This window comes from Vibrio sp. Vb339 (genome assembly GCF_902751245.1).
Classification (GTDB): domain Bacteria; phylum Pseudomonadota; class Gammaproteobacteria; order Enterobacterales; family Vibrionaceae; genus Vibrio; species Vibrio coralliirubri.
Genome location: NZ_CADDIS010000002.1, coordinates 230,687 through 288,224, shown reverse-complemented (window position 1 = coordinate 288,224; position 57,538 = coordinate 230,687). Strand labels below are relative to the sequence as shown.

Annotated in this window: 60 protein-coding genes and 1 pseudogene (2 of these 61 cut by a window edge); 32 read left to right on the top strand and 29 right to left on the bottom strand. The window is 43.8% G+C overall.

The features are described 5' to 3' along the window. Positions 1-496, bottom strand: partial view of a methyl-accepting chemotaxis protein gene (locus HRQ85_RS10185; protein WP_172379540.1) — the 5' portion only. Its footprint begins 1,550 nt before the window's first position; the window shows 496 of its 2,046 coding nt (coding positions 1-496); it begins with the start codon at positions 494-496; its stop codon lies beyond the left edge, outside the window. 104 nt (positions 497-600) lie between these two features. On the opposite strand from HRQ85_RS10185, the gene HRQ85_RS10180 reads away from it, so the two are divergent. Further along, positions 601-1,086 (top strand): C40 family peptidase, encoded by a 486-nt coding sequence (locus tag HRQ85_RS10180; protein WP_050621338.1) that lies wholly within the window; start codon positions 601-603, stop codon positions 1,084-1,086. 108 nt (positions 1,087-1,194) lie between these two features. Here the strand turns inward: HRQ85_RS10180 and HRQ85_RS10175 are convergent, their stop codons facing one another. Continuing rightward, positions 1,195-1,539 carry a DUF3802 family protein gene (locus HRQ85_RS10175; RefSeq protein WP_010440912.1) on the bottom strand — a complete coding sequence of 115 codons (345 nt, stop codon included), beginning with the start codon at positions 1,537-1,539 and terminating at the stop codon, positions 1,195-1,197. Positions 1,540-2,124: 585 nt separating this feature from the next. Between HRQ85_RS10175 and HRQ85_RS10170 the strand changes: the two genes are divergently transcribed. Continuing rightward, positions 2,125-2,991, top strand: a complete 867-nt coding sequence (locus HRQ85_RS10170; protein WP_172379539.1) for a fructosamine kinase family protein — start codon at positions 2,125-2,127, stop codon at positions 2,989-2,991. Positions 2,992-3,102: 111 nt separating this feature from the next. After that, a complete protein-coding gene (locus HRQ85_RS10165) occupies positions 3,103-3,306 on the top strand; it encodes a CPXCG motif-containing cysteine-rich protein (RefSeq protein WP_004733789.1) in 204 nt (67 codons plus the stop codon). 184 nt (positions 3,307-3,490) lie between these two features. Here the strand turns inward: HRQ85_RS10165 and HRQ85_RS10160 are convergent, their stop codons facing one another. Next, on the bottom strand, positions 3,491-4,099 hold the full coding sequence (locus tag HRQ85_RS10160; protein WP_050649098.1) for a riboflavin synthase: 609 nt from the start codon (positions 4,097-4,099) through the stop codon (positions 3,491-3,493). Between the two features lie 161 nt (positions 4,100-4,260). Here HRQ85_RS10160 and HRQ85_RS10155 point away from each other — a divergent pair, with 161 nt between their 5' ends. Beyond that, positions 4,261-5,631 carry an MATE family efflux transporter gene (locus tag HRQ85_RS10155; RefSeq protein ID WP_048611045.1) on the top strand — a complete coding sequence of 457 codons (1,371 nt, stop codon included), beginning with the start codon at positions 4,261-4,263 and terminating at the stop codon, positions 5,629-5,631. A 101-nt stretch (positions 5,632-5,732) separates the two neighbouring features. Here the strand turns inward: HRQ85_RS10155 and HRQ85_RS10150 are convergent, their stop codons facing one another. Then, on the bottom strand, positions 5,733-6,575 hold the full coding sequence (locus HRQ85_RS10150; RefSeq protein WP_050649925.1) for a DNA ligase: 843 nt from the start codon (positions 6,573-6,575) through the stop codon (positions 5,733-5,735). Between the two features lie 311 nt (positions 6,576-6,886). Here HRQ85_RS10150 and HRQ85_RS10145 point away from each other — a divergent pair, with 311 nt between their 5' ends. The 21 genes from HRQ85_RS10145 (at position 6,887) to HRQ85_RS10045 (ending at position 33,704) form a co-directional block, all read left to right on the top strand. Beyond that, positions 6,887-7,216 carry an STAS domain-containing protein gene (locus HRQ85_RS10145; RefSeq protein WP_004733793.1) on the top strand — a complete coding sequence of 110 codons (330 nt, stop codon included), beginning with the start codon at positions 6,887-6,889 and terminating at the stop codon, positions 7,214-7,216. Between the two features lie 63 nt (positions 7,217-7,279). Further along, positions 7,280-8,116, top strand: coding sequence for an OmpA family protein (locus HRQ85_RS10140; RefSeq protein ID WP_172379538.1), 837 nt, complete (start codon positions 7,280-7,282; stop codon positions 8,114-8,116). Then, positions 8,113-10,212 (top strand): SLBB domain-containing protein, encoded by a 2,100-nt coding sequence (locus HRQ85_RS10135; RefSeq protein ID WP_048611051.1) that lies wholly within the window; start codon positions 8,113-8,115, stop codon positions 10,210-10,212. Before HRQ85_RS10140 ends, HRQ85_RS10135 begins: the two co-directional genes overlap by 4 nt. Next, on the top strand, positions 10,212-10,901 hold the full coding sequence (locus HRQ85_RS10130; protein ID WP_050645553.1) for a tyrosine-protein kinase family protein: 690 nt from the start codon (positions 10,212-10,214) through the stop codon (positions 10,899-10,901). Before HRQ85_RS10135 ends, HRQ85_RS10130 begins: the two co-directional genes overlap by 1 nt. A gap of 555 nt (positions 10,902-11,456) precedes the next feature. Continuing rightward, positions 11,457-12,449: an ABC transporter substrate-binding protein gene (locus HRQ85_RS10125; protein ID WP_017063893.1), complete on the top strand. Its 993-nt coding sequence runs from the start codon at positions 11,457-11,459 to the stop codon at positions 12,447-12,449. A gap of 147 nt (positions 12,450-12,596) precedes the next feature. Further along, positions 12,597-13,496, top strand: coding sequence for an ABC transporter permease (locus HRQ85_RS10120; RefSeq protein ID WP_019823103.1), 900 nt, complete (start codon positions 12,597-12,599; stop codon positions 13,494-13,496). Further along, positions 13,489-14,721 carry a quaternary amine ABC transporter ATP-binding protein gene (locus tag HRQ85_RS10115; RefSeq protein ID WP_050634350.1) on the top strand — a complete coding sequence of 411 codons (1,233 nt, stop codon included), beginning with the start codon at positions 13,489-13,491 and terminating at the stop codon, positions 14,719-14,721. Before HRQ85_RS10120 ends, HRQ85_RS10115 begins: the two co-directional genes overlap by 8 nt. Positions 14,722-15,133: 412 nt before the next feature. Next, positions 15,134-15,538 carry an Hpt domain-containing protein gene (locus HRQ85_RS10110; protein ID WP_050052519.1) on the top strand — a complete coding sequence of 135 codons (405 nt, stop codon included), beginning with the start codon at positions 15,134-15,136 and terminating at the stop codon, positions 15,536-15,538. Positions 15,539-15,761: 223 nt separating this feature from the next. After that, the gene (locus HRQ85_RS10105) at positions 15,762-17,273 is read left to right on the top strand and encodes a sigma-54-dependent transcriptional regulator (protein WP_172379537.1); all 1,512 of its coding nucleotides are present in this window, start codon (positions 15,762-15,764) and stop codon (positions 17,271-17,273) included. Next, positions 17,254-18,360 (top strand): glycosyltransferase family 4 protein, encoded by a 1,107-nt coding sequence (locus HRQ85_RS10100; RefSeq protein ID WP_172379536.1) that lies wholly within the window; start codon positions 17,254-17,256, stop codon positions 18,358-18,360. The genes HRQ85_RS10105 and HRQ85_RS10100 overlap by 20 nt, the downstream gene beginning before the upstream one ends. A gap of 251 nt (positions 18,361-18,611) precedes the next feature. Then, positions 18,612-19,988 carry an O-antigen ligase family protein gene (locus HRQ85_RS10095; RefSeq protein ID WP_172379535.1) on the top strand — a complete coding sequence of 459 codons (1,377 nt, stop codon included), beginning with the start codon at positions 18,612-18,614 and terminating at the stop codon, positions 19,986-19,988. A 92-nt stretch (positions 19,989-20,080) separates the two neighbouring features. Further along, entirely contained in the window at positions 20,081-20,866 is a 786-nt protein-coding gene (locus tag HRQ85_RS10090; RefSeq protein WP_172379534.1) for an acyltransferase, read from the top strand. Then, positions 20,859-21,977 carry a glycosyltransferase gene (locus tag HRQ85_RS10085; RefSeq protein WP_172379533.1) on the top strand — a complete coding sequence of 373 codons (1,119 nt, stop codon included), beginning with the start codon at positions 20,859-20,861 and terminating at the stop codon, positions 21,975-21,977. The genes HRQ85_RS10090 and HRQ85_RS10085 overlap by 8 nt, the downstream gene beginning before the upstream one ends. Then, positions 21,974-23,398: a GumC family protein gene (locus HRQ85_RS10080; RefSeq protein WP_172379532.1), complete on the top strand. Its 1,425-nt coding sequence runs from the start codon at positions 21,974-21,976 to the stop codon at positions 23,396-23,398. Before HRQ85_RS10085 ends, HRQ85_RS10080 begins: the two co-directional genes overlap by 4 nt. 383 nt (positions 23,399-23,781) lie before the next feature. Further along, the gene (locus HRQ85_RS10075; RefSeq protein ID WP_172379531.1) at positions 23,782-24,882 is read left to right on the top strand and encodes a glycosyltransferase; all 1,101 of its coding nucleotides are present in this window, start codon (positions 23,782-23,784) and stop codon (positions 24,880-24,882) included. After that, positions 24,879-26,066: a glycosyltransferase family 2 protein gene (locus HRQ85_RS10070; protein ID WP_050645141.1), complete on the top strand. Its 1,188-nt coding sequence runs from the start codon at positions 24,879-24,881 to the stop codon at positions 26,064-26,066. Before HRQ85_RS10075 ends, HRQ85_RS10070 begins: the two co-directional genes overlap by 4 nt. A gap of 9 nt (positions 26,067-26,075) precedes the next feature. Continuing rightward, on the top strand, positions 26,076-26,735 hold the full coding sequence (locus HRQ85_RS10065; RefSeq protein WP_017063903.1) for a sugar transferase: 660 nt from the start codon (positions 26,076-26,078) through the stop codon (positions 26,733-26,735). A 216-nt stretch (positions 26,736-26,951) separates the two neighbouring features. Further along, positions 26,952-27,830, top strand: a complete 879-nt coding sequence (locus HRQ85_RS10060) for a LysR family transcriptional regulator (protein ID WP_172379530.1) — start codon at positions 26,952-26,954, stop codon at positions 27,828-27,830. Positions 27,831-27,929: 99 nt separating this feature from the next. Beyond that, the gene (locus HRQ85_RS10055; protein ID WP_172379529.1) at positions 27,930-29,063 is read left to right on the top strand and encodes an efflux RND transporter periplasmic adaptor subunit; all 1,134 of its coding nucleotides are present in this window, start codon (positions 27,930-27,932) and stop codon (positions 29,061-29,063) included. A 10-nt stretch (positions 29,064-29,073) separates the two neighbouring features. After that, positions 29,074-32,193: an efflux RND transporter permease subunit gene (locus tag HRQ85_RS10050; protein WP_172380052.1), complete on the top strand. Its 3,120-nt coding sequence runs from the start codon at positions 29,074-29,076 to the stop codon at positions 32,191-32,193. A 2-nt stretch (positions 32,194-32,195) separates the two neighbouring features. Next, a complete protein-coding gene (locus HRQ85_RS10045) occupies positions 32,196-33,704 on the top strand; it encodes an efflux transporter outer membrane subunit (protein WP_172379528.1) in 1,509 nt (502 codons plus the stop codon). A 130-nt stretch (positions 33,705-33,834) separates the two neighbouring features. Here the strand turns inward: HRQ85_RS10045 and HRQ85_RS10040 are convergent, their stop codons facing one another. Both HRQ85_RS10040 and HRQ85_RS10035 read right to left on the bottom strand, forming a co-directional pair. Further along, a complete protein-coding gene (locus HRQ85_RS10040) occupies positions 33,835-34,050 on the bottom strand; it encodes a DUF6434 domain-containing protein (RefSeq protein WP_172379527.1) in 216 nt (71 codons plus the stop codon). A gap of 34 nt (positions 34,051-34,084) precedes the next feature. Further along, positions 34,085-34,417 (bottom strand): YnfA family protein, encoded by a 333-nt coding sequence (locus HRQ85_RS10035; protein ID WP_172379526.1) that lies wholly within the window; start codon positions 34,415-34,417, stop codon positions 34,085-34,087. A gap of 164 nt (positions 34,418-34,581) precedes the next feature. Between HRQ85_RS10035 and HRQ85_RS10030 the strand changes: the two genes are divergently transcribed. Next, entirely contained in the window at positions 34,582-34,905 is a 324-nt protein-coding gene (locus HRQ85_RS10030) for a hypothetical protein (protein ID WP_172379525.1), read from the top strand. A 33-nt stretch (positions 34,906-34,938) separates the two neighbouring features. Here HRQ85_RS10030 and HRQ85_RS10025 read toward each other — a convergent pair whose 3' ends face one another. The 10 genes from HRQ85_RS10025 to HRQ85_RS09980 all read right to left on the bottom strand — a co-directional run bounded on the left by HRQ85_RS10025 (position 34,939) and on the right by HRQ85_RS09980 (position 40,618). After that, entirely contained in the window at positions 34,939-35,388 is a 450-nt protein-coding gene (locus HRQ85_RS10025; RefSeq protein WP_172379524.1) for a DUF3291 domain-containing protein, read from the bottom strand. 44 nt (positions 35,389-35,432) lie between these two features. Continuing rightward, positions 35,433-35,891 carry a GNAT family N-acetyltransferase gene (locus HRQ85_RS10020; protein ID WP_172379523.1) on the bottom strand — a complete coding sequence of 153 codons (459 nt, stop codon included), beginning with the start codon at positions 35,889-35,891 and terminating at the stop codon, positions 35,433-35,435. 192 nt (positions 35,892-36,083) lie between these two features. Beyond that, positions 36,084-36,599 (bottom strand): GNAT family N-acetyltransferase, encoded by a 516-nt coding sequence (locus HRQ85_RS10015; protein ID WP_172379522.1) that lies wholly within the window; start codon positions 36,597-36,599, stop codon positions 36,084-36,086. Between the two features lie 100 nt (positions 36,600-36,699). Beyond that, positions 36,700-37,158 carry a GNAT family N-acetyltransferase gene (locus HRQ85_RS10010; RefSeq protein WP_172379521.1) on the bottom strand — a complete coding sequence of 153 codons (459 nt, stop codon included), beginning with the start codon at positions 37,156-37,158 and terminating at the stop codon, positions 36,700-36,702. A 90-nt stretch (positions 37,159-37,248) separates the two neighbouring features. Beyond that, on the bottom strand, positions 37,249-37,530 hold the full coding sequence (locus HRQ85_RS10005; RefSeq protein WP_172379520.1) for a hypothetical protein: 282 nt from the start codon (positions 37,528-37,530) through the stop codon (positions 37,249-37,251). 194 nt (positions 37,531-37,724) lie between these two features. Continuing rightward, on the bottom strand, positions 37,725-38,129 hold the full coding sequence (locus tag HRQ85_RS10000; protein ID WP_172379519.1) for a DUF1801 domain-containing protein: 405 nt from the start codon (positions 38,127-38,129) through the stop codon (positions 37,725-37,727). A gap of 104 nt (positions 38,130-38,233) precedes the next feature. Next, positions 38,234-38,686 carry a hypothetical protein gene (locus HRQ85_RS09995; RefSeq protein ID WP_172379518.1) on the bottom strand — a complete coding sequence of 151 codons (453 nt, stop codon included), beginning with the start codon at positions 38,684-38,686 and terminating at the stop codon, positions 38,234-38,236. Between the two features lie 26 nt (positions 38,687-38,712). Next, on the bottom strand, positions 38,713-39,135 hold the full coding sequence (locus HRQ85_RS09990; protein WP_172379517.1) for a hypothetical protein: 423 nt from the start codon (positions 39,133-39,135) through the stop codon (positions 38,713-38,715). 207 nt (positions 39,136-39,342) lie between these two features. Beyond that, positions 39,343-39,825: an AAA family ATPase gene (locus HRQ85_RS09985; RefSeq protein ID WP_172379516.1), complete on the bottom strand. Its 483-nt coding sequence runs from the start codon at positions 39,823-39,825 to the stop codon at positions 39,343-39,345. A 94-nt stretch (positions 39,826-39,919) separates the two neighbouring features. Next, positions 39,920-40,618 carry a hypothetical protein gene (locus HRQ85_RS09980; RefSeq protein ID WP_172379515.1) on the bottom strand — a complete coding sequence of 233 codons (699 nt, stop codon included), beginning with the start codon at positions 40,616-40,618 and terminating at the stop codon, positions 39,920-39,922. 119 nt (positions 40,619-40,737) lie between these two features. On the opposite strand from HRQ85_RS09980, the pseudogene HRQ85_RS09975 reads away from it, so the two are divergent. After that, a pseudogene (locus tag HRQ85_RS09975) lies at positions 40,738-40,939 on the top strand (IS110 family transposase); the annotation flags it as partial. A 424-nt stretch (positions 40,940-41,363) separates the two neighbouring features. Here HRQ85_RS09975 and HRQ85_RS09970 read toward each other — a convergent pair. The 7 genes from HRQ85_RS09970 to artP all read right to left on the bottom strand — a co-directional run bounded on the left by HRQ85_RS09970 (position 41,364) and on the right by artP (position 47,252). Beyond that, the gene (locus HRQ85_RS09970; RefSeq protein ID WP_172379514.1) at positions 41,364-41,906 is read right to left on the bottom strand and encodes a hypothetical protein; all 543 of its coding nucleotides are present in this window, start codon (positions 41,904-41,906) and stop codon (positions 41,364-41,366) included. A 62-nt stretch (positions 41,907-41,968) separates the two neighbouring features. After that, a complete protein-coding gene (locus HRQ85_RS09965; protein ID WP_172379513.1) occupies positions 41,969-43,339 on the bottom strand; it encodes an AAA family ATPase in 1,371 nt (456 codons plus the stop codon). A gap of 186 nt (positions 43,340-43,525) precedes the next feature. After that, entirely contained in the window at positions 43,526-43,987 is a 462-nt protein-coding gene (locus tag HRQ85_RS09955; RefSeq protein ID WP_172379512.1) for a hypothetical protein, read from the bottom strand. A 329-nt stretch (positions 43,988-44,316) separates the two neighbouring features. Continuing rightward, a complete protein-coding gene (gene artM / locus HRQ85_RS09950; RefSeq protein WP_017061823.1) occupies positions 44,317-44,985 on the bottom strand; it encodes an arginine ABC transporter permease ArtM in 669 nt (222 codons plus the stop codon). Further along, entirely contained in the window at positions 44,982-45,668 is a 687-nt protein-coding gene (gene artQ / locus HRQ85_RS09945; protein WP_017061822.1) for an arginine ABC transporter permease ArtQ, read from the bottom strand. Before artQ ends, artM begins: the two co-directional genes overlap by 4 nt. 3 nt (positions 45,669-45,671) lie before the next feature. Further along, a complete protein-coding gene (locus HRQ85_RS09940; RefSeq protein WP_016795731.1) occupies positions 45,672-46,403 on the bottom strand; it encodes a lysine/arginine/ornithine ABC transporter substrate-binding protein in 732 nt (243 codons plus the stop codon). Between the two features lie 120 nt (positions 46,404-46,523). Continuing rightward, complete coding sequence (artP, locus tag HRQ85_RS09935; RefSeq protein ID WP_032545343.1) at positions 46,524-47,252, bottom strand: arginine ABC transporter ATP-binding protein ArtP; 729 nt, start codon at positions 47,250-47,252, stop codon at positions 46,524-46,526. A 576-nt stretch (positions 47,253-47,828) separates the two neighbouring features. Between artP and HRQ85_RS09930 the strand changes: the two genes are divergently transcribed. Next, positions 47,829-49,652: an ABC transporter ATP-binding protein/permease gene (locus HRQ85_RS09930; RefSeq protein WP_050621371.1), complete on the top strand. Its 1,824-nt coding sequence runs from the start codon at positions 47,829-47,831 to the stop codon at positions 49,650-49,652. A gap of 149 nt (positions 49,653-49,801) precedes the next feature. After that, positions 49,802-50,266 carry an acyl-CoA thioesterase gene (locus HRQ85_RS09925; protein ID WP_017061819.1) on the top strand — a complete coding sequence of 155 codons (465 nt, stop codon included), beginning with the start codon at positions 49,802-49,804 and terminating at the stop codon, positions 50,264-50,266. A gap of 131 nt (positions 50,267-50,397) precedes the next feature. Here HRQ85_RS09925 and HRQ85_RS09920 read toward each other — a convergent pair whose 3' ends face one another. Then, positions 50,398-52,653: a peptidase U32 family protein gene (locus HRQ85_RS09920; protein WP_172379511.1), complete on the bottom strand. Its 2,256-nt coding sequence runs from the start codon at positions 52,651-52,653 to the stop codon at positions 50,398-50,400. Positions 52,654-52,757: 104 nt separating this feature from the next. Between HRQ85_RS09920 and HRQ85_RS09915 the strand changes: the two genes are divergently transcribed. After that, positions 52,758-53,417 (top strand): glutathione S-transferase, encoded by a 660-nt coding sequence (locus HRQ85_RS09915; protein ID WP_172379510.1) that lies wholly within the window; start codon positions 52,758-52,760, stop codon positions 53,415-53,417. A 211-nt stretch (positions 53,418-53,628) separates the two neighbouring features. Here HRQ85_RS09915 and HRQ85_RS09910 read toward each other — a convergent pair whose 3' ends face one another. The 3 genes from HRQ85_RS09910 to HRQ85_RS09900 form a co-directional block, all read right to left on the bottom strand. Further along, on the bottom strand, positions 53,629-54,078 hold the full coding sequence (locus tag HRQ85_RS09910; RefSeq protein WP_050649955.1) for a GyrI-like domain-containing protein: 450 nt from the start codon (positions 54,076-54,078) through the stop codon (positions 53,629-53,631). Positions 54,079-54,145: 67 nt separating this feature from the next. Continuing rightward, positions 54,146-54,379, bottom strand: a complete 234-nt coding sequence (locus HRQ85_RS09905) for a hypothetical protein (RefSeq protein ID WP_004733848.1) — start codon at positions 54,377-54,379, stop codon at positions 54,146-54,148. A gap of 8 nt (positions 54,380-54,387) precedes the next feature. Then, positions 54,388-54,639, bottom strand: coding sequence for a Rho-binding antiterminator (locus tag HRQ85_RS09900; RefSeq protein WP_004733849.1), 252 nt, complete (start codon positions 54,637-54,639; stop codon positions 54,388-54,390). 244 nt (positions 54,640-54,883) lie between these two features. Between HRQ85_RS09900 and HRQ85_RS09895 the strand changes: the two genes are divergently transcribed. Both HRQ85_RS09895 and HRQ85_RS09890 read left to right on the top strand, forming a co-directional pair. Further along, positions 54,884-55,249 carry a c-type cytochrome gene (locus HRQ85_RS09895; RefSeq protein ID WP_172379509.1) on the top strand — a complete coding sequence of 122 codons (366 nt, stop codon included), beginning with the start codon at positions 54,884-54,886 and terminating at the stop codon, positions 55,247-55,249. 118 nt (positions 55,250-55,367) lie between these two features. Further along, a complete protein-coding gene (locus tag HRQ85_RS09890; protein WP_172379508.1) occupies positions 55,368-56,546 on the top strand; it encodes a BamA/TamA family outer membrane protein in 1,179 nt (392 codons plus the stop codon). Between the two features lie 34 nt (positions 56,547-56,580). Here the strand turns inward: HRQ85_RS09890 and catB are convergent, their stop codons facing one another. Both catB and HRQ85_RS09880 read right to left on the bottom strand, forming a co-directional pair. Beyond that, positions 56,581-57,207, bottom strand: a complete 627-nt coding sequence (catB, locus tag HRQ85_RS09885; protein WP_172379507.1) for a type B chloramphenicol O-acetyltransferase — start codon at positions 57,205-57,207, stop codon at positions 56,581-56,583. 93 nt (positions 57,208-57,300) lie between these two features. Further along, positions 57,301-57,538, bottom strand: partial view of a glucose 1-dehydrogenase gene (locus HRQ85_RS09880; RefSeq protein ID WP_004733853.1) — the 3' end only. Its footprint extends 494 nt past the window's final position; the window shows 238 of its 732 coding nt (coding positions 495-732); its start codon lies beyond the right edge, outside the window — the gene reads right to left on this strand; its stop codon occupies positions 57,301-57,303.

Genomic DNA, 57,538 nt, shown 5'->3' with positions numbered 1-57,538 from the left:
GGAACTCGCCCATTTTACTGTCGATCAGATTTTGCTTACTTTGAATTTCGATCTGCGCCAGCAGTACCGTGTTGGTCATGGTTTGCAGTTGTGCCATGTCATCGACAAGGTTTTGTTGTTGCTCTAAAGAGATTGCCTCAGGAAAAGATTGGGAGATAAAAAGGAGTTCCTCTAGCGTGGTATTGCTCTCTGTCGCGAGTTGGTCAATTGAGCCCCTTGTGGCATTCAGTGTATCTAAGTCGGTTGATTGGGTGCTGTAAGTGAGAAGTTTTACTTGTTCTAATACGCTTTGCGTTAATTCAGCATTATGTAGAGCAAGGGGTAATGCTTGTTCCGAGAGTGCATCAAAATGTCCCCCGACCCGTTCAACGCCCCGAATGCTAACCATTGATAAAAAACTAACAAGTAAAAGAATGGAAATAAATACAGCAGTGACGGTTTGAATGAGCGAGAATGTATAACGTGAGGGTTTTATTGATAAATTTGTGTCGGGCATGTGAAATCCAGTTTGACTACGAAAAGAGATATCCTTAAGTTAGGTCGTATACTAGAAGTCCTTGATGACGTTTTTATTTCAGTTTTTTGTCAGAAGAGTTACATATGAAAATCAGAAAAATGGCTGTAGTTACAATAACTTTAGCAACATTGGCTGCTTGTAGCTCGTCACCATCGCCTTCTCAGCTCAGTCAAACCGCACAGAGACCCCTATCAAAATCAGAACAATCGACTACAAACGCCTATATGAGCGTGTATGAACAGTGGAAAGGTGTGCCATACCATTTCGGCGGGACATCATTTCGAGGTATAGATTGCTCTGCTTTTGTTCAAATCGCCGTGCAAAATGCGACTCAACAAGCCCTACCAAGAACCACAAAAGACCAGAGTAAAAAGGGAAAAGAAATTGCGTATGGGGAAGCAACAAGCGGTGACTTGGTGTTTTTCAAGACTTCGATGACGGTGCGACATGTAGGCGTTTACTTAGGAAACAATCAATTTCTACATGCTTCGACATCGAAAGGTGTCATTATTTCTAGGTTAGATAACCCATACTGGGCATCCAAGTTTTGGCACTTTAGGCGTTTATAGCGGTTCGAAAGATAAACCGCTGAGCGAGGTAACTCTAGAAAGATACGACTTAAACACCCGTTGTTATTTATGCTGACTAATTACGGCGATAAATGAGCAAACAAACCGTTAATCGTATTTAGCAACAGCAGTATCAAACAGGTTCTTTACTAACGCGATGTACTCATCAAGGAATACAATTTGTTCGTTAGTCGCTTTCTTAGCCCACACACCCGCTAATACTTCACCAAGATCCGCTACTACGGCATCGGCTTCTTTCAAAAGTTGAAAACGAACGCTCGAATGCAACTCTGGGTTTTGCTCGAAAATAGCCATGATGTTCGTTGAAATCATGTCGGTAACAATGTCTTCGACACTTTCGTTTCCAGTATCACCATTACTATTGGTAAACACATCAAGGTTAAATGATAGGTGCTCGATTAAAGCCAAATAGCCATCGGTTTCTACAACCACAATAATTCTCCGTTTTAAGCTCTAGAGCAGATTAATACGTACTTGCCTAATACTATGTAATTGAAGCTATTTGTCATCACTTTATTGCCCAAAACCGCATTAAAATGATCCTAGTTAGTATTTCAGCTTAAAATTAAATCGATATAGCTTTATGTGGTATACCTGCCTACTCGAGCCACAAGTCAATTCACGCCAACAAAGTGTAAGACAAACTTTGAAGCAAAGTATTGCGCCAGTTAACAATAGCCCTTTCAACTAACTCTAAAAGCTCATTTAATTTAGTCGCTAGACAATAACAAGCTCAAATCACTTTTCCAGTTTGTTGCGTTCAAAACCGTTTCGATTGTGAGACCAGTTCCAAACTATTTCATCACGTCAGGTTTTCAATTTATGTTTGTATTTCAAAGAGCTTGAATCAGTTCGAGTTCACAATTCGGCCAATTGATTCTGCGTAAGATGAAGAAGAGCTAAGAACATTGACGAGTGCGTCTATAAATTGTTCAGATTTATCCTAAACTATTGCTATTAAACAAACAGTATTTCTAACCTTCAATCTTTTTAACTTTCAGTCTTTGAGGATTTCCTATGTGGCAGGCCATTTCTCAACAACTTTCAGATACTCTTCTATTTAACTTTCAGATTACTGAACGTACCAAGGTTTCTGGTGGCGACATTAACGATTGCTATATGATCAGCGATGGTAATGAACGTTACTTTGTGAAAGTGAATCAGCGAGAATTTTTACCTAAGTTTGAAATTGAAGCTGAGAACTTACGCTTGTTAAGAGAAACCTCCACCGTTTACGTTCCTGAGTTGGTGCTTATTGGCAAAACCAAAGAGTGCTCGTTCATTATTCTCAACTACTTACCAACCAAACCGCTCGAGACGGGCAACAATAGCTTCGATTTCGGCGTTCAGCTTGCGCAGCTTCATCAATGGGGCGAGCAAAAAGAGTTTGGTTGCGACCAAGACAACTATATCGGCAGCACACTTCAACCCAACCCTTGGCATAAGAAATGGGGGCGCTTTTTCTCTGAGCAACGCATTGGTTTCCAACTGCAACTACTCAAAGAGAAAGGCATCGAATTCGGTGATATTGATGACATCGTTGATGTGGTGAATATGCATCTTGCTGGCCACAACCCTCGCCCTTCTTTGCTTCATGGGGATCTTTGGAATGGTAATGTAGCAAATTCAGCCTTTGGGCCAATCTGTTACGACCCGGCTTGTTATTGGGGCGATCATGAATGTGATTTGGCATTAACGGAATTGTTTGAAGGGTTTCCAAAAGAGTTTTATGACGGTTACCAGAGCGTCAATCCACTCGACGTTGGCTATACTGATCGGAAAGACATTTACAACTTGTACCATCTTCTTAACCACTGCAATCAATTTGGCGGCGAATATTTAGCACAAACTGAAGCATGCATTCAGAAGATACAGGCCGTTTAATACCAATCACAGCGAGCTAAGTCGTTCTATAAAGCTACTGCGGTCTATACAAGCTGCAGCGATCTATAAAGCGACTACGATTGAGACAAGTTACAGTGAGGAGAATTCGCGATGCATAAATACACAGAGAAACATGTCTCCTGCCCCCACTGTGGGCATGCCATCAGCATAACGCTTGATGCTTCTAATGGGAGCCAAGATTTTTATGACGATTGCCCAGCGTGTTGCAATGCCATTCACCTAGACATGCAGGTAGATGAAGTAAGAGACAGGATTAATCTCTCGATTGATGCAGACGACGAACAAGTCTTCTAACACCTACTCTCTTGTCGAGTTGGCTCTACACCTCGATTTAAAGCTACCCTCGATTTTGAGGCCAGCCTAGAAAAACGCAGATACATACAAATAGAAAAAGAGCACTCAATGTGCTCTTTTTTAATGTCTTCAGGTTTACTTAGTCAGCGCTTTTTAAGCAAGTGCTGTTGATAAACCGCAACTACTATTTTTGGTTTGCTAATACGCGTTCAACAGTATCAACAATCGCTTGTGTTTGAGGATCAAACTCAATGTTTACTTGGTCGCCTACTTCACGGCCGCCAAACAGAGTACGATTCAGTGTTTCTGGGATCAGGTGAACGGAGAAACGGTTCTCTTCCACTTCACCAATCGTTAATGAACAACCATCAACTCCGATGTAGCCCTTGCTCAACACATACTTCATTGATTCTTGAGGCAGCTCAAACCAAAGCGTGCGGTTGTTTTCTGTCTTAATCACATCAACGAGATTAGCCATCAAAGTAATGTGGCCAGACATGCTATGCCCGCCAATTTCGTCACCAAACTTTGCTGCACGCTCAACATTCACTTTGTCACCAACATTCAGCTGACCTAAGTTCGTCAATCGCAATGTTGCTTGCATTAAATCAAAAGCAATCTGGTTGCCAGAAATTTCCGTTACCGTTAAGCAACAACCGTTATGAGCTACTGAAGCGCCAATTGCTAACCCCTCAACCATTTCGTCACTTAACTCAATGGTATGAGTTTGAAACAACTCTTTTTTGTTTATAGCAACCAGTGTTGCCATGCCTTGAACGATACCTGTAAACATAAGATTCCTATTTAGCATTCTAATAACAGTTTTTCATAGCAGTTATTGTGACATTTCTTTATGATTCGTCCAGTGGAAGCTTAAGATCATTGTCTCTGATTCCTTCAGAATGTCCTTTCCTACACTATTATTCTAATTTTCCCTCTTATTTGGAGTTGTTTGTGCATCGTTACAAAGAAGAATCCTCGAATCTAATCAAACTTGCGACCCCAGTATTGATCGCATCTGTTGCACAAACTGGAATGGGGTTTGTTGATACCGTAATGGCCGGTGGCGTAAGTGCTATCGATATGGCGGCGGTTTCTATTGCAGCAAGTATATGGCTACCATCAATCTTATTTGGTGTCGGTCTATTGATGGCGTTGGTTCCTGTCGTTGCACAACTGAATGGTTCTGGTCGACAAGTCAAAATTCCATTTGAGATTCAACAAGGTGCTTTTTTAGCACTCGTCATTTCCCTTCCAATCATTGGCGTCCTGTTCCAGACGCAATTGATATTGGAGTGGATGGACATTGAACAACTCATGGCGGAAAAAACCATCGGCTATATGAATGCGGTGATGTTTGCTGTACCTGCATTTTTGTTGTTCCAAACATTGCGAAGCTTTACGGATGGTATGTCTTTAACTAAGCCTGCGATGGTGATTGGTTTTATTGGTTTGCTATTAAACATCCCGCTGAACTGGATGTTCGTATACGGAAAACTTGGTGCTCCTGCTCTGGGTGGTGTTGGCTGTGGCGTGGCAACGGCTATCGTATATTGGGTGATGTTTGCTCTGCTGTTCGCTTACGTTTTAACATCAAAGCGTTTGGCGAAAATCAATATCTTCGGTACGTTTCATAAACCGCAACTTAAAGCGCAAATTCGTCTGTTTAGACTTGGTTTCCCAGTCGCGGCCGCTATCTTCTTCGAGGTAACTCTGTTTGCGGTGGTTTCTCTGTTAGTTGCACCATTAGGTTCATTGATTGTTGCCGCGCACCAAGTCGCGATCAACTTCTCTTCGCTAGTCTTCATGATTCCAATGAGTATCGGTGCCGCGGTGAGTATTCGTGTTGGGCATAAGTTGGGCGAAAACAACACCGAAGGCGCTAAGATCGCGACACACGTGGGTATCATTGTTGGTTTAGTGACAGCCTTAATGACAGCAGCGTTAACGGTTCTGTTTAGAGAACAGGTTGCATTACTTTACACAGAGAACACTGCGGTAATTACCGTTGCAATGCAGTTGCTGTTGTTCGCGGCGGTTTATCAATGCACTGACGCCATCCAAGTAATCGCTGCAGGTGCTCTGCGTGGCTACAAAGACATGCGTTCAATCTTCAACATTACCTTCGTTGCTTACTGGTTGCTTGGTCTTCCTATCGGCTACATCTTAGGAATGAAAGATTGGATTGTTGAACCTATGGGCGCGCACGGTTTCTGGATTGGTTTCATTGTCGGTCTAACGTCAGCAGCGATTATGCTGGGTATGCGTCTACACTGGATGCACAAGCAGGACGATGACGTTCAGTTAGAATTTAGTTCTCGCTAGATTCGTACTCACTAAGTCGGTCTATCTGATTTCGAATACAAAAAAGAGCTCTGATTTTCAGGGCTCTTTTTCGTTTAATGGTCAGGTAGATCGTATCTGCCTTAATATTCACTCTTCTCTCGAACAAAGCGCGCAAACTTGGGTTTTCCGTTTTGAGTAAAACCATTGTAGCGAAAGGTAATTCGGCTGCCGATCTCTGGCGGTGCGAGTCTCATTTGGTCACTGAATCCGCTGCCTATATAAAATTCCACACCCTCTTCTGTGTGAACCAAGATTGAACCCATCATCCCTTTATACTTCCCTGTCCCACCCTTGTAGCCAATAACCGTGGCTTCGGCATCATGATGCCTTTTAAGCTTTAACAAATCATTACTTCGGCCTGCTTGATAACGACTGGTGATCTTTCTAAGCATCAAACCTTCGCCATTACGCTCATCGACATTATCAAGTTGATGAAATAAAGCCTCTTCACTGTGAATTGGTACATGTTCTATGTAGCTGACATGAGATTCTCCAATCACGCTTACCCAATGCAAAATGTTGTAATAGCGCTTTTGATAATCTCCCGCAGCACCGGGCATATCAAACAGCATGAAATCAATTTGGTGCCATGCAGTGTCACTCGGCGTATGATCGAGAACGGTAGATTGAACGAGATGGAACTTGCCCCTTCCTGCCCACAACTCTCCTTCTAGACGGACCTTAGGCAAGTTTTCAGTAAACCATTTGGGTGAGTAAATGCGATTGCCATTGCGTGTATAAAGGTGTTGTCCATCCCATAGAGCGCGAATCCCATCAAGTTTTTCACTCTTCCAGTATTCAGAAACATCTATGCCTTGCTGGTAGGAGTTTGCAAGCACCAAATGGTCGGGCGGTAAATAGGATGAATGAGATGAAAGCGAACACGCCCATAGAGTGGCTAAAGCCAGTTTGGTTAATCTCATCATCTGCTCCGTATTTATATCTGTAGTGGTCAACAAATGCCTTTAATCCTAAGCGCTCTAACACGCAGTTAGACAATCTTTGCCAGAAGATGCGATCCACTCATCAACCTTATCTAATCTTTGCATTTATTCATTAAATTAATGACTTATAGCTCTCATATGTTCCGCCGTTTTTAGTTCTCATATTGAGAAACGTCTTTTCTCAATATGAGATGGGAATCCGCACTAAATATAACTCATTGAAAAATAACAACATAAAAGTTGGCACATTCAGTGCAATTGTCAATACATACTTAAAAGGAGATATCGCTATGGAACTACGTAAGATTGATTTGAATACAACGACACTGACGCTTTCTATCTTCGGTGATTTGGATGCAGCAGGTAGTCGTGATGCACAAACAGACATCGATGATGTGATTTCTAATGATGGCCACCCTGAGATCGAAGTTGATTTTAGCCAAGTTGAGTTTTTAGATTCATCTGGTGTTGGCGCGATTGTTTATATGTTCAAACGTCTGACTGAGCGCGAACGCAACATGCGACTTGAAAATGTAACTGGTCAGCCTCTTGAAATTATGAACCTACTACGTATTGGTCACGCTATCCCAGTAAATTCAAAAAATCCTACAAATTCATGAAGATCCACTAAGCTAGAAGTAACAAAAAAATAATAATAAAAATTAGAAACATAGGACGTTGGCATGAAAACACTGAAAAACCACATAGCCCTTTCTCTGTCCGCTCTCGTTCTGGGTGGCTGCACTAGCTATCCTGAACAAGGCACAGGAGGGTTGGCTGAAAGTTACGATTCTATTAACTATCAAAACTCAGACTTCTCTCCTGTTATGCCAGACGAGCCTCTTGGTCCAGAACATGGATTACGCTTTGATTGGCAGCTCGCTAAATTGCACCTTGATGCTTTGATTCAAGAAGGTGCTCGTTGGTGTTTCCCTGCAGCTGTTGTCCAAGCGATTGAAAAACAAAATCGCATTGCTCGTGAACTTCAAGGTGGTCTACTACTGGATGCAGCCAACGACTTAGTGATCCAAAGAAAACGCCTAAATGAACTTGAAGTTCAACTGGATTACGTAACCTCTCAAGCCCGCTGTGAGCCACCAAAAAATGAAAACCAATTTAGAATGCAACTGTCAGTTATCGAACAGTTGTATGACCTGCTTAATGTTGATAACCAATTCGCGGAAGATTCGATTGAAGTAAACCCGAAGTACATGGGAAGACTTGCGGAAGCAACCAGCCTACTGAAAGAACACAAATCTCTAGACCTTGTTGTTACCGGCCATGCTGATGCGACAGGTACCGAAGAATACAACGATAAGTTAGCACTTGGACGAGCGAAACAAGTCGAACGCTACCTGACTATTTTTGGCTTAGGCGCTCAACGAATCAAAGCCGTCTCTGTTGGCGAAACCGTCCCTCTTTTTGAAGGCGAATCTGACGGCACACGTTTAACGAACCGCCGAGTGAGTATCGAAATTATCTCGCCTAAGAATGCCGAGAAAATGGGAGGTGGACTATGAAATCCTTGATCGCTTTTATCATCACCCTATCGTTATGCTTTGCGAATGTCGTCAATGCTAACGACGAGTTTTCAGACGCAGTTCAAGTCGGTGACCTTATCCAAGTTAACGTACCCGGTGAAAGTACCTTAAACACGGGGTTCCAAGTGGATAAGCGTGGCCGTATTACCCTTCCTGAAGTAGGCGCTGTGTTTGTTGCAGGTTACGACAGTGAGCAGCTTAACAAAGTCGTTTTAGAGTCGCTGGCAACCGCTTATAAAGATCTTTCGAACGCTTCAGTGTATGTAAAAGAGCAGCAAATCATCATCTACGTGCAAGGTTATGTAGAACAGCCTGGCGAATACACGCTCGCATTAGGTTCCAGCATTCAAATGGCGCTTTACGCTGCGGGTGGTTTACGCCCTGGCGCGCAACTGGATAAGCTGATTCTTAAGCGAGGCGCGGATAAGAAAGAGTTTAACTACAAACGATTCCTTGATTCAGGAGACGAGTCAACATTACCCACTCTGCAATCACTGGATTCATTGTTCGTTCCTGCTTCCCCATTAGTCGGTAACATCGAACAAGAGTTTGACGCAGCAAAGCTTGCTAACTCAGGTGACAGTGCTGACTCTCGAAATTCAATTAAAGTGTTTGGTGAGGTGAACGCACCGGGTTCGTTCACTTACAAAGAGAACACCGACCTTGTCGACGTACTTATGCGTTCGGGCGGCGTAACTCGCTATGCCAGTGTTGAGCAAATCCGAGTAATCTCAAACAACACCCCCACGCTATTCAACCTAAAACGTTACTTAGATTCTGGTGACGAAAGTCTGCTTCCAATTTTACGCCCGGGTGCGACCATTTTCGTTCCCAAGCAAGAAGAAGAGATCAAATCTGGCGCAAACATGGTTTACGTGATGGGTGAAGTCGCAGCACCTGGTGCTTTTGAAGGCAAAAGAGACGCGACCTTTATGGATATCTTGGCTAATGCGGGCGGCCCAACTCGATTTGCAGAGTCACGACAAATCCGAGTCATCAAAGCCGATGGCAGAGTGCTTAAATTCGATTTAGCGGCTTACACCGAAGGCTTACCAAACTCTAACCCTCCAAGCATCAAAGCTGGTGACGCGATTTTCGTTCCTGAGAAAACCGACATGAACGAGAAGTCTTGGTTGAAAATCACGCCAGACCGAGCAGTTAACGTTATTGGTGAAGTAAATCGACCTGGTCGTATTGAATGGTCAGACGAAATGAACTTCATGGGGTTACTGGCACACGTCGGCGGCCCTACGCTACGCGCTGACACATCGAAAATTGAAGTCGTTACTGGTAGAAAGTTGGTTGTATTTAACCTTGATGATTTCATTCGAAATGGCGCGCCACGTGACCAAATGCCTCAAATTCGAGCGGGTTCTATCGTGCGCGTTCACGACTTGCCACAAGATCCTTCAGACAATAAATCACAATGGGTTCGTCAAAGCTCTGATGCTTCGATCTACATCTTTGGACAAGTGAATGCGCCCGGTCGTTACCGCTTCACCAAAGACATGCACTTCCTTGATATCTTGTCTGCGGCTGATGGCCCAACAAAGGATGCTGACATTCACAATGTTCGAGTAACGCATCGTGACAAAACCTATTCGCAAGTAAGCAAACTTAACTTATCACTGTACTTCGAAACCGGTGACGAATCATTACTGCCAAACGTAACCACTGGCGACACAATTTACATCCCAGAGAAAGGCAAAAACTGGTTAGATACACCGAAAGAAGAAACCGTCCGTGTGCTTGGTGCAATTAACAATCCAGGGCGTTATGTGTTCAACGACAACATGACCATTCTAGATATTCTGGCAGAAGCGGCAGGCCCTACCGACAATGCTTACGTAGAGAAAATTACCATCGTCAATATGTCTTGCTGCCAAGGTCAGGCTCGTACTTTTGACCTTGTAGAGTTCAGTAAAACGGCGAACATTTACAACCTTCCGGTGCTACGCGCTGGTGACACGATTTACATTCCAGACCGTCGCGAAAGCTTTATTGAAAAAGCACGTGTCGGACTTGATGACATACTGCGTATCACCACCACCATCGTATTAATAGGAGCTTTATAATGACTATTTCAGCGACCCATGCCGAAGTCGAGCAACTGTATTTAGCTTCTGAACTTAACGGCCAAAAATCAATATGCGTCACCGCCTGTCATTCAGGTGACGGTGTAACATCTATTGCAACCGCACTAGCCGAGCGTTTTCTTCTTGCGGGTCATTCAACACTTTATGTTGATCTCAACTTATTCAACCCTGCTTTCAAAGATTTGAATATGCTAGAAGATAATCAGCAAGGTCAATTGATTGAACATGTTGAATCTCAGCGTACGTTTATTGGTGTCCCTGCTCCACAAGTTGCTTCAACGCAATTGGCTTATAAAGATCCGACAACGTTACAAAAAGTGGTCAACAAATGGTTAGAGAAATACGACAGAGTCATCATTGATACCTCACCGCTTCTCAACATAAACAAAGGCAACATTCCGGCGCAGTCTGTGGCGAGCGCTTGTGACAGTACATTGATGGTTGTCGCCTATGGTGAAACGTCGAGTCACCACCTAGAACAAGCGAAAAAGCTGCTTGATGCACAAAGTATCAACCTAATGGGCTGCGTGATGAACATGAAACAAAAGCCTAGCTTTGCACAAGAGTTGGTCAGACAAATCAATCGAATGAAATTCATCCCCGTTAAGCTTCGCGATAGCTTGGCAAACAAGCTGTATCAAAATGAGTTTTTGAACCTTCCGATGTAACTTTCTTTTGCTACTTTCTGGCTGTCATTAAACCATGACAGCCACCAATCGTATTAGACTTCAAGCCCCCGACAGCTCTGAATAAATCAAAACCAAATTAGGTGTTTTTGGCGAAATTATTATTAAAAATAAGATTTTAAAAACCATTCAACGCATTTCACACACATCAACCATGGTCTTACCACCTCTAAATCCCTTCAAAAATCAACAGCCCCACGCCTAACTTTAGCGGTAATGTGACACAGACGGTTAAAGTGCCATGTAAATCGCATCAAAGATGGAATTCGTACGATTATTCCCTAAGATTATAAATAGAGGTGGTTTTTGACGAATTTGTAATAGTTTGACAAAGTTATCCGATGGCTGTTGAAACACAGTGGATGAATTGGCAAATCACACTTCACTGACTTTGCACGTTTATCTATTCAAACTTCACCCATCCCTCCTTCTGCTCAAATGGTTCAAATACACGGAAAGGATCACCATCGAGCAATTTAGATAATCAATTTACCTTGGTTACCTTAGTTGTATTATTAAAGAGAAAGGAAACTCAATATGAAATACAAGTTAAGCTCCGTATTTTTGTTAGTAGCAGCAGCCAGCGGTAATGCTAACGCTGGAGAATGTGGCAGCGTAACAATCGCAGATATGAACTGGAACTCTGCAACACTGATCGCTAATATCGACCAATTCATCCTTGAACATGGTTATGGGTGTGATGCTGAACTTATCCCTGGCGACACTATGCCAACAGGCACGTCTATGATCGAAAAAGGCCAGCCTGATGTTGCACCTGAACTTTGGAGCAACAGCTTAAAAGACGCATTAGATAAAGGTGTTGAAGAAAAACGTCTTCGCTACGCAGGTAAAGCACTTGTGAACGGCGGCGAAGAAGGCTTTTGGGTTCCAGCTTACCTAGTTAAACAGTACCCTGAAATGGCAACCATCGAAGGCGTACGCAAAAACGCAAGCTTATTCAAACACCCTGAAGACCCAGATACATCTGCATTCTACAGCTGCCCTGCAGGCTGGAACTGTCAGATCAGCGCCGGAAACTTGTTTAATGCTCTTGAGCTAGAAAACAGCGGTTTCACGATTGTTGATCCAGGCTCGAGTGCCGGCTTATCTGGCTCTATCGCAAAAGCTTATGAACGTGAAGAAGCTTGGTTTGGTTACTACTGGGCACCGACCGCTGTGCTAGGTAAATACGACATGGTTAAAGTCGACTTTGGTAGTGGCGTTAATGAGGAAGAGTTCCTTAACTGTACCACTAAAGAAGATTGTGAATCGCCAAAAGCGACCATGTACCCGCCTTCACCTGTTCACACGATTACCACTGAAAGTTTTGCGTCACGCGCACCTGAAGCGTACGACTACTTTACTAAACGTGGTTTCACGAACGACAAAATGAACTCGCTACTTGCTTGGATGGAAGACAACCAAGCTGATGGCGAAGAAGCGAGTCTGCATTTCTTGAGTGAATTCCCAGAAGTATGGCACCCATGGGTTTCTGAAGAAGTGGCTAAGAAAGTTGAAGCAGAGCTGTAAGATCTTGATTTAATAACAAGTAATTACGCTTCAACAATAAAACAGAAATAACGTCGCTATACTTGATGTTATTCATGATTCGGAGCCCTTTTCATTAGCGATTTTCTTATCGCGTGAACGAGTGGCTCCGAACTATAAGGATATAAAATGGCTGACAGCAATTGGTTATCAAGCTTTCCAGAGATGGAACGCGGTGATTTACGAACCATAAAAAAGACGCTAGATGGCGCATACCGTGAATTTTCCCGTGAATACGGCGAAATGATTGAATCTCTCTTTGACCCTCTTCTTTCATTCCTTGTTTGGTTTGAAAAACTCCTTATCTCAACACCTTGGATTATTGTCCTTGCCGTGTGTACCAGTCTTGTCTACGCAGCAAGCCGTTCTTGGAAACTGGCTTTAGGCTGTGTTGTTTCGCTGCTTCTCATTGGTTACTTTGGAATGTGGGAAGACACCATGCGGACGCTCAGTATCATTACCGTGTGTACCTTGGTTTCAATATTCTTGGGCATTCCGATTGGCATTGCGATGGCTCGTTCAAATCGAGCGCAATCTATCGTTACGCCGATGCTCGATATCATGCAGACCATGCCAGCATTCGTTTATCTGATTCCTGTTGTGATGCTACTCGGCATCGGTAAGATTCCAGGGTTAATCGCCGTGGTTATCTACGCGATTCCGCCTGTAATTCGCTTAACTAACCTAGGCATACGCTTAGTTGATAAAGAAGTCCTTGAAGCCGCTACCGCTTTTGGTGCGAGCAAAAAGCAACGCTTATGGGGTGTTCAACTTCCTCTAGCAATGCCAACGATTATGGCGGGTATCAACCAAACCATCATGATGGCGCTGTCTATGGTTGTTATCGCATCCATGATTGGTGTGAAAGGCCTAGGACAACCGGTTCTCAAATCGATTACTAACCAGTACTTCACATTAGGCTTGATGAATGGTTTCGCCATCGTTGCCCTCGCAATCCTTTTTGACCGCGCTTCACAAGCGTACGCAAGAAGAACTAATGCGCATTTAGGAGGATTCAAGCATGACTAAACCATTGATTGAAATTAGTGGTCTATACAAGGTGTTTGGACCGAAACCAATGTCTGTTATGAACCGAGTTCAAAACGGCGAACACAAAGATCAGATTCTTGCGGATACGGGTCATACCGTTGGTTTAAAAGAGATTAACCTTGAGATTAACCGTGGCGAAATCTTCGTAATCATGGGGCTTTCTGGCTCGGGTAAATCGACGCTGATTCGCCACTTCAACCGTTTGATTGACCCTACTCAAGGTAAAATCATGGTTGAAGGCATTGATGTGATGAGCCTCAACACCAAACAGCTAGAAGAGTTCCGTCGTCATAAAATGTCGATGGTATTCCAACGCTTTGGCTTAATGCCTCATCGCACTGTGGTTGAAAACGTTGCGTACGGGTTGGAAGTACAAGGCATCAAAAAAGAAGACCGTTTAGCGAAAGCCAACGAATGGTTAGAAACGGTGGGCTTAAAAGGTTACGGCAAGCAATACCCAGCGCAACTTTCAGGTGGTCAGCAACAACGTGTTGGCCTTTCTCGCGCTCTGTGTACTAACGCTGAAATCTTGTTAATGGATGAAGCCTTTTCGGCACTCGACCCTTTGATTCGAAGTGAAATGCAAGATCAGCTTATCGAACTTCAAGAGAAGCTTCATAAGACGATTGTTTTCATCACTCATGATCTGGACGAAGCACTCCGCCTAGGCGATCGAATCGCAATTTTGAAAGACGGCGAGTTAGTACAACAAGGCACACCACATGAGATTCTGCTAAATCCAGCCGATGATTACGTGGAAGCGTTCGTGAAAGACGTAAACCGCGCTCGTGCATTGACCGTTGAAACCGTTATGCAGCCTCCTCTCTATCGAATCACATCAGAAACGATTGAAGGTGCTCTAGCACAAATGAAGATGCTGAAAAACGATTACGCTTATCACGTAACGGATGACGGCTATCAAGGCCTAGTCACACAAGAGAGCCTACAAGACGCCGTTGAAGATTCATCGGTACATGATTTTAGTGATGAGATATACGAAGAAGTCCCTGCCATCTTACCTGATGCGGTGATTGAAGAAGTGCTACCAGACACAATGTCTTGTGACTACTCTCTTCCGGTTGTTGATGAAGACGGTAATCTAAAAGGTGAATTAGAGAGAAGCGCTGTTGCTGATATCTTCTCAGAAAGTAGCGAGGAAGAAATAGAAGCCGACCCAAAGCCAAAGATAGCTAAAGCTTCGTAGTTCTACTTTTCATTATTGAGAGCTCGGCTGTTTAAATTATCGCTATTTGCGTTATAGGTATTTGGGTTATCGCTATTTGGGTTATATAGCTATTTAGTATTAGCCTAAACTATATAAATCGCTCTAAGACCACTGCTGTTAATTCACTGCAGTGGTCTTTTTTATTTGTATCGGGCTCGTTTTCTTCTGAGATCTACCCGCATCTTAGGCTTTATAGGCACCTAAGTTTATATTTCATAAGAGAAAACAAAATAAAATCAGTCCGTTAGGTTTGTCACAAACCCAATAACAAGATGAGTGAGATGCCAATTAAATGCTCTATTTGTACGGCAACCAGTTGAAATTATTCTAGAAAATGACTAGAACTTAATAGTACTCACGGATATTAAGCTCAACAAAAGGACTTAGTTTGATGAATTCTACTTTAGCGTCAGACGCAGCTACAAATCTAAACTCACAACAAGTGAGCGAGCTTGTCGATGAAAGCGTTCTGGAGCAAATGATTCGCGATACCAGTGCGGACATTATCCCTATCTTGATCGACCATTATGTCGAAGAATCACAAACACGCTTGGTAGCCATAAAAGAGGCTGTCACGCAGAAAGACGCTCAAATGCTTGAGTTCGAGGTCCACACTCTCGGCAGCACAGCGCTTTCGTTAGGTAATCGCCCTTTGGGTGAGCTAGCTCGCGCTTTAGAAAAGCAATGCTTAGAACAGAGTCATGATGCTGCATTTCGACAAGTTGATGAATTACTAGAGCTCGCAGAGCGTTCAATAAAAGCCTTGCTTGAAAGGAAAGAAGCAGGCTTCAGCTAGCTTTGCATGTTCATTATCGGTAGCAGATTAAAAACTCAAAACAGCCGTTATTAATATAGTCGCCATAAGATGTGCTCCATCATGAACAGCAATGCGAGAAGTTTTACCGGCCGCTTCTTAAAAGATTGCATGCGGTAGATAACAAATACACAAGACTCGTATTGATGGTTGCATATCACTATGTTATTGATTGGTTAGGATAAAGTTTCAAAAGGAATACACAATGCGCCCTAAGGTATTGTTAGTTGAAGACTCCACCTCACTCGCCGTACTCTACAAGCAGTACGTAAAAGACGAGCCCTACGATATTTTCCACGTCGAAACCGGCGCGGAAGCTAAGACCTTCATTGAAAGGCACTCTCCACAGCTTGTTATTCTTGACCTTAAACTGCCTGACATGCCAGGCGAAGAAGTCTTAGATTGGATTAGTGCGAATGAAATACCAACTGCAGTCATCATCGCGACAGCGCATGGCTCAGTAAACATTGCTGTAGACCTTATCCAGCGCGGTGCAGAAGACTTCTTAGAGAAACCCATTCAAGCCGATCGACTCAAGACTTCTGTTCGCTTACATCTAAAAAGAGCGAAACTCGAAAACCTTGTCGATAATATGCAAAGCAAGTTCGATCGTGATCGCTTTCATAATTTCATTGGCTCTTGCCTACCTATGCAGGCGGTTTACAAGATCATTGATTCGGTAGCACCAACCACTGCCAGCGTGTTTATTAACGGTGAAAGTGGCACGGGTAAAGAAGTGTGTGCGGAAGCGATTCACCAAGAGAGTCAGCGTAATGGTAAACCTTTCGTGGCGATTAACTGTGGTGCTATCCCTCGAGACCTAATGGAGAGTGAAATCTTCGGTCACGTAAAAGGTGCGTTTACCGGCGCAACAACCGACCGTAAAGGTGCAGCAATGCAAGCGCATGGCGGGACCCTATTTCTCGATGAGCTTTGTGAAATGGAACTGGAGATGCAGAAGAAGCTCCTACGATTTTTGCAAACCGGTACATTTACTCCACTCGGTGGCAACCGCGAGATTAAAGTGGATGTCAGAATTATCTGTGCGACCAACCGCGATCCACTGGTTGAAGTAGAAGAAGGACGTTTTAGAGAAGACCTTTACTACCGTGTTCACGTCGTGCCTATCGAAATGCCACCGCTTCGTGAACGAGGAAGTGACATCGTCACCCTGTCTAATCACTTCTTGAAGCTGTACGCGAAGCAAGACAAGAAGAAGTTTAAATCAATAGACAAAGAAACGCAGAAACTACTTAAACGTTACGTTTGGCCAGGCAACGTGCGTCAGTTGCAAAACATCATCCGTAACATCGTGGTGTTGAACAATGAAACGAGCGTGACTAAGGACATGTTACCGCCTCCGATTAATAAAGTAGATGCAGCTCCATCATCTAAATCAGTGACACCAATTCGAGTAACTGCGCCCCAACCTACTGTTGTTGAAGCACCAGAAGCTAAGTTGCCACCGATTACTCCGGAAGAGTTGGAGCAATCGTCAGTTGCTCAAACTCACAACGAGCCGATGACGCCTGCATTTACCACAAGCGAAGGTGCTATTCGTCCAATGTGGCAAATAGAACGTGAAGCCATTCAACATGCCATCAATCATTGCGATGGGAATGTGTTAAACGCTGCTGTGCTGTTAGAACTTAGCCCTTCTACTGTTTATCGTAAGAAACAGGCTTGGGAATCGGAAGATGAGTACAATCAAGCCTAGCCAAGGGGTACTCAGCGTAAACCTACATGAGATTTGGCTGTTGATCGACAGCCAAACTTTTGGAGGTATAGAAACGCATGTTTTAGAATTAGCACAAGGCCTGATATCGGAAAGCGTTCAGTATGCAGAGGCTGTTCGAATCGTTCTTTTAACTAAGTTTAGTCCTGAAGCGATCATCGTTGAAAAGTTGAATGCGCTGAACATCCCTTTTAGTTACCTCTCCGATTTAGCCTCATGTTCTGCAGATTCAAATGGCAATAGCGCGACACAGCTTAAACGTGCAGTTCAACATTATCAGCCAAGGCTTATCCATGCTCATGGTTACAAAGCCAGTTTGGTCAGCAAGTTAATCAAGCTCCCACCTCGTTTCAACAACACAAAGCAAATCACCACTTATCACGCTGGTGAAACCCCAACAGGCAAAGTGTGGCTTTATGACTGGCTCGACCGTTACAGCAGTTTTCTTTCTGATCAGTCGCTCGTGGTCAGTGAGAAGATTAAAGCGAAAGTGCCGAGTAAAACCTATCAATTGAATAACTTTGTTAAAGTCCCAACTGGGTTAACAAACTCCCGTTCATCAAGCCCATTCCATGTTGGTTTTGTGGGGCGATTGAGCCATGAGAAAGCGCCTGATCGATTTGTTGCATTAGCCAAACAGTTTCCTGATGTTCGGTTTGAGCTTTTTGGTGACGGACCAGAAATGGACGTCTTAGTTAAATCGCAGCCTGATAATGTGACCTTTCATGGGCATCAGACCAATATGGACTCCGTCTGGAGCCAAATCGATCTGTTAATCATCCCTTCTCGCTTTGAAGGCTTACCTATGGCGGCATTAGAAGCCATGATTCGCGGCATTCCCGTTCTCGCCACCTCAGTTGGTAACTTGCCTCAACTCATCGAGCATCAAGTTAACGGCTACCTCGCAAATTCAGAGGCCGAGCTAGAACAGTTTTTATCTTTGTGGATGTCATTGACGAACGAGCAATGTGACTCTCTCAAGAGCAACGCGATAGAAACCGTGAAAAACCAATACTCGCCACAAGCCGTTGTCCCGCAGTTGTTGGAAATCTATCAACTCGACCGTTAATACTCGTCTTAGTAGTTAACTTGTCATTTTGGCTTGATGATTTAAGTACTTTAGTCAGTTTTATACTGATTCTCAAAATGACAAAACTCACCTCAAGGCTACGCCCTCACTTAATAATCCAACAGTAAATCAGTCAGTTAAACAAAATGCATAACTGGCACTCACTTTGCAATCTTTAACATCAGGCGTAACTACGCCTTAAAAGATTACGAGCCGAGTCATGAAGAGTTTATTTGCCAATAGAGGTCACAATGGTCAACCCTGAAGCCAATAGATTGCCAGTCATCATCACGATCAGTACCTTGTGTGTTGGGCTTGGTGTTATTTGGTACTTTGTGCCTCATCCCGCTGTCATTGTGGCGCTCGCTCTTGTGCCATTGGCCGGGTTATTCGTGTTAAACAAAACATTCTGGTTAGTTCTATTGTTCGTAGTCTTTTCATTTTTCCGCATTCACGAAGCCATACCTCAGCTCTATTCGTTAAAAATACCGTTGATGCTTTCATTAGGCGCTCTGTCGGCTCTTTTCTGGCATGCATTAATCAGTAAAGAACTTAAAATCTTCTGGCACCCTTGTTTAAACTGGCTCGCCATATTCTGGGTGCTGGTTTTCATTGGTATTATCTTCGCGTCCAACAGGCCCATAGCACTGGCAGAATTCAAAGGCGTTTATTGGAAAATCATCGTGATGACGCTTGCGATTACTTGGCTAGTAAATACCACGGAAAATCTCGCAAAAACCGCGATGACGATTATCTACGCTGGCGCTTTAGTCAGCTCTATTGCCGTGTACAACTCAGTAAATGGTATTGGGCTTGTTGAGGGCTCACGCGTGACTATTGGCCGCGACTTTGGCTCTATGTTAGGTGACCCGAACGACCTAGCACTGGTACTGATGTTTCCACTTGCCTTTACGATAAGCCAAGCCACTACGTCTGGCATCTCACGATCCAGACGTTTAATCAGTGCCTTAGTTTGTCTGTTACTGCTCGCCGCCATTATTGCCACTCAAAGCCGTGGCGGATTACTGGGTTGTATTGCGGTGATTGGTATTTTTGCGTGGAAGCTAGTGCGCTCTAAAGTCCTGTTAATCTCGGTAGGAACTGTCGCGGCCGTGGTGCTCTACTTGGTTGCTGGGATCTCAGACAGATCTTCTGGTGGTGCAGCTGAACAAGGTATCGATGAATCTGCAATGGGTCGAATCTATGCTTGGGAAGCAGCAATAAAAATGGCAGTTGAGAATCCACTGACCGGCGTAGGGTTGAACAACTTCTTCTCGAACTACTTCTTTTATAGTTCACACTGGGACGGACTGAATCATGCCGTTCACAGTACCTGGTTTGGTGTGTTGGCAGAAACAGGCTTTATTGGTCTTATCATTTTTGTCTGCCTTATCGTTTCTTTGATCAAAACCTCTCGCTCTACGTTAGCAAGATTAAAAAACTCGACAACAGAAATCGCACCCGAACTCAATGCGGTCGCCTATGCGATCTATGCAGGTCTGATTGGTACAATCGTGTCGGGTACATTTTTGACTCAAGGCTTCAACTGGCCGATTTATATCCTCGCAGCACTCACAGTTTGCGTCTCAAACGTATCTCAAACTGCCTGTCAAAATGAGAAAAACTAAAAGCTCTATTTTAACTAATTGAAAGTATTGTGTTTATTAAATGGCACAGTATATGAAAGTACTTCTATATAACAAAATAGAGGATTTTCATTATGACGTCAGCATCTATACATCAATTCAAACATTGGCTTAAGTTTCATCCTAATTCTCGAATTAGAAATGTGTTTTTCATTTTGAAAGACATCAGAAGCGCAGAGCTACCTACCCCTCAAATACTTAATCGTTGCTTATATCAAGCGCACAAGCTAGTGGTGAATTTGGTTTCTGGCTTTACTCGATTCTTCTACTGGACTCCGGCTTTCAAAGGTCGTGTGGCTAAATGTGGCAAACGCCTGTATTTGTATGGTGGTCTACCTTTCGTCAGCGGTCCGGTACAAATTTCGATTGGCGATAACTGCCGTATCTCTGGCCACACGACATTCTCTGGTTGTACTCAACCACTTGAAGGTTTGGAACACCCACTATTGTCGATTGGTAACAATGTCGACATTGGTTGGCAGTCGACTATCGCTGTTGGCGGTAAAGTGGTTATCTCTGACAACGTACGAATCGCAGGCGGTGCTTTCCTATTTGGATACTCCGGGCACCCGCTTGATGCAAAACGCCGAGCGCTAGGTGAAGGCGATGACCCTCAGCAAATCGGTGACATCATTCTTGAACCCGATGTATGGCTGGGCACGAATGTCACAGTTAAAGGTGGCGTAACCATCGGCGAAGGTGCCGTTATAGCCGCAGGCAGCGTAGTAACAAAGAATATCCCGGCCTTTGCAATCGCAGGCGGTAACCCAGCTCGAGTTGTCGGTCACATTAAACCCGTTGAAGTGACAGAATCCGATATGTTCGATTCGTTAGAGACTCATGGAGGTGACCATGCGTGATTTAATCGTATTTGGTGAAGACTTTGGTGGCCTACCTTCTTCGACTCAACATTTAGTTCGTCACCTGGCTAAGCAACACAAAGTCTTATGGGTCAACTCTATTGGCTTAAGACATCCTAAGCTGTCCGCTAAAGATGCAAGCCGAGCGTTCAACAAATTGTTTGGCAAAACCAAAGCCGTTACTCAAAACATGCTCGACTCTGAGGGACACGACAACATTACTATCGTTAACTTAAAGACAATCCCTGCGCCTGCCTCTAAATTTTCTAGAAAGTTGGCTCAGCAAATGATGTTGCACCAACTAAAACCGGTTATTGCGGAGCTTAATCTTAACGCGCCTATCCTATGGACTTCTCTTCCGACCGCTGTTGATTTGTGCGGACACTTAGGCGAGTCATCTGTGGTTTATTACTGCGGCGATGATTTTAGCGCGCTGGCTGGTGTTGATCATGACACCGTTGCACAGCACGAATCAGAGTTAATCGATAAATCGACGCTTATATTCGCGGCTAGCAAAAAATTGATGGATAAATTTCCAAAGCATAAAGCGCACTTGCTACCACATGGTGTCGACGTAGACCTGTTTTCAACACCCGCACCAAGAGCAAAAGATTTACCAAGCAACCACCGCCCTATTGCTGGTTTTTATGGCAGCCTTTCTAAATGGCTTGATTATGAAATGATTGGTCAAGTTGCGAATGCGATGCCGGAATGGGACTTTGTTTTCATTGGCCCAAACGAGCTTGATACGCTCATGCTGCCTAAGTTGAGTAACGTTCATTACCTTGGCCCTCGTCCACACCACACGCTACCAAGCTATTCTCAACACTGGGATGTGAGCTTGTTGCCGTTTGTTGATAACGAGCAGATCCGAGCTTGTAGCCCACTCAAACTAATGGAATACCTTGCGGCGGGCACACCTATTATCACAACACCGTTCCCTGCTTTGGTTCCATACCAAGAGCACGTGACCACGGTTGGCAGTGCCAACCAAATGATTTGGGCGCTTGATCATGCACGCCAGCTAAGCAATTCACCTATCTCTGTCGTCGAACAAGAGAGCTGGCAAAACCGTGGTAACTTCGTACATTGGATGTTGGAGCTATTATGAATAATCTGAAATTGCGGTTATTAGTTATCATCAATGCGATGTGGCGCCAACGCTACGTTATCGTTCTGCCAATGCTTATTTTGCCATTTGTAGGCTTTGGTGTGAGCAAGTTGGCTCCAACTAAATATGACGCGCATACCAGTATGTTGATTCAAGAAACGGCCAAGATGAATCCATTCTTGGAAGACATCGCCGTTTCTACCATGCTCAAAGACCGCCTTAACGCGTTGAGAACACTACTTCACAGTCGACATGTGCTTTACTCGGTCGCTGATGAACTGCAATTAACCACTCCAGATATGCCTGAAATTGAGAAACAAGAGATCATTACAGACCTGTCTCAGCGTTTATCGGTGACTCAGCTTGGGAAAGACTTTCTAAAGATAAGCTTAACCTCCAACACACCAACAGGAATGGAAGCGACGCTGCGCTCGGTGAGTGAACATTTCATTGAACAGTTGCTCGCGCCGGAACGTTCATCGATTGAAGACTCAAGTAACTTCTTAAAAATTCATATCGACAAACGGAGTGTGGAACTTGAAGAAGCGGAAGAAGCTTTGGCCTTGTACATGAACGAAAACGTCCAGTCGACACCTGAGGTACAAAGTCAAAGTTTGAATCGCTTAGCTTCACTCAAACAAACACTGGCGGAAAAAGAGGCAGAGTTATCGGGTGTCGAAAAAAGTTTAGGGTCAATCGACCAACAACTTTCACGAACCAACCCTGTAATCGGTAAATTAGAAGACCAGATCATCGACATTCGAAGCGACCTAACCTTGTTACAAGCAAAATACACGGACAAACACAGTGCTGTGCAAGCTAAAGTGCGTGAGTTAGACAGACTAGAGAATGAACGTAAGAGTTTGCTCGAGGTAACCCAGCCAACGATGAACAGCGACCAGCTTTGGGACATAGCAAGTAGCACGACACTGAACAAACTTTCTGATATCCAACCTCTTCTGGTCACTCAATTACACAGCCTACAGCTGGTTCGTGCTCGCTTTGAGTCTTTAACCGAAGAGACCAAAAGCCTTCGTACTATGATTTTCGAATTAGAACACAAGGCGAATAACTTCGGCGAAAATGCAAAAGAGATGTACCGCCTTAAACGTCAAGTTGAAATCAAACGTCAGCTATCCGATGAACTGACAGAGCGTTATGAAATGGCTCAGCTAACGGGTTCGCTTGGTGTATTCGAGCAAAACAAACGTGTGAAGATTATTGATTTGCCTTTCACACCGAGTATCAAATCTAACATGCCGACTTTTGTCTTTATTCTGGCTGGATTCGTTGCAGGTATCGGATTGGGTGTTGGCTTAGCCGTGTTGTTCGAGCTGTTTGACTCTTCAATCAAACGCAAAGACGAAATCGAAGATATCTTAGGTGTCCCTGTAATTACGGTGATCCCTAAAATGAGCTAGTCAGCCTCAAAGCCATTTTTGACTTGCTAGCTTCACAGCTTTCTAGTTTCCTAGTTTCGTGCATCCTAGCTTTCTAGTTTCCAAGTACTAAACGCCAACACTCGCTTGGCGTTTTTCTTTTATAAAGCCCCAATTATTAATCCCACTTTCGATTTACCCAAGCCCTATGATTCAAACTGCCATTCAATCGTATTTTGTTTTGATTCCCATTTTGAGAAATGAAAACCGCCCTTGAACTATATCACTTAAGTTCTTGAAAATTAAATGTTATTTAATTGGCACAACTCCTGCAATCTCCTTGTGTAGTTAAACGTTTTAAAGAATTTACTTCAAGAGAAACGTCAGAAAGGCGAAACAAGAACTATAAAGGCAGGGTCCAAATTATGAATACGCATTTAACGAAGCATGGCAAAAAGATCATACACGTTGTTCAGCACCTTGCACCGGGTGGATTGGAAACCCTAACTCTAGATTTGCTGCGCCTTGCTAAACCAACAGACCAAGTGTTGATTGTCAGTTTAGAGGGTACAAAACAAGAGTCGATCAACAACTGGCCAAAGCTAGAGCCATACAAAGAACAAATCGTCTTTTTGGATAAAGCACCAGGCGTACAATTCAATATCATTATTAAGCTAATTAAAGCCTTCAATGCGATTCGCCCTGATGTGGTTCATACCCATCATATTGGCCCACTGTTATACGCTGGTTATGCCGCTCGCGTAACAGGGGTTCCAACTCGAATTCATACCGAACATGACGCTTGGCATCTGAACAACAACAAACGTCGTCGATTACAAGCGCTTGCTTTAAAAGCTGCTCAGCCAACATTAGTTGCCGATGCAACACGTGTTTATAACCAACTACGCACCGCTTTTTCTTATGAGAACATCATTACCATCAAAAACGGCGTGGATTGCGAGAAGTTTAAGCCAATGTCGAAAGAACATGCGAGAGCAAGTCTAAACCTGCCGACAGACAAACACATCATCGGTTGTGCAGGTCGACTAGAACATGTGAAAGGCCAAGACCAACTTATTAAGGCACTGACTCTTTTACCTGAAAACATGGTTGTCGTATTGGCTGGCGGCGGTACTAAACGCAATCAATTAGAGCAACTGACTAGCCGCTTGAATCTGGGTGGCCGAGTGATCTTTCTTGGCCTAGTTGAAGACATGACCACGTTTTACGGAGCGTTGGATACCTTCTGCCTACCTTCACGCCACGAAGGGCTGCCGCTTTCTACACTCGAAGCTCAAGCATGCAATATTCCCACCGTCGCAATGGACGTTGGTGCTGTCGATGAAACCTTGTGCCCAATCAGCGGAACACTCGTTAAAAAAGGCAGCATTACAGGGTTAGCCAATGCCTTGTTAGAAAATCAAAATGAACGCTTTTTATCACCTAGACACTACGTTCTTGAGAACTTCGACATCATCAAAATGGTTTCGTCTTACAACGATATCTCAAAAGGAGCTTACGCATGATCGATTGGTTACTTGCGGGACTTTGTTTGTTTTCAGGTGCGTTGATTGTCTATCACCACGCAGCCTACCCTTTGTTACTGCGCTGGTACGCGAAAAGCCACCCCGCACGCAAAGTTGAAGAGAGCCATCGTTGCTACAAAGAGGGACAGCAAGATTGCACGTTGCCGACCATCACCGTTCTTGTTCCTGCATTTAACGAAGAACAGTGGATCGCAGATAAGATTCGTAACCTTGCTTCACTCGATTACCCAAAAAAGAAGTTGGAAGTGATTATCGCTTGCGATGGTTGTACCGATAACACAGTCGCCATTGCTCAAATGACCATACAAGAAGCGATGTGCAGTGATGTCTATTTTGAGATACATGACCATCAAGTAAACCGAGGTAAAGTCGCGGTTGTTAATGAAGAAGTGCCACGTATAGCCAGTGATATTACGGCGATGAGTGATGTTTCTGCTCTTATTTCATTGGATGCGTTGCTTATAGCTGCCGCTCATTTTGAAAGTGACAAGGTTGGAGTGGTAAACGCAACGTATCAACTTTGTCCAACAGGCAACGAAGGCGAAAACACTTACTGGCAGTACCAAACCGCAGTTAAAGAGTCAGAGGCTTCATTAGGTTCTAGCTTGGGTTCTCATGGCGCTTTCTACTTGTTTAGAACACACCTGTTTGAACTGCTTCCACTCAACACTATTAATGATGATTTCATCTTACCGATGCAAATCGTTAAACAAGGTTACATCGCAGAATACGAAACCCAAATGGTGGCATTAGAGCTAGAGGAATCGAACCTAGAAACAGACTTCAAAAGAAGACTTCGTATTTCCGCGGGCAACATGCAACAAGCGATTCGATTATTTGGCTTGTTCAGCCCGAAGTTTAAAGGCATCGCGTTTGCGTTCTTCTCAGGAAAAGGACTTCGCCTACTCACTCCATATTTAATGATTGTGTGCTTAGTGTGCTCAATCTTACTTAGCAACTACTTGGTATTTGAAGCGCTGTTATGGGCTCAAGTTGCCGTTTATACCATTGGCGTCCTTGGCTGCATTCTGCCAAAGCGTCTAGTAAACAAACCTATTTCATTAATCTCTTATTTGATAGTTGGTCACTATGCCAACTTCATTGGTGGCATTCGTTACCTAATCGGACTAGAAAACTCGCCTTGGACACGAGCGAATCATTAAGGACTTATTATGATGAACATTGAACAACTATCTACCCAAAACCTATACCAATACAAAATCTCACGTGCTAAACGTACTTTCGATTTCGTAAGCTCACTGATTGCTTTGATTTTGCTAGCGCCCGTATTTCCGTTGATTGCGATGGCGATTGCACTCACTTCTCGTGGCCCTATTTTCTACCGTCAACTGCGTGTTGGTAAATCGACACCGGAGAAAATGGAAATCTTTGAGATCATGAAGTTCCGTAGCATGTATGAAGATGCAGAAACTCGCTCTGGTGCCGTTTGGGCTACTGCGAATGACCCACGAATCACGCCTGTTGGCCGCTTTTTGAGAAAGACACGTCTTGATGAACTGCCACAACTGATCAATGTACTGAAAGGTGAAATGTCTCTAATTGGCCCACGCCCTGAACGCCCTACTTTTTACACCAAACTAGAGAACGAAATCCCTTACTTTGCTGACCGTACATACGGTGTAATGCCTGGTATTACAGGGCTTGCACAAGTGAATCAAGGTTACGACACCTGCATTGATGATGTACGTCGTAAAGTAGGTTTTGACCACAGTTACGCGCTAAGCCTATGTTCTGTTAAGTCTTGGATTGCCGCTGATCTAAGCATCATTTCTAAAACCATCATCGTAATGGTAGATGGTCGAGGTCGCTAAACCAGTATGGTCTAAGGTGAAAGAGCAACCTGCTTAGTCCAAGGTGTAAAATAGAGCAGTCTTGTCCGATGTGGACACAAAGCCAGCTTTGATAATCATTTATCGGCTGGCTTTTTGTTGCCTCAAACAAGCCAAATTAAAGAACGCTTCGATTTTAAAATCCAATTGGTATACGATGCCAACATACTGTTCTAAAAACGATTAAATGCCGTTGTTATGAAAATCGAAGATCTTAAGCTGTTTACCACCGTTGTCGAACTGGGTAGTTTTACTGCCGCTGCAAATGCACTTGACCTTCCCCGCGCTAATGTTAGCCGCAGAATAAACGACCTTGAGAAATCTCTTGGCATTCAACTGTTCTTTAGAACCACGCGCAGCCTTTCCTTAACGAAATCTGGTGAGCTTTATTATAAAGAGCTCCTCACTGCGTTAAGTGCGCTCGACAAAGCGAACCATATCGCCTCCAACCTATCAGAAGTTGCACACGGGCAAGTTAAGATTGGGCTGCTGCCAGAAACCAGCGACATCATGCAATCGACGTTGTTTAAATTCCAAGATATGTACCCAAAGATCGAGCTTGATATTCGTACGGTCAGTAATGGTTTTGTCGATATGTACCGACAAGGGTTAGATCTGGCGATGCACGGTGGTACGTTGAGTGATGCTAATGTAGTGGCGCGCAAAGTTATGACTTTACAGCGTGTTTTTGTCGCCAGCCCTGAGTTTCTAGAGAAAGAAGGCACGCCTTCAAGCTTAAGAGAAATCACCAACTACCCCTTTGTGTGCTTTCGATGGCCAAGTGGTGACATCGACAAGCAATGGGACATCAAAGACCACATCATCAAGGTCGAACCTTCGGTGGTGAGTGACAGTATCGGCTTCGTGATCGGCGGTGCGACACGTCACAGAGGCATCGCATTACTGCCGGAACTCTTGGTACGACAACAACTCAAAGACGGAACTTTGATTAACCTGTTCCCTGACCAGAACCTTCAAAAAGAAGAAGCATGGCTACTCTACCCGCAACGCAAAGCGCTGAGTCATTCTGCTCAACTTTTGATTGATTTTCTATTACAAGAACTTCCAAATCTTTAGTTATTGTAACGAATATCATGACAGTGTTTCGCGAATAGACTAGATTATCTAAACAAAACTGAAAGATAGAATTGCTCCATAAATTGACAGGAGTAATCCATGAAGCCTATATCTCAACATTCATCTGTTTTGCAGCGTTCGTCTATCTTTCAACAGACACCTATCTTCAAATACACAGTCATTGCACTAAGCTTAACTGCTCTGTTTGGCTGTAATGACTCTGAGGCGACGACAGCTCAAAAACAAACGCGTCCGATTCAAGTTATTCAACTTGAGCCTCTCTCTCATCAAGTTGAAAAATCGTTCACGGGCAAATTGCAGTCATCAGAAACGGCTGGCGTCGCGTTTCGTGTGCCTGGCACCATTCAAAACATGATGGTCTCTGTTGGCGATACAGTTAAGAAAGGCCAACCATTGGCACAACTCGACCCGCACGATTACCAAGTGGCGTTGGAAGAGTTGCAAGCTCGTTCTCTTGAAGCAAAATCCGCACACAAGCTAGCTAAGGCTGAACTTGCTCGAGTGAAACAAGCCATTGCTGACAACGCGATTGCTGATGTTAATCTGGACCGCGCAATCAGCGGTTATGAAAGAAGTGAAGCCGCGGTTAAAGTGGTTGAGCAAAACATACGCCGCGCAAAAGATTCGATTCGTTATACCCAACTGCTTGCGCCATTCGACGGCGTGGTCGCGGCATCTAACTTCGATCAGTTTGAACAAGTCCTGCCGGGTATTTCAGTTTTCACCATCCACAACCCTGATCAGCTTGAAGTTAAAATCCAAGTCCCAGAAAACTTGATTCATGAATTCCAACCGAATCAAACCGCTGGTATCAATTGGTATGGCTCAGAGGAAAAACTGATTGGGCACGCCACTGAAATTGCCACGTCTCCTCACCCTATTAAGCAGACCTACGCGGTGACTTACCATGTAGAGTCAGCCGACAAATCTGTGTTACCGGGCAAAGCCGTCACACTGACGACTCAACTTGGCGAACCAACCGATAATTTCTGCTTACCGTATTCCGCGATCGTCAACCAATCGGGTATCGAGCAAGTATTCACCGTTCAAAACGAACAAGCGCATGGCGTGACTGTGGACGTGGTTTCGATGTCTCAAAATACCGTGTGTGTTGAATCTACGCTTAGCGATCGCGACTTCGTTGTGGTAAGTGGTGCTCAGTACGTCATGGAAGGCCAACACTTCTCTGATATTCAAGTTAAGAGCCTGTAGGTAAATCATGATGAATCTAGCTGATTTTGCGATCAAACAACGCACCTTCATCCTGTTTTTCACTGCATTGAGTGTTATCGCGGGCCTGTTTTCTTACTTTGATCTTGGCAAGCTCGAAGACCCAAGTTTCACCATTAAAACGGCCGTTGTAGTGACACTCTACCCCGGCGCTTCTGCAGAAGAAGTGGAGCAACAAGTCACCGATACCGTTGAAACTAAACTGCAAGAGATGGGGTCATTGAACCGACTGCGTTCACTGTCTCGTCCGGGCATGTCGATGGTGTTTGTTGACCTTAAAGAGTCTCTTAATTCAAAAGCACTACCACAAGAGTGGGACTTGTTGCGTCGTAAAGTGTCAGACATGAAGCTGTTACTGCCTTCGACGGCGCAGATCAGTGTCGTGCAGGATGAGTTTTCTGAAGTCTACGGCATGCTTTTCTCTATCCACAGTAAGGATGCTTCGTCTGCTGAGCTAAGACGTTACGCCGAAGAACTTCAACGTAGAATTAAAACCGTCGATGGCATTAAAAAGATTGAGTTACACGGTGTTCAGCCACGTGTTGTTCATATCGATATTCCAGATGAAAGGTTGGCGCAATACGGTTTATCTATCACACAAGTTTGGTCACAGCTTAATACTCAGAACATGGCCTTTGATGCGGGCAAATTTTCAGCGGGCACTGAACGCATTCGCGTTCAACAGTCGAGCGAGTTTGGTTCATTAGACGACATCAAAAACCTGATGATTAAAGGCGGCGTGAGTGAATTCGGAACCAGCTTAATCCGTTTGGGCGATATCGCAGACATCACCATGGGCTACCAAGAACCAATGATGACGGAAAACCGCTACAACGGCGTACCTGCGGTCACGCTAGCGATGAGCCCAGTGACCGGCGTTAACGTGGTATCGCTTGGCGATGAAATCAATCAGATCGTCAGCGATTTCCAAGCAACTCTGCCGTTAGGCGTTGATATCTCGACGGTAGCAAACCAGCCTGAAGAAGTTCAGAAATCGATCGATAACTTCGTACAAAACTTACTTGAAAGTGTCGCGATTGTGTTCATCGTCCTATCGATATTCATGGGACTAAAAAGCGCTACCATCGTCGGTTCAAGCTTACTGCTGACTATCTTGCTGACGCTTATCTACATGAACATCGCGTCAATTGACTTACACCGAGTTTCGCTAGGTACGTTCATTCTTGCGCTCGGCATGTTGGTGGATAACGCCATTGTCATCACCGATATGATGATTGTGAAAATCAACAAAGGTGTCGACCGTACCAAAGCCGCAATTGATTCTGTTAAAGAGACAGCAACACCACTCTTTGGCGCGACAGTTATTGCTATCATGGGTGCAAGCCCTGTTATCTTTTCAAAAACCGATGCGGCTGAGTTCGCAAGCTCGGTATTCCTTATCATCGCCTCTTCGTTGTTATTGTCTTGGCTCGTCGCTATGACCTTCACAGCCTTAATGTGTTGGTTCTTTATAAAGCCAAGCAAACAAGCTGACAACACCAAAGTGAGCTTATACCGTAAGAGTGTAAACTGGACGGTAGATAACCCACTCAAAGCACTGACGGGCCTTATTCCGTTGATATTAGTGACGGCATTGGCTGTGCCGAGCATCGCGGTTAACTTCATTCCACAAGCCGACAGGCCCATCCTGTTTCTAGATTACTGGCTACCGAATGGTGCCAAGGTTGAACAAACCTCAGAGGACATGAAGCGCATCGAACAGTGGTTGTTAGAACAGCCGGAAGTCGAGAGTATCTCAACATACGTTGGCGCTGGAGCTCCTCGCTTCTCAGTAACCATTGAACCAGAACCGTTTGACCCTGCTTATGGTCAGATCTTGATTAACGCTACCGATTTCCCGTCACTCAGCCCGCTGATTGCGCGTGGTGACAAATGGTTAATGGAAGAGTTTCCAAACGCCGATCCTCGTTTTAGAAGCTTAAAACTGGCGACTGCCGATAAATTCAGTGTTGAAGCGCGTTTCTCCGGCCCAGATGTCGAGGTGCTTCACGGCTTATCAGAGCAAGCTAAAGCGATCTTTGCTCGTCATCCAGACACCAAATACGTGCGTGACGACTGGCGACAAAAGAGCAAAGTTCTAGAACCTGTCATCAACCAAGACAAGATGCGCCTAGCCGGTATTAACCGTGCCGACATTGCATTCGCGATGAAACGCGCGTCAGAAGGCATGCCACTGGGTCGTATGAACTTAAACGACGAACTGGTGACGATTCAACTGCGTGGCACAGAAAGCTCAATTCAGTCGCTAGAAACGCTGCCGGTTCGCTCTCTGTTAGGCATTCACAGCGTTCCACTGGGTCAAGTCATTGATGGCTTTGAGCTGACCAGTGAAGAGACCATGATTTGGCGTCGTGACCGTGTAAAAACCATCACTGCACAAGCTGGCGTTGGTCGTTACACCACTCCTGCAGCGGTAAGAAACTCGGTTAAAGAGCAAATTGAATCCATCCACCTTCCAGATGGTTACCACTTGGAATGGGGCGGCGAATATTACGACGAGCACAAAGCCGTCAGCGATATTCTTAAGCAGCTACCTAAAGCAATGCTGTTGATGGTGATTATCTTAGTGGCGATGTTTAACGGCTTCAAACAGCCAGTCATCATCTTCACCACCCTACCGCTTGCGGCAACGGGTGCAACATTCAGCTTATTGCTGTTGGATAAACCATTCGGATTCATGGCATTGATTGGCGCGGTAACCTTGACCGGTATGATCATCAAGAACGGCATTGTATTGATGGACCAAATCGAGCTTGAACGTAAAAACGGTCGCTCACTGTCTGATGCAATCAAAGAAGCAACCGTGAACCGCACAATGGCGATCTCAATGGGCGCGCTCACCACAGCACTTGGCATGATCCCGCTACTTAGTGACCTGCTATTTGACCAGATGGCGGCAACCATTATCGGTGGTTTGGCTGCAGCAACTGTGTTGTCTCTGTTTGTAATGCCTGCGCTGTACAAGCTTTTCTATCGAACTGAAGAGAAAAAGACAGTGGCTGAAGCCATTAAAGACGCAGTGTTCGTGCTTGATGCAACACCTCAGTCTACAAACAACGGCACTACAACCTCATTCAACAAGGAGCAATAAACATGTATCCATTAACGAAGTTTAAAGTGGCTCCTATTGCTCTCGCCTTGTTGCTGACAGGTTGTGCGGTTGGCCCCGATTACGAAGAGCCACAAACGACCATGGCTGAGACTTTCTTATATAGCCAAGGTGATGTAAACCAAGACAGCGTGAACCAAAACGAACAGTACAATCATTGGTGGACACAGTTCAATGACCCGACGCTCAATCAGTTAGTGGCCGATGTTCAAAACCAAAACATCCCACTTAAATTGGCCGCCGAGCGAATCAACATGGCGAACTCATACAAAAGCGTTGTTGAATCATTCAAAGTTCCGACAATCAATGTCGGTGGCGGTTATTACAACTACCAATTGAGCGAGAACGACTCCCTACTCGGCCCGGTATTTGGCGCTTCTGATGCGGTTGAATCAGCGACGGGCATGTCGTTATTGGAAGCGCAACACGATGGTGGGTTCTTAGGCGCGAGCATCGCATGGGAAATGGACTTGTTTGGACGTATCGATAAGCAATCCAACGCAGCAACAATTCGAGTGGAACAAGCCGAGATCTTTCAATCGGGTTTGAATACCTTGATCACCGCCGATGTCATTCACAACTACCTGCAATATCGTGGCGCTCAAGAACGAAAAGCGATCGCACTAGAGAACATTGCCGACCAAAAGCAGACTTTAGAACTGGTCACCAAAGTTGTTCGCAGCGGCTACGGATCTGAGTTAGACCTTGATCAAGCCAAAGCCATGCTTGCCGCGACTGAATCCATTGTTCCTCAACTCGAAATAGCAGAGCAAGTCCACAAACAACGTATGGCAGTCTTATTAGGCGAGTCGCTTACGAACGTGAACCAACGTTTAGCGGGTGAATTTACATTGCCGCGAATGAACGATGTGATTCCGACAGGCTTACCTTCTGACTTGTTAGAACAACGCCCAGACATCCGAATAGCAGAGCGTGAAATGGCAGCCATTAATGAAGAACTCGGCGCAAGCATTGCCAATCGCTATCCAAAGTTCTTCCTAACGGGCACACCAGGTCTGACGGCAGGAAGTTTTGATGACCTATTCAGTAGCGACTCGTTCGGTTGGGCGGCCTCTGCAGGCATCAGTTGGAATGTGTTCGATGGTGGCCGAGGTGAAGCCATGGTGGAAATGAACGAAGCAAGGTTCCGTTCTGCAGCACTTAACTACCAACACTCAGTAGACAGCGCCTTTGCAGAAGTCGATTCAAGCTTGTTTGCCTATGGCCGTAGCCAAGAGAACCAAAAGCGCATCGATGAAGCCACCCTCGCCGTCGATAATGCAGTGAGCAAAGCAAAGTCACTCTATAAAGCCGGCCTAGTCGATTACTTGTCGGTGTTAGACGCACAAAGACAACAAAAAGCGATGCAAGATCGCCAAGTGGCCGCCAAGCTTCAAACCGCCAACACCACGATTGCGGTATATAAAGCGTTAGGTGGTGATTGGAAAGTAGCTGATGAAACACAGAGCGTTGAATTAGCCCAAGTTAACTAGGCTCGCTGCTATTCGTTATCTGCTGAATGATGTAATAAGCGTAAAAAAATACCGCCGTTGATTACGGCGGTATTTTTGTGAACTGGTTAGCTGGTTAGCTGGTAAATAAGTTTACCAGCAAGATAATCCATTACTTTATATCATTACGCTTCGCCCACTCTTGTAAGGCATCACCCATAGTCAAACCTGTCGCATTGTTCATCCACTGCATAAAATCACGGTCAAATTTAAACTCTTCGCCAAGCACGAACTTAAAATATCGACGCACGTTCTGAGTCGTTTTATAGCTGTCCGTTATGACGGTACTGTCATCAATCTGATTCTTGTGCCAATCAACCTTTTCCATGGTCTATTCTCTTCTTGTCATCTCAATGCATGCACTACGCGTTTCGAGGACCAAACATAATAATCGCCATACCGAGTAGTGCAACTGAGCCACCAACCAGATCCCACGTTGTCGGCCTTTCGCCATCAACAAGCCACAGCCATATTAGGGCAACAGAAATATACACACCGCCATAGGCCGCATAAACACGCCCTGTCGCGGTAGGATGAAGCGTCAATAACCAAGCAAACAACGCCAGGCTTATCGCAGCAGGAATCAATAACCAAATGCTCTTGTCTTCTCTCAACCAAAGATAAGGTAGATAACACCCTACAATCTCGGCCACCGCCGTCAGTACAAAAAGACCGACCGTTTTAAATTCAATCACAACTTACCTTTATCTGTTTAAATGCAGAGTACACTGTTAATTCTTAGGCTTTGTTAGCCCATTAAAACCAAGCCTTCACTAAACGCATGTTCAGTATTTATTGATATTTCCAGAGTTTGTCTGTTTGATAAACTTGTCTCATTCACTACAAGAGTGAGCGAAAAATGATTCATATATCCCAAGTACTAACGTTAGTCGAAAAGCATCTGAAGTGCTTACAACCTAAAGAAGCCGTGCACTTTAAAACCTACAAAAGAGACCGTGGTTTTCTGCTTTATTGCCTTGGTGACACACAGTTTAAGATCATTGAAACGGGTTACCACAACCATACATTTACTGGTGATGTAGCAAGCACTCGAAAACACGTTAAGAAAGTTTTGAAACGAGAGTTCCCTAGAAGCAATAAGGTTTGGGTTGAATACTATCAAGCTGTCGATGATCCATCCAACGTCAACAGCTCCCACACACCACAGATGCCCCTGTTTTAGTTTCAATGGAACATAACGTTGGTTGGATAAACGCTATTTTGGCGCTTCTGATGCTGTAAAATTGGTTTTAAAAGTGAAGGCATGCGGCGAATCACCGTTTTCTCGGAGGTGTTTAAGTCGCTCTATCGCTTCTTCGAGTGTGGGAATATGGTCTTCTTCGATCCACCAAAGAACATAAGTATCTTCAGGTAAACGATGAAACCAGTCTCCTTTTCTGCGCATGAAATCACGGTGATGTGTGCGGAACATGAAGTTCTTTAACGAATCCACAGAGTCCCACACCGACATGTTCACAATCATATTAGGATCATCGAAAGCTTGGATGTTGGTGGCGTCACCAGATTCATCTTTCAGACGCCAAACGAACCCTTCACTGCTTTCTGCGATTCCATTAACCAACTCTAAGTTATCGACAAACTCTTTGATTTCTGGCGCATCTAACGGGTATTTTGCCAGAGCGATATTCAACTGAGCTAATTTCATAACGTTTCTTCCTTGATAAATTATGAGTAATAAGCGACGTTTTGTTAGGCGTTCTTACTCAAGTAAACCCTAACAAATCCAAACTCTTCGTCGGTTTCTTCCCTATCAATCGACCAACCATTTTTCAGATAAAACTGAATCGCTTGCTCATTACCTTTGAATGTTTCAATACGATAATGTTCATGACCCAATGTGCTCATCTCGTTCTCAACATACTTGAGAAGAGTCGCACCAAAACCAGAACGTTGAATGTTCGGGGAAACCATTAAGATATGTACGAAGTCATTTTCAAACGCACAATAACCTTGAATCTGATTATTTGATTCAAGTACGACACAATTTGAGAGTTGTTTCTCAACTTCTTTATCAGACTCACCACTGTTGATGAACCAATCCACGCCTTCATCGCCCAAAAACGAACGGTAACACGCATTGATTGTGTCTCTCGCTAGCTCTTGGATTGACGCTAAATCAGATGCTTGGGCTTTTCTAATATTTTCCATATAACCTTCTTGTTCTCGCGAATAACGCTTCACTCAATAGTGGGCAACGCGACTACTTTACCTAAAAGTTTGTGCTGTAAACACTAAAGTTCAATCAAACTGGTGATCTTAAGCATTGGGAATGAATGTAGAACGCAGATATGGCTTGAGTTAGGGATTAGAAATTAAGAACTGAGAGCTCAGAATTAATAGTTAAGAATTAAAACGAGAAAGCTTATATTCATAGAAAACCACGGCACTTTCATCAGAAGCTTGCTCAACAAAACCTAGATTCTTAAGTAAGTGTGCAGAGGCGATGTTTGAACGATCGACACCACCAATCAGTGTTGACCATGACTCCGTTTTTGCGACTTCTGTGATGAAACTCTGCAATAACTCACTCGCTAAACCTTTGCCCCAGAACTCTTCTGCAAGCAAGTAGCCAATATGAGCATCACTTTCCTCTTCTACGTAAGCGAACAGAAAACCAATTAATTGATTATCGTGGGATTTCACTTGAAGTAAGCGGCTCTCTGACAACATTCGGTCGAGCCAAATTTCAGCCAACTCACCTGACACAATACCGTGAAAGTATGGTGGAAGGTTTTCAACTACTGATGGGGTTAGAATATCAGGTACTCGCTCAAGCAGAGCCGAACGTTCAAGAACAGTAAGTTCACCTGCAACTTCTTCTACTTTTAGTCTTTGAGTTTCAAACGAGATCGCCATGTGTCCTGCCTAGTTCGATAAAAATGTGGATTATACACCTGAGTTCGCGCGTTGGGTGTGTTTTCAAACCAACACGGCTTGTTGTAAGTAAAACTGACACCTAGAAGTAATCTGGTATTCGTCCATCAAACTCAGAAGAGTCGTTCGAAATATACATACAATCAGAGCCTACTATGCTCACAAACCCAAGCCTATTATAAAATTCATGCTCGATGTCGCTGTGTAGGTACAAAGCCTTACAAGTATGACGAGTGAATAACTCCGTTTTTACCAAGTTGATCAATTCAGACGCATAGCCTTGGTGTCGTAATGCTTGAGGGGTAGCCACAGAGCCAATACCGAAACACCCCTTAGCAAGACCAAACATGTCACGGTAAACGATAAGAGACGACACGACTCTATCCTTCTCGACTAACACATACCAAGTACCAGATAAGTACTTTTTACTTTTGCGACAACCTGTTAAGTAATTGTCTAACGTCAATCCATCACCCCAAACATCGAAGCCCATTGTATAAATGGTATCTAGCTCATGAAGCTCTGCTTTTTTTACGTGCATTACTCTAAATATCCTGAATTAACTAACCCATGTAATACCATATTACTTAGGCAACGACGGCAACTCATAAACTCTCGGATACGAACCAAACTAAAGAGCAGCCACGCCTTCAACTTCAATCACAGTGTTCACATTAGCGCGTTCGATTATCTTGAGTAACGTCGTTTGGATCAGTTCATTATCTCGGATTTCGGTTTCACAAGAAAAACGTTCTTCTTGAACACCATCGCCCTCACCCAGCATAAATTGAACTGCGACTTCCGTTGCGAGATCTTTGGTCGCCCCGTAATACGCTAACGTGATTTTTGGGTATCCGTGGTCGCCTTTCTTAACCTGCTTTGCGATACGTTTCTTGGCTTTATCTAAATTCATACAACTTCCTTTTAAGTCTGAAATACAAGGTGACTAGAACACGTTTTTAAACGGTAAGTAATACAATCAGCGTTGGTTATCGAGTTTCCCTAGCCTTTTGATACTAATCAAGATGGTACAGTCTTAGCACTTTAAAGAGTGATAGCTAGAACACAGAAAACCTGTTTAAGAAATATAATGACAGCGCGTAAGAGTTACGCGCCAAGAAGCGGTAGATGTTTTCGTTGTTGATAAGTTAAGGCTAACTCTAAGCACTGCTTGATTGGTGCTTTGGGAAGTGGTTCTGTTAGGTTCAAGACGATTGCCCGATTACCTTGAAATGCCAGTGTGCCATCGTGCAATTCTCTGAATGTGTCGATTAGCTTTGTTTGACAGTTAAAGAACAAGTAATAGTTGTTTGGTGATTTCAATTTCCAGTCGATTCGAATTGGGCTGCCCGTCTTAACGTTGTAACTCGGCTCGCCCCATTTCAGAGACTCTTCGACTTCACCTAAATCCAAATCAGAGCAAAGCTCAAAGATTAATGAACGCAACTCGTCAAGCCGAGCTCGAACATCATCGGGATACTCGTCGAAATGTGTTTTAATTGCTTGGTTCATTCAACCTCCGATTCAGTTGTTGTGATATTAAAGTGCAGCTCACTTAAAGCATAGAACCTTAAACATTAGCCCAATTTATAACGAAAAATGCCAAGCCTCGTAAATCACTTTTGAGTTATCTGTTCGTTAGCGGTTTTCAAGACCAGCTTTAGACCGTCTGTATCCTTACAACCAATGTAAACATGCTTTCCATTGGTTAGGCTTAACTTCAACGCGGAACCTATCGATGCATTATACAACCAGCCATCGCTCAGCATTCGGATACCAATACCTTGATACCACTTGCTTTGATAGAACGATGTCTCTGTAATGTCTGACACTTCTACATTCTTACGCCAAACACCAAAGCCGAAATACCAGCTTAGTACATTGTCTTTGACCTCAATGGTCATGGAGAAAAAGAGCAAAGCAATTAAACCATTGATGGCGTGAGCGATTAATGTCCCGGGGTTATTATCAGAGGTAACGACAATGAAAGCACTTATCGCAACAAGGATGAGCAGCAATCCCTTGTTGAATTCCTTACTATAAAACACAGTGACAACTCCTATAGACAACGAACAACCCACTAACTAGCCAACAGTTATCTTACTGCAGCCTTTCTAAATAATCGTAGCAAGTAATGCAGGGATACTCCCACAACCAAACCAAGTAGCATTGCCTTGATACTACCAACCCAAAGTATCAAGCCAGAATAACCTTGTCCCGGACCTAAGCCTTGTTTATTAATCACATCGACAAACATAAAACCGTTCCACAGCACATGCAGTGAGGCTGTAAATCCATGCACACAAATTGCGACGGTTCCAAGTAACTTGTGCCTGTTAATGACAGGTGCGCCACAAAAGATGACAACAAGCGCAAAGGTCAAAATCAGAGGGCCCGACAGTACTAAAGTGAGTGTGATTACTTCAACGTGGCTCTCTGTTCCATAACTGTATGTACAAAATACCATTGCCATTGAAAACAAAAGCGAAATGAGTGCGAACCATAGCGTTCTATTCATTGGGGTTCCCTGTCTTAATAGTGGGTTTAGGACAAATTCGATAATCGACAGGAAGAACTAATTACCAAAAATACGGCAGGAGAAATGCCCTTGTTACACTACTATTCGATGGACAACTCAGACTTTCACAAACCCAATGTAACGTGAGACTTAGAAGACAAGCTAGATAGCAAAAAGGCTACTCACCTTCGCGCCTGACTGCATACCTTATTGAGCGCCCTGTTGAACCCAAATAACATTTTCGTTTGAAGTTGGAACCTCAAACCAAGACCAAAACAGATCTAACATTTCAGGTGTCATTTCATAAGACTTGCCATTGAGTTCCGAGTTACGGCTGAATGCCCTCTCCTTACAAGTCTCAAACGGGACATCAAGGTAGTGAACTTCGCTGTCCACGCCTAGGTTTGATGCCCAACTTGTAAAAGAATCTCGGTCTGATTTACGCCAAAAACCGAAGTCAAAAATCACCGGGACACCCAAGGAAAACAGCTGTATTGCAGAGTCTTTGAATAACCCTTGAAGCGTAGCCAGCCGGCGATCAAAAACTTCACGCTCCATATGCTCGCCATACAAAGGAATCATCCACTCATCGATCGAGAAACGAAAGGCGCCATGCTTTTCTGCAAGTGCTTTAGAGTAAGTCGTTTTACCCGAACCGATAAAGCCACATACGAAATAGATCTTAGTCATGATTCCTCTTTTGCTTATAGGTAGATTTACGCAGACATCTAGCCGAAACACTAACTGGGAATGCCACACTTGAGGAATCACTCGAAAAGTTCCGTTAATCGTAATCCCTAAAATTACTGTTAACTTTATACGTTATACTGCGATTATTAGCTTCTAACACTTCAATCGTTGCACCTTGATAACTAATAAAATGACTTTCGTTTAGATCGTACTCTACGTCAGTGGTGAACGGCATTCTTGCTGTGTTTCCACTAAATTCACGATAGGTAAAACGAATACGATTATCTATTTTCCCCGTATAAATTAAAGTTTGCTGAAATGCACTTGAATCATACATATGTTTATCGTAAATGCGGCCTTGAACCTTCACATTGTCGAGGCTACTACAGTCAGTTGCCTCTAACAGCAACCCCATACTAGGGTCGTATAGGCAAGCTAGTTCGGATTTTTCATTTACAACAAACATTGCCGAAGAAAAAGCTCCAGAAAACGCACTACCTTCATCAACGGGTTCAAAAATGGCTCTGTCTTTAGAGTTTCCGACATAACCTGTTTGTATATATTTATTAGGCATTAACGTTGCCAATGAAACCGAGACCTCGTTATATACATCTATAGCTCTTACTTCAATACTTAACCCCTGACGCAGCAAATTCTCACCTAAAGAAACCGTTACCTCACGATCCAAAGGAGGATAGCTGAACTTCTGAGGTACAGGTTGTTGATATGTGGGAGAGCCAGCACAACCAGCAACTGATGCCACAACGAAAATAATACCAAAACGCTTAATCATAAATGTCTTAAATGTGTATAAGTTAGAAGTACTTATTATAAAGATTACCTTTATTTTGAGTAAGAGGTATCAATAAAGTGTTACACAAAACGAATGGTAAAAATCCTGCTTCTTAATACCAGTTAGTCCGAATAACCAAACACGGCGACAAATACTTACGAACACTATGAGTTCACGGGGCAAGGACAGTCATTGCCAACCTTGACGACAAGCAAGATAAGTTAAGTCAGTGGTATCGGGGCGTTCTAGAGCGGAGAGCAATTGAACCGAGCGATAGTGGCACTTGCCGCGAAGAACGCACGAATTATATGGTCGCTTTGACACAATCAAACCGAATATGAAAACTATGTTGCTTAAGTAGAAACCTAGGCAGCATAAAGAGTTAAACCCACCGGGTCATTGCAGACGCTAATGATGGAGATAGGTTAAGACCACTTTCGGAGAGCCTGTTAATGCGGCGGACACACTAGATGTCATCTAACGAATAAGGCACCGCAGTCGCACAAAGTCATAAGGGCCACGACGTAAGCGAATCGTCGATAAGTAGGCCGAATGTAGAGCGGCAGTCCAAAACCTATCAACATAAGGTTAGCGGATGTTTGACAACCGGGGGAATCCATGTAGCCGCGTGAAGTAGTGAGCAACGCTACCACGAAACTAAACCATACCACCATAAACACAAAACCCAACGATTAGCACTAAAAATGCCAAGCGTTGGGAATCACTCTAAAATGCTTTGTTAAACCTAAGGTAAGCGCGCTAAAACCTCTTCCCAGATAACCAATGCTTCACCCTTATCATTTATATTCACTTCATACGAATTTATACCATGCTCATATGTATGCAAAGGTTCTAATTCATGTTCACCTAAGTTACTCGAAACGGACATTGGCAGCATTGGGAAAAAAGAGATATAAAAGATTTCAACTCGTTTATTTTTCTCATAGTATTCGGACGCTAAGCCATTGATATAATCCAAAAACTTTCTCGAATTCATATATTGAAAGGTTGCTCTTTCGTCTACACACCCTCCAGCACTTGACTTGAGGTCACATATTAGAACACCTAAATACTCTTCTTTTTCATGATAGACTACAAGATCACTTCTTTTATTAACATGCTTGGCATCCGAGCAGAAAAAATAAGACAACTTTTGATAAGGTTCATCTTCTTTATCTAACTCAATAAAAATGGAGTCTTTAATACCAGTATCATCAATATGCTTCTTAAACAACTTGAAGTCAATTTTCTTCAAGCTTGCAGAAATTGAATTTTCTGTAACGGCCACTTTCCTTCCGGCAGATAGACCTATTTTTATAGAGTTACAAAATATCTTATTAAATACAGTAATCATGATACTAAGTAATAGACCTCTTTCGATAGCCCCGTCGCTTCATTTATTTCATCATTAAAAAGCTTCAGCTGAATACCCAATTTATTCACTGGCATTTCATAAATCTTATGGCTAGTTGAAGAGTTAACATATGCCCGAACTTTCGATGGTGACATTATATCTTCTTTCATAATATCGTACTTATGAAGAACTTCTTCAAGTTCTTCATCATCAATATCAGGATTACTTAACATCAATAAGGTATTGAGCTCTCTTAGTAAATGGTCACTATGAGTCGTCGCTACTACTTTTATTCCAGAGTTAACAACCCTAACCAAAAGTTGAGCTAAAAGCCTCTGCGCATCTGGGTGTAAATTTAACTCGGGCTCATCAATAATCAACACATCACCTTTCTTAGCAATATGCCTAACATATAGATCCAACAGATATAATGATTTTGTCGCAGATGAAGTAAGATGAATAGGTATTTCTACTCGGTCTCTATTTCTCTTTTTATTCGGAACATAGAATATACCGTTACTCTGAGTTTTAAAGGTACCACCTACAAGTTGCTTCAACTTTTTAACTAAAGGATCGGAGCTTAATTTTTCAGTAATAATCTCACTTCTATTCTTTATAGATTCCGAAGCATATCTAATACTATCGATATTGCTTCTTATTGGAAGAGAATACCTTGACCTCATATCCTTCATAAACTTCAAAGGATCTATTTTTTTATTTTCTTTTAAGTTTACTATATGGTCTATAAATGAGTGAGCTTGGCTATCAAGGTCTTTATAGAACATTGCAGCTCCAGTTCTTTCGGATGTAATTACGAAAGAATTTGGAATAACTGAATCCAAAATTAGTTCGGAAAGGTGTCTTTCTAACGCATACTCAACAAAACCTCTTGATACTGTTGGACTTAACAAATTTACATATATTGTATTTTGGTCTTTTTCAGTACTAATTCTAAGCTCAGTATCGCCTTCCTCACCCAACTTTACTCTAATTTCTGACTCATGTATGAAAAACTTTTGATTACAAATTTCGCCAAGTGATAAAGATACTGAGCTCTTATCAAAAGTATTCTCTTCCGAATTAAATACGTCCTTCAAAGATTTTTGTGAAAACTCTTTGGAAACTTTTGAAAGAATCTCTTCAACATTAGGGATAGCAATATGGCATTCACCGTCACTAAACAGTTTATCTATGTCCTCTTGACCCGCTACTTTGACCCTAGTAACGCTACATTTCTTCAAAAGCCCATAAATACTATGGCTGATATAAGTTTTACCGGTATTATTCCGCCCACAAATTACTGTAAAGTCTCCAAGTTCGACTTCCCCAGCATCAATAAAACCTATATTTGAAAAACTAAACTTCATATGATCCTCCTAGCTCTCGCAATCATACTACTAATCAATAGCATATGGTAGACACTTAGGTTTAACGCCCTGTTAAGGTGTGAGCAACGCCATACCGATGCCTCCGCACACCACCTTAATCACTAAAATCAACACATAGCGAAAATGCCATGCGTTGCGAATCACTCTTAACAGTTTGCTATGCGCTTACTGCTTATTATACTTAGGCTTGATGAGTGCTGGATTTTTTGACCTAAACATAGAAAATGCCTCATATTCCATATAACTAACTGCGCCCATTAACTTTAAATCTTCGATAGAGCGTCTTTTTACATCACAAATTATTGGGCAGATAGACACATACAAATCTAAATCATTTTTCCAATCCGAATACTCGCCAAGGTGATCACGAATAGTATTGCCACCACTATGACCACGACCACCATTTATCGAGCGATTAAGTTGATTCAGTCTGCCTTTGATACCTGATAGAGAGTTGGACATTCCAATATATACAACGTTTTCAAACGACATTTTTTGACCAGTAAGGTCGTCCGACGTGATAGCTAAAGCATAAACACCCGGATAGCTGATGTTTTCTAACGAGACCCGGTCAGCCCAATAAGACCAAGATGACAACAACAATTTAGGCATCGCTACATTTCTCATATATGTACTCTTGGCAAACAATGTGAGTGGCGCTTAACAACTACTAGACCGAAAAATTCTGCATTTAAAGACAGAATCATTCCGTCTAGTTTCATATGCACGGCAATGTACCACGATTAATCACAGCAATTCAGTGACTTAAAACATAGATAAACTCATTGAATGATAAAATGTAGAATATTTCCATATAGTATTAATTTCGTAAAGCCCCCGACTAACTGAATATAAATACAGCGCTCCACAGATACCCCAAAACACAAAAAAGCCTGCCATTTATGCGAACATAAATGGCAGGCTTTATACGTTAATTAAGCTTGTGAGTGGCTAACTTACGCCGCTTCGAATGCTAGGGCTTTCTTCTCTACCTGACGGAAGATCAGCGTTAGTATGCCGTTTACTGCTAAGTAGAATGCGCCAGCAATGCCGAACACGGTGAGTGTGTCGTAGGTTTGGCCGTTGATACGCTGAGCGTAGCCCATCAAATCCATAATGGTGATGGTGCTTGCCAGTGACGTGCCTTTGAAGACTAGAATCACTTCGTTCGAGTAAGCTGGAACAGCGCGGCGCAGTGCGTATGGCAGTAACACTTTAAGCGTTGCTACCTTATCCATACCAAGTGCGCGACAAGCTTCCCACTGCCCTGCTGGAATGGCGTTGAATGCGCCTCTGAACAGTAGCGTGCTGTATGCGGCAGTGTTCAAAGCTAATGCTAACATTGCACAGAACCAAGGTTGGCTTAACCAAGTCCACATGAAGCTTTCACGAATCCAATCGAACTGACCCGGGCCGTAATACACCAAGAAGATCTGGACCAATAATGGTGTGCCGGTGAACAGCGTAATGATGCCACGAGTTAACCAGTGAATCGCCGGTATTCTTAGGATTAGCGTTACCGTCATCAGCAGTGACAAGATACAGCCAACCAACAATGAAGCGCCTGTGAGTTGAAGACTGGTCACTAAGCCTTCAAGCATTTGAGAGAGGTATTGTTGATTCATGCCATTGCCCCTTTGTTACCCAAACCTTGAATAGAGAACTTACCATCAATCACTTTGACCAACCTTTGTGTGATTAAAGTGATGACCAAGTAGATTGCAGCTGCTGTCGCGTACCAAGTAAATGCTTCGTGCGTTGCCGCTGATGTTAGTTGTGCTTGTTTCAGCAGATCCGTTACGCCAATCAGCGATACTAGCGCGGTGTCTTTCAGTAATACTAACCATTGGTTGGTTAACCCTGGTAGTGCGTGTCTTACCGCTTGAGGTAACACGATACGAAAGAATGCACGAGACTGAGAAATACCAAGCGCGCTTGCTGCTTCTCTCTGCCCTTTGCTTACTGCTTTTAATGCACCACGCAAGGTTTGCGAAGCGTAAGAAGCAAAGATAAGTGACAGTGCAACAACACCAGATAAGAACGGGCTCACTTCTATGAAGTCGCCAGTGATCATAAACAGAACTTGTGTCGAACCAAAGTAGATAAACAGTACGACCAGAATTTCTGGTAAACCACGAACAATCGTCACAAATGCAGTCGTTGGCCATTTGATTGCAATACGACGAGACATCTCACCACTTGCAAACAAAACTGCTAGAACCAATCCAACCAATAGGCTTACGAACGCAAGCTGAACAGTCATCCAGCTTGCTTCGACGAGCCCTAAAGAGTAACCCGTTAATTCCATAAATTACTTACCGAAGTACTTGTTGAAGATCTTGTCGTATTCGCCGTTCGCTTTCACTGCTGCAAGTGCAACGTTAAGCTGGTCTACAAGTTCTTGGTTGCTCTTGTTTACTGCGATACCAAAGCCGTTACCGAAGTACTCTTGGTTTGTTACTTGGTCGCCAACGTACGTTAGGTTGTCTTCTTTCTTGAACCATTCAGCTACAACGGCTGTGTCACCGAATACAGAATCGATACGACCGTTTTTCATGTCGATGAATGCATCTTGGTAGCTTGAGTAAGGTACCGCTGTAACGCCAGTCATTTGCTCAAGTAGGAAGCTCTGGTGAGTCGAACCGTTTTGAACACCAACACGCTTGCCTTCTAGTGCTGCTTGGTCTGCTACTTTGCCTTCAAAAGAGATGAATGCTGCAGAGTTATCGTAGTAAGCGTTAGAGAAGTTCACTTGCTGAAGACGCGCTTCAGTGATGTCCATTGCTGAGATAGCTGCATCGTAACGTTTGAATTTAAGTGCAGGGATCAAGCTATCGAATGCTTGGTTGTGGAAAGTACATGTCGCTTTCATCTCTTCACAAAGTGCGTTTGCTAGGTCTACGTCAAAACCTTGGATTTGGTTGTTCTCATCCATGTATTCGAATGGTGCGTAAGTTGCTTCCATTGCGAATTTGATTTCTTCTTGAGCCGCTGCGTTAAAAGAAGCAAGGCCGATAAGTGAAGCTAGTAGAATCTTTTTCATTTTGTTACTCCGAATACTTTGTAGTAGCGGCCTGTGGCCATTCTTATAATTTGATTGTTTTAATTGATGTTGTGTTTAGCTAAATCTAGTGAGTCAACTTTCTTTTAATAAGAGACTTACTTAATGAGTCAAATACTCGGCAAACTCAGGTGTCTGCGGATTAACGAATGAATCGCTGGTGCCGTGTTCAACGATGTACCCTTTCTCTAGGTACAGAACGTGACTAGCAATCTTCTTCGCGAAATCGACTTCGTGCGTTACGACCACTTGGGTAATGCCCGTTCCGCTCAATTCTTTAATAATGCTCACGACTTGGTTGGTGATCTCAGGATCAAGCGCCGCTGTTGGTTCATCAAACAACAACACATCCGGTTTCATCATCAGCGCACGTGCTATCGCAACACGCTGTTGTTGACCGCCAGAGAGTTGAAGTGGCCAAGCGTCGGCTTTGTCTGCAAGTTGAAGTGTCTTTAGTACTTCTTGCGCTTGCTTAATCGCTTCTTGCTTATCCAAACCTGCAACTTTGGTTGGTGCTTCAATCAAGTTTTCCATCACCGTCATGTGTGGCCATAAGTTGTATTGCTGGAACACCATGCCGACTTTACGACGAAGTTTAAGCCCCTGCTTCTCTTGGATTTGGCTTGAAAAATCGAATTGCTCATTCGCAATGTCTAATTCGCCGTTGTCCGCGATTTCAAGCAGGTTCAATACACGCAGTAATGAACTCTTGCCCGCGCCGCTTGGGCCAAGCAATACCAGGGTTTCGCCACTCTCACAGTCGAAACTGATGTCGTGAAGAACTTGGGTATCACCGTATGATTTGTTGATGCTCTTTACTTGAATACTCATGCCACAATACTGCATTAATTGTCATTTGTTGGTTATTCTATTCAATCCGAGGTTTTATGCAAGAAAAATGTATAAAAAACTACTTTGTTGAATTTTTGTAACAAATATTGCATAAAAAACAGTCGCTATAACTGGTCTTACAACAAAAAATAGTAAGTCATTGATAAAGCTAATATTGAGACAAATAGCAAACGTTTTACTATCAATTTATAAATCACCGCACGGTTGCTTGTTTATGTGTGCACTCTCCTATCAACGCTAATTTACTTGCATAAAAATTAGGGTTAAATAGCTTACTTTCCTATCCAACTGACTGGTTCAGAATGCTTAGTTTTCCTTTAAGGTCGTTTCGAATTATTCACTTAGTGGTGAGGAAATATTGGAAATTGAGTTTCCTAGGGAGCGTCATAGCGCAATAAATGCTTTAATGGGTTCTATTCTCAACAACAATTACTTCCCAGCGAACAACGCGCAGTACAGGCAATAATTCATAAACCATAAGCAATTAGCCATAAGCAACAAGCAACAAGCAACAAGCCATCTATTTTTAAAGCGACAACACATTAAGGCAGTCATATGCAAAACGATGTCTCTTCTACGCTCGACTCAAACCAGCGACAGACTCAAAAGAATCCCGATGCCAAACCTGAGAAAAAAAGCCTCAGTATTTTGTTTGAGCTGAGTAAATTCATTCAGCCTTATAAAGGTCGTGTTATTGCTGCGTTGATCGCGTTGATCTTCACGGCGAGCTTAACCCTCTCAGTCGGACACGGTATTCGTCTTCTCATCGATCAAGGTTTTAGCCAACAATCACTCTCAGATTTAGGCAGCGCAATTCAATTCATCATGGTCGTGGTCGTGTTGATCTCGATTGGTACTTTCTTCCGCTTCTATTTGGTTTCTTCTGTTGGGGAACGCGTGAGTGCAGACATTCGCTTATCGGTTTTCAATCATGTCGTGACACTGCATCCGAGTTACTTCGAGACCAATGGCAGTGGCGACATCATGTCGCGCATCACAACGGACACCACTCTGCTTCAAAGCATCATTGGTTCGTCGTTCTCTATGGCGATGCGCAGCGCATTGATGTGTATTGGTGCAATCATCATGCTGTTTGCCACCAATATTAAGCTGACGTTGATTGTATTGGCCTCGGTGCCGTTTATCTTGATTCCAATTCTTGTGTACGGGCGTCGTGTGAGAGCCCTGTCTCGTCAAAGCCAAGATTCGATGTCTGATGTGGGTTCTTACGCAGGTGAAGCAATTGAGCACATTAAAACGGTGCAAAGCTACAGCCGAGAAGAGCAAGAAAAAGCGTCATTCGCGGTAGAAGTAGAAAAAGCTTATGAGATTGGCCGCCAGCGTGTAAAACAGCGCGCGATTCTTATCTCTGGCGTTATCGTGATTGTATTCAGTGCTATTGCAGGCATGCTTTGGGTTGGCGGCAGTGATGTCATCAACGGCACCATGTCGGCAGGTGATTTAGCCGCGTTTGTGTTCTATGCAATCATGGTTGCTTCGTCATTAGGTACGATTTCAGAAGTGATGGGCGAACTGCAACGTGCGGCAGGTGCGACCGAGCGATTAATCGAGATCCTACAAGTTGAAAGCCATATTGTTGCGCCAGTTGCGAATCCAACTTCGCTTGCTAACGTAACGCCAGAAGTCGCATTTGATGATGTGACCTTCTGTTACCCATCAAGACCGGACCAGCCCGCAACAAGCAACCTCACGCTAACTGCCCATGAAGGTAAAGTATTGGCATTGGTTGGCCCGTCTGGCGCAGGTAAAACCACCCTGTTCGAACTACTGCAACGTTTCTACGACCCGCAAGTGGGTAAAGTGACGTTAGGCGGTGTTGAACTGAATCAGTTTGATCCTAACGAGCTGAGAAAGCAGATGGCATTGGTGCCGCAGCAACCTGCTCTGTTCAGTAACGATGTGTTCCATAACATTCGCTACGGCAACCCGCAGGCAACAGACGAGCAAGTGATCGAAGCAGCCAAGAAAGCTCACGCGCACGAGTTCATTCAAAATCTGCCTGATGGCTACAACAGCTTTCTTGGTGAACGCGGTGTAAGGCTTTCTGGCGGACAGAGACAACGTATTGCGATTGCTCGTGCCATTCTAAAAGATCCAAATATTCTATTGTTGGACGAAGCAACCAGCGCACTAGACAGCGAAAGTGAGCATCACGTACAACAAGCGTTAGAAGAGTTAATGCGTGGCAGAACGACGATCATTATCGCCCATCGATTATCAACAATTAAACACGCCGACCAAATTGCGGTGCTCGATAAAGGACAGCTAGTAGACATCGGCGACCACCAGTCTCTCATCAATAGCTGCGAATTGTACCAACGCTTGGTTGAGCTGCAATTCAAACACCTTAATGCGTAATCATTGAGTAGATGTGCAACTAAGTCACTGACATTGTGTGGTTTCAAGCTTCAAAAACTTAAATCACACGTGTTGCAGTTTTGTTAATTTAGCGGTAGGGTTTTTATTCCAATAACAACTTATCCCTACATAAAAATAAGAGAGTTCGCATGGAAGCACTATTATCTGACTACCCGGTAGTAACAGAAATCCCTGTCGCTTGGGGAGAAATGGACGCACTCAATCACGTTAACAACGCCGTATATTTTCGCTATTTCGAAACCGCTCGCTTAGATTTTTTCAAGCACGTTGAGTTGATGGAAGAGATGGCGATTACCAAAGTTGGCCCTGTTCTTGGTGACACTTACTGTAAGTATTTCCGCCCAGTCACGTATCCAGATACCTTGATGGTCGGCTCACGTGTTACCGATATTCAAGATGACCGATTCACCATGGAATACGCGATTGTCAGTAAGGCTCAACAGAAACTAACGACCGTTGGCACTGCGACTATCGTGATGTTTGATTTTGCTTCGAACCAAAAAGCCCTGCTCTCGCTGCGCTTAACCAATGAAATCGAAAAGATGAACACGTTGAAGAGCCCATGTTTCAAACAAGAAGCCGTGACGGAATAACGTATTCGCTGATTGATAAAGACTCAGAAAGTTTCAGACATTAAAAAGGGCACTCGATTGAGTGGCCTTTTGTTTATTGGTTCTGAGTGCTTATAAGCAGTTACGCGTTTAAGCGTTATAAACTTTGAACGCTATAGACCTTGGACGTACTGAGCATTAGTACGAACTTCAACCATCTGCTCTAGGTTCTGTTGTGAACCTTCAACGCCGTTCAGTAGCGCTTCGAAATGCTTGATAAGCTCAACTTTGTCTTTCACTTCTTTAGAACCCGCACCGATGTTGGTTAGATCGATAAAGAACTCGTCGAACAAACCAGAGAAATCCGTTACTGCGTCGTGGTTCAAGAACTGCTCGTGGTTGTAAATGCTTGGGTAGCCACCCTTCTGTTTATCAACCGCGAAAGAGATGCCTTTCACGTTGGTAATCGTGGTCGCTTTCTCACACTTCAACATACAACCCGCTTCAATGCTTGGCTTGTTACAACCTACCGTTCTTTGGAAGAAACACTGACGGCTGGTCATCATCAAGATTGGGTGGTAAATGCTGTAGAACAGTTTGAAGTTCTCTGGGCGACGAATATGACGAATCTGACCTTTGTTGATCTCGTTCGAAATGAATGCGCCTGCACAATTAAGCTCTTCTTTCAAAGTAACCAGTGCGTGAGAGTTGGTTGTGTTCATGAACGGGCCTGCAACCCACTCAATACCCATCTCGTAAGCTTTGTAAGCAATACCCGTGTTGTTGGTTACGATGCGAGCTGGCTTGATCTCCTCAAGAATACGAACCGCTTCGTCGTAATCTTTACCGATCAATACCGCTGGGAACCAAGGAATCAAACGTGGGTTTGCTGCCAAGATGTCGATGTACTTGTTACAACGCTTCTTGAAGCTTTCTGGAAGTTTGAAGTAAACATCCGCGTCAGTCACATCACACAGGTGTAAGTCTTCCACATCCGCGATAAGCATCGACATAGTCGGCTTCTCGTTCACTTTAGGGTGTTGAGGCAGTGCTGGCACTTCAACGTGCTTAATCACTTCCACAGAGCCGTTCAGAATGAAGTCGATCTCGTCTTTCAGGTCTGAAACTTCTTTAAGAGGAATCAGCAAGCCCGCATCCACTTCACTGAAGTCGTGGCTCTCTAGCGTGTGAACCGCACTCTTCACGTTTTTGAATCGCTTCTCAAGTAGCTCTTGAGTGATCGCCTTCTCTTCAACCGCTTTCAATAGCGATTTAGATTGAAGGGTAAAGTTCTCTTTTGGCGTATTCACAGTCACCGTAAATGGTTGACCCACTCTTGCGCTGAACGACAGGGCTACTGGTGTCTTGCGAATATCAAGGAACTCGATCTTGTCACGCATTTCGTTACCAAGAACGTCTTTCGCTTGGTGAAGTTCGTTGGTCACTTCTTGAATCTGTACGACTGAGATTTCGTTGTTCTGCTCCGTCGCTTTCTCAACAGCGTAGTTCATGCTGTTGTCGCGCGGGTTATCGATGAACATGTCTTTCGTTAGGTTGCCCTTTAGGAAAGAGTTGGTGAAATCACGGTTGAATACTTTGTGCAGGTTCGAATCGTCTTCGATCAACAAACCACTTTCTACAAAGCTATCAATCTGTTTACGCCATGTGTCTACCACGGTGTAAACGTAGTGTGCGCCTTTAATACGGCCTTCTACTTTCAATGAGTCGACTTTCGCGTCAACCAATTCAGGTAGGTCATAGTAAGCTGAGTTATCTTTCAGGTTAAGTGGGAACTTGTTGCCCGCGTTGGTGATTTCGTATTCATCACGACACGCTTGGCTACAACGACCACGGTTACCTGAGTTACCCACACTTACTGAGCTTGAGTAACATTGACCAGAGAATGCGATACACAGAGCGCCGTGTACGAACACTTCGGTTAGTACATCGTGATCGTGTGCCACTTCCGTCAGCATCTTGATTTCAGGCAGGTTCAACTCACGAGACAAGTTAACGCGTGTCGCGCCAATCTTAGACAAGAACTTAATCTGGCCTTCGTTGTGCGTAGTTAACTGAGTCGACGCGTGAACGTCTAATGATGGGAAATGCTTCTTAACCAAGTTGAATAAACCCAAGTCTTGAACAATGATGCCATCCACTTTGGTGTTCACAAGCTGGTTCAGCAGTTTGGTGATGCTCTTAGTCTCATGCTCCAGTAGCACAACGTTAAGAGTCAGGAACACTTCACAGCCGTATTCATGAGCAAGGCGAATCACACCATTCAATTCGTCTAACGACAGGTTAGAGGCTCTGTTACGAGCGTTGAATGTGTCTAAACCACAATAAACTGCATTAGCACCCGTTACGATGGCGGCTTTTATCGCTTCTACATCGCCACCTGGGGCTAATAACTCAATTTTTCTGCTCATTTTTGAAGTCGCTCACTTACTTATAATTTTTAAGCCGCGTATTCTACCCACATCACGATCTCTTTACCACCGTACAACACTTTTCAAACTAAATGACCTCAATAATGCCGAACGAATCCGATCTACCTATCCTTTATTCTTTGCGCCGTTGCCCTTATGCAATGCGCGGACGAATGGGCATCGCACTATCACAACAAAAAGTGTTACTTCGAGAAATCGTTACCAAAGACAAGCCTAGCGAACTATTGGCCAGTTCGCCAAAAGGAACAGTCCCTGTATTGGTGTTACCCAATGGACAAGTCATTGAACAGAGCTTGGATGTGATGAACTGGGCACTTCAACAAAACGATCCTCAAGATCTTCTGCGTTCAAGCAATCCAACGCTTAGCGAACAAGTTCAGCAGCTCATTAAAGCCAACGACGAAGAATTTATTGGTCACTTAGAAAAGTATCGTGCATCTGTTCGTTACCGAAACATCGATGTTGAACAACGCCGACAAGCCTGCGAAACCTTCATTAGTCAGTTAGAAGCACTACTCACCGATCAGCCCTACTTTTTTGGAGAACCCCCAAGCTTGGCCGATTTTGCGGTAATGCCTTTTGTCAGCCAGTTTGTACGAGTCGAAAAGAAGTGGTTTGTGAAATCGGAATACCAAAACGTTGGACGTTGGTTAAGAGCGCACCTTGAAAGTAAGCTCTACACCCAAGTAATGAAGCAATACCCTCTGTGGAATGAAACCAAGCAAGATTGTCTTTTTGGATGACTTAAGAGAATTTGGGGGGCTTAAGGGTATCTGGGGTGATCTAGGGGAATTCTGGAATAGATAAAGCGTGGGTAATAAAATAATTACGTGACACTGTATCTTCTTTGTAATAATCATATATTCAAAGGCTTAGCTGTCTATTTACCGATAACTACTGCCTCTTAACTAGCGACCACAGTCTAAGCTAAGCCTTTTGTTCATTTCAAACTGGTCACTGAATCGCAATCGAAATCTCGACTTCAGTTTCACCTTTGTAGAGTTCAAAATCTGTCGTGTAAGTTCTCACATGTGGACAGTCTGCAGCGTTGAAATACGCCCATACTTCACCCCATAGATCGATCACCGCTTGTGGTAATTCACCTTCAGCAGAAAACGTTAAGTATTTACCTGCTTGTATTTCGGTTTCTACAAGTGCATCTAAATCCTGATCCGTAAGTGCATTAGTACACGCAATAACATCAAACTCACCCGTAAAGTCAGACTCGTAGTTGGTGTAGACACCATACACTTTTGAATCCGGGGTTAATTTTGGAAACGCCTGGTCAAAAAAAACCTGCCACAATTGCCCGATCTTGGCTGTTGCTGGGTCCATCTCATCGGTATTAGTGGTTCTTACTGAAAAACCATACGCCTTTACGGCTTCAATCGTTTCTACTTTCATTCGTTTTATTCCTAAGCCAATTGACGATCTAACTGTATTGAATCCAATGTTTTGTAAAATAACGCGACTAATCTTGTATCTCTTTATGGCCACACTTTTCACAGACAAGGTGACGAGAAAACTCATCCATTGACGCGATAAACGGGCCAAGGAACCAACCTTTTATCATGCCTGCCCAAAACTCGCTTCGCTTTTGGTTAGGTTTGTCTGCAAACGCACTTGTCTTTCTGACCAACACAACAACATGTTGTGTGTCTTCTCTACACGCGGTGCAATAGCATTGTTCTATGGTGTTATTCATTTGAAAGCCTATGACGTTTTGAATGAAATCTGCTGAAAATGAGGATTGTCGACACAGACTTCTAGTGTGGAAAGATCAGTGAGTACGACAAGTTGTTCTACACCTTGAATACTGACCTTAATGCACTCTTCACGGCTATCATTGCGTTGAGTATCTAATCCGACACATTCAATCTGCTCGCCAGACTTCAGCGTTAATTTGATTGGGTATCGGTGCATACACACAATCTCAATATAATCGTAATCGTTGCAACTAATCATAATACCCCTCCAATTCATCCACCACGCTAATGCGACACGCCATACTATGCAATATGCATATAATCAATCATTTACCCAAATCACATTGATGTTCGTCCGTAACTAAACTTGTTTCTAAACCTATTTCTAAATTTGCTTCTAAACCTAATTCTAAACTTAGCTTAATCCCGCTTTACCCATTCACGTTTCTTCTACTCACGCCTGCTTATTCTTTCATTGTTAAATAATAATCGAGAACAAAACAATGAAAACCATCAACCATTTACACGTGTTAGCTTTTTTAGGTTTAGTCGCTTCAATGATGACGTTTAATGCGAGTGCCGCCTCAGAAATCGATGCGAGGCACTTTGCCAATGGTAAAGCCAAATACACGCAGCTTTGTCAGGTGTGTCATGGCGACAAAGGACACGGTGATGGCCCCACTGCCGCTTCATTGCCACACAAGCCCGCCAATATCGCTAATAAACTAGGCGGCTTTTTTACCAGTCCAAGTTCTTTGGCAGATGACATTTTAGAAGGTAACGCAGAACAAGGTATGCCAACGTGGAAAGGGACAATTACCAAGCAAGATGCTCTGGATATTCTGACGTACGTAGAGCTAATCCAATAGTAAACGCGGTTCCAATCGCCTTTTGAACAGATATCTTGGTTAATATTCCCCGTTCTATTGCGCTATCTATTTGATTGATTACACTCAATTTAATGGATAGTGAATAATACGGAATGTTATGACCTTTAAACCCCTAGCGCTAAGTAGCCTGATACTTATTTCTACGACGACACACGCCGTCAGCTTTATCGATGAAATTGATGGCCAGCTCGATATGGGAGAATACCTCGCAGAAAATGCCTACGGTTTTCTTCCTGTTCCCATTCTCATTACTGAGCCTGCGGTAGGATACGGTGGCGGCTTCACCGGTATCTTCATGCACGAATCTGAAGAGCAAAAAAACACGCGTAAACAACTCGCCGAAAAGTCTATCGATGGCGGCGCGCAACTTCTCACCCCTGCAATCACTGCGGTTGGCGGCTTTGCGACAGAGAATGGCACTTGGATGGCGTTTGTTGGTCACAAGCGTAGCTGGAAGGAAGATTCCATACGCTACCTTGGTGGCTTGGGTTATGGCGATATCAACATGACCTTCTATCGACAAAGCTCTCCAAACGCCTTGTCTCCACTCGAACCAAACGAAGGTGTTGAGCTAGGGCTAAAAGGCATGGGCGGGATACAGAAACTCCAATTTAGAGTGCCCGACACCCAATGGTTACTTGGGTTTTCTCAACAATTCTTCGCGCCCACTCTTTCACTCAATAATCACCCTAAAGCGCAAGAGATCTTAAACAACATTGGTAACACGTCACCGACCTCTTCCGGTTTGGGTCTCATTGCAGAATACGACAGCAAGAACAGCTTCTTGAATCCGACGCAAGGCTACAACTATGTCGCGGAATACCTTTGGTTTGGTGATGCGATTGGCAGTGACTACACCTATCAAACGTTCAATTTAGAAGGGCTGAATTATTGGGAGTTAAACAAGGAGTGGAACTTAGCATTGCGAGGACAATACAAATCATTGTCGACCAATGAACGCGTGCTTTCCCCTCAATATTACCCAGACATTGAACTGAGAGGTATCGCCCGTAATCGCTATCAAGGTGAACATACCGTCGCGGCAGAAGTTCAAGTCAGCAAACAGTGGACACCACGTTGGTCAACCGCCGTGTTTACGGGGATTGGCTATGCAGGTGACAGTGATAAAGACATGTTTGATCAAAGCTCACACGCGGCTTACGGCGTTGGTTTCCGTTACCTTATCGCAAGGCGCTATAGTTTGATTTCAGGGATTGATATTGCGTTCAGTGAAGAAGATACCGCACTCTACTTCCAAGTCGGAGCCGGTATCTAGCTAAATCACGGTTCAATGTACCGAACAAAAAGTATTAAGCGAAGGTCTTCCAATACTGGTACAAGCCTGCGATATCTGAAGAGCACATCAAAGTCATAGCACCTTTGATTTGCTCTTCGCTCCATTCCCACCATTTCATTTCTAATAGCTGTGTAATCTCAGCTTCGCTAAAACGGTAACGTATGTGGCGTGCAGGGTTCGAACCGACAATCGAATATGGTGCGACATCTTTGGTCACAACCGCTCGACTTGCGATAATCGCACCATCGCCTACTTTCACACCGCTCATGATCATCGCTTCTGTGCCAATCCACACATCATTACCAATCACAGTATCACCCGAGCGTTCAAAGCCGTCTATCGCGCCTTCAAACTTCTCATCGTCTTGATAGAAGAACGGGAAGGTACTCACCCATTGATTTTGGTGACCTTGGTTGCCCGCCATCATAAACACGGCGCCAGAACCAATCGAGCAATAGCTACCAATGATCAGCTGATCGATATCGGTTCTATCCGGTAATAGGTAACGCGCACAGTCATCAAAGCTGTGGTTATGGTAGTAACCTGAGTAATAACTGTGCTCGCCCACGATGATGTTTGGGTTGGTCACTTGTTCTTTGAGTGACTTTCCAACAAACGGGCTTTCGAAATAGTTTTTCATGTTTGTACTCTTAGTTTCGTTCTTTTAGTTAGGTACTTGTGTTGCGTGTTTATGGTTTTTACTGGTCTATCTTAGTGTAAAAGCTAACGAGCCCTATCGCCCGCCCGCAATATCAATGAATGATCCAGTTACATAAGAAGCTTCGTCTGACAATAACCACGCGATAGAGTTAGCCACCTCTTCTGGCGTGCCACCTCGTTGTAACGGCAGTTGCGAAGCTAGTCTGTCTACGCGATCTGGCTCTCCGCCGTCTGCGTGCATCTCAGTATAAATACAGCCTGGCCTTACGCCATTCACTCGGATATTGCGTGAAGCCAATTCAAGCGATAAG

Coding starts and splice junctions, on each gene's coding strand:
- HRQ85_RS10180 (WP_050621338.1), top strand. CDS start 601: ATGAAAATCAGAAAAATGGCTGTAGTTACAATAACTTTAGCAACATTG.
- HRQ85_RS10170 (WP_172379539.1), top strand. CDS start 2,125: ATGTGGCAGGCCATTTCTCAACAACTTTCAGATACTCTTCTATTTAAC.
- HRQ85_RS10165 (WP_004733789.1), top strand. CDS start 3,103: ATGCATAAATACACAGAGAAACATGTCTCCTGCCCCCACTGTGGGCAT.
- HRQ85_RS10160 (WP_050649098.1), bottom strand. CDS start 4,099: ATGTTTACAGGTATCGTTCAAGGCATGGCAACACTGGTTGCTATAAAC.
- HRQ85_RS10150 (WP_050649925.1), bottom strand. CDS start 6,575: ATGAGATTAACCAAACTGGCTTTAGCCACTCTATGGGCGTGTTCGCTT.
- HRQ85_RS10145 (WP_004733793.1), top strand. CDS start 6,887: ATGGAACTACGTAAGATTGATTTGAATACAACGACACTGACGCTTTCT.
- HRQ85_RS10140 (WP_172379538.1), top strand. CDS start 7,280: ATGAAAACACTGAAAAACCACATAGCCCTTTCTCTGTCCGCTCTCGTT.
- HRQ85_RS10135 (WP_048611051.1), top strand. CDS start 8,113: ATGAAATCCTTGATCGCTTTTATCATCACCCTATCGTTATGCTTTGCG.
- HRQ85_RS10130 (WP_050645553.1), top strand. CDS start 10,212: ATGACTATTTCAGCGACCCATGCCGAAGTCGAGCAACTGTATTTAGCT.
- HRQ85_RS10125 (WP_017063893.1), top strand. CDS start 11,457: ATGAAATACAAGTTAAGCTCCGTATTTTTGTTAGTAGCAGCAGCCAGC.
- HRQ85_RS10120 (WP_019823103.1), top strand. CDS start 12,597: ATGGCTGACAGCAATTGGTTATCAAGCTTTCCAGAGATGGAACGCGGT.
- HRQ85_RS10115 (WP_050634350.1), top strand. CDS start 13,489: ATGACTAAACCATTGATTGAAATTAGTGGTCTATACAAGGTGTTTGGA.
- HRQ85_RS10110 (WP_050052519.1), top strand. CDS start 15,134: ATGAATTCTACTTTAGCGTCAGACGCAGCTACAAATCTAAACTCACAA.
- HRQ85_RS10105 (WP_172379537.1), top strand. CDS start 15,762: ATGCGCCCTAAGGTATTGTTAGTTGAAGACTCCACCTCACTCGCCGTA.
- HRQ85_RS10100 (WP_172379536.1), top strand. CDS start 17,254: ATGAGTACAATCAAGCCTAGCCAAGGGGTACTCAGCGTAAACCTACAT.
- HRQ85_RS10095 (WP_172379535.1), top strand. CDS start 18,612: ATGGTCAACCCTGAAGCCAATAGATTGCCAGTCATCATCACGATCAGT.
- HRQ85_RS10090 (WP_172379534.1), top strand. CDS start 20,081: ATGACGTCAGCATCTATACATCAATTCAAACATTGGCTTAAGTTTCAT.
- HRQ85_RS10085 (WP_172379533.1), top strand. CDS start 20,859: ATGCGTGATTTAATCGTATTTGGTGAAGACTTTGGTGGCCTACCTTCT.
- HRQ85_RS10080 (WP_172379532.1), top strand. CDS start 21,974: ATGAATAATCTGAAATTGCGGTTATTAGTTATCATCAATGCGATGTGG.
- HRQ85_RS10075 (WP_172379531.1), top strand. CDS start 23,782: ATGAATACGCATTTAACGAAGCATGGCAAAAAGATCATACACGTTGTT.
- HRQ85_RS10070 (WP_050645141.1), top strand. CDS start 24,879: ATGATCGATTGGTTACTTGCGGGACTTTGTTTGTTTTCAGGTGCGTTG.
- HRQ85_RS10065 (WP_017063903.1), top strand. CDS start 26,076: ATGATGAACATTGAACAACTATCTACCCAAAACCTATACCAATACAAA.
- HRQ85_RS10060 (WP_172379530.1), top strand. CDS start 26,952: ATGAAAATCGAAGATCTTAAGCTGTTTACCACCGTTGTCGAACTGGGT.
- HRQ85_RS10055 (WP_172379529.1), top strand. CDS start 27,930: ATGAAGCCTATATCTCAACATTCATCTGTTTTGCAGCGTTCGTCTATC.
- HRQ85_RS10050 (WP_172380052.1), top strand. CDS start 29,074: ATGAATCTAGCTGATTTTGCGATCAAACAACGCACCTTCATCCTGTTT.
- HRQ85_RS10045 (WP_172379528.1), top strand. CDS start 32,196: ATGTATCCATTAACGAAGTTTAAAGTGGCTCCTATTGCTCTCGCCTTG.
- HRQ85_RS10040 (WP_172379527.1), bottom strand. CDS start 34,050: ATGGAAAAGGTTGATTGGCACAAGAATCAGATTGATGACAGTACCGTC.
- HRQ85_RS10030 (WP_172379525.1), top strand. CDS start 34,582: ATGATTCATATATCCCAAGTACTAACGTTAGTCGAAAAGCATCTGAAG.
- HRQ85_RS10025 (WP_172379524.1), bottom strand. CDS start 35,388: ATGAAATTAGCTCAGTTGAATATCGCTCTGGCAAAATACCCGTTAGAT.
- HRQ85_RS10020 (WP_172379523.1), bottom strand. CDS start 35,891: ATGGAAAATATTAGAAAAGCCCAAGCATCTGATTTAGCGTCAATCCAA.
- HRQ85_RS10015 (WP_172379522.1), bottom strand. CDS start 36,599: ATGGCGATCTCGTTTGAAACTCAAAGACTAAAAGTAGAAGAAGTTGCA.
- HRQ85_RS10010 (WP_172379521.1), bottom strand. CDS start 37,158: ATGCACGTAAAAAAAGCAGAGCTTCATGAGCTAGATACCATTTATACA.
- HRQ85_RS10005 (WP_172379520.1), bottom strand. CDS start 37,530: ATGAATTTAGATAAAGCCAAGAAACGTATCGCAAAGCAGGTTAAGAAA.
- HRQ85_RS10000 (WP_172379519.1), bottom strand. CDS start 38,129: ATGAACCAAGCAATTAAAACACATTTCGACGAGTATCCCGATGATGTT.
- HRQ85_RS09990 (WP_172379517.1), bottom strand. CDS start 39,135: ATGAATAGAACGCTATGGTTCGCACTCATTTCGCTTTTGTTTTCAATG.
- HRQ85_RS09985 (WP_172379516.1), bottom strand. CDS start 39,825: ATGACTAAGATCTATTTCGTATGTGGCTTTATCGGTTCGGGTAAAACG.
- HRQ85_RS09980 (WP_172379515.1), bottom strand. CDS start 40,618: ATGATTAAGCGTTTTGGTATTATTTTCGTTGTGGCATCAGTTGCTGGT.
- HRQ85_RS09965 (WP_172379513.1), bottom strand. CDS start 43,339: ATGAAGTTTAGTTTTTCAAATATAGGTTTTATTGATGCTGGGGAAGTC.
- HRQ85_RS09955 (WP_172379512.1), bottom strand. CDS start 43,987: ATGAGAAATGTAGCGATGCCTAAATTGTTGTTGTCATCTTGGTCTTAT.
- artM (WP_017061823.1), bottom strand. CDS start 44,985: ATGAATCAACAATACCTCTCTCAAATGCTTGAAGGCTTAGTGACCAGT.
- artQ (WP_017061822.1), bottom strand. CDS start 45,668: ATGGAATTAACGGGTTACTCTTTAGGGCTCGTCGAAGCAAGCTGGATG.
- HRQ85_RS09940 (WP_016795731.1), bottom strand. CDS start 46,403: ATGAAAAAGATTCTACTAGCTTCACTTATCGGCCTTGCTTCTTTTAAC.
- artP (WP_032545343.1), bottom strand. CDS start 47,252: ATGAGTATTCAAGTAAAGAGCATCAACAAATCATACGGTGATACCCAA.
- HRQ85_RS09930 (WP_050621371.1), top strand. CDS start 47,829: ATGCAAAACGATGTCTCTTCTACGCTCGACTCAAACCAGCGACAGACT.
- HRQ85_RS09925 (WP_017061819.1), top strand. CDS start 49,802: ATGGAAGCACTATTATCTGACTACCCGGTAGTAACAGAAATCCCTGTC.
- HRQ85_RS09920 (WP_172379511.1), bottom strand. CDS start 52,653: ATGAGCAGAAAAATTGAGTTATTAGCCCCAGGTGGCGATGTAGAAGCG.
- HRQ85_RS09915 (WP_172379510.1), top strand. CDS start 52,758: ATGCCGAACGAATCCGATCTACCTATCCTTTATTCTTTGCGCCGTTGC.
- HRQ85_RS09910 (WP_050649955.1), bottom strand. CDS start 54,078: ATGAAAGTAGAAACGATTGAAGCCGTAAAGGCGTATGGTTTTTCAGTA.
- HRQ85_RS09905 (WP_004733848.1), bottom strand. CDS start 54,379: ATGAATAACACCATAGAACAATGCTATTGCACCGCGTGTAGAGAAGAC.
- HRQ85_RS09900 (WP_004733849.1), bottom strand. CDS start 54,639: ATGATTAGTTGCAACGATTACGATTATATTGAGATTGTGTGTATGCAC.
- HRQ85_RS09895 (WP_172379509.1), top strand. CDS start 54,884: ATGAAAACCATCAACCATTTACACGTGTTAGCTTTTTTAGGTTTAGTC.
- HRQ85_RS09890 (WP_172379508.1), top strand. CDS start 55,368: ATGACCTTTAAACCCCTAGCGCTAAGTAGCCTGATACTTATTTCTACG.
- catB (WP_172379507.1), bottom strand. CDS start 57,207: ATGAAAAACTATTTCGAAAGCCCGTTTGTTGGAAAGTCACTCAAAGAA.